Source organism: Dethiosulfovibrio salsuginis (assembly GCF_900177735.1).
In the GTDB taxonomy this organism is placed as follows: domain Bacteria; phylum Synergistota; class Synergistia; order Synergistales; family Dethiosulfovibrionaceae; genus Dethiosulfovibrio; species Dethiosulfovibrio salsuginis.
This window is the reverse complement of the sequence record NZ_FXBB01000019.1, coordinates 1-50843: the sequence shown is the minus strand read 5'-3', so window position 1 is coordinate 50843 and position 50843 is coordinate 1. Positions and strand designations below refer to the sequence as shown.

General features: G+C 53.0%; 52 protein-coding genes and 9 tRNA genes. 10 read left to right on the top strand and 51 right to left on the bottom strand.

What is annotated here, in order from left to right:
* Positions 1-370 precede the first annotated feature (370 nt).
* The gene (locus tag B9Y55_RS08165; protein WP_159448288.1) at positions 371-1273 is read right to left on the bottom strand and encodes a DMT family transporter; all 903 of its coding nucleotides are present in this window, start codon (positions 1271-1273) and stop codon (positions 371-373) included.
* A 110-nt stretch (positions 1274-1383) separates the two neighbouring features.
* On the opposite strand from B9Y55_RS08165, the gene B9Y55_RS08160 reads away from it, so the two are divergent.
* Positions 1384-1833: a Panacea domain-containing protein gene (locus B9Y55_RS08160; protein ID WP_085544863.1), complete on the top strand. Its 450-nt coding sequence runs from the start codon at positions 1384-1386 to the stop codon at positions 1831-1833.
* 100 nt (positions 1834-1933) lie between these two features.
* Positions 1934-2191, top strand: a complete 258-nt coding sequence (gene relB / locus B9Y55_RS08155) for a type II toxin-antitoxin system RelB family antitoxin (RefSeq protein ID WP_085544862.1) — start codon at positions 1934-1936, stop codon at positions 2189-2191.
* 234 nt (positions 2192-2425) lie between these two features.
* Here the strand turns inward: relB (B9Y55_RS08155) and B9Y55_RS08150 are convergent, their stop codons facing one another.
* Positions 2426-3127, bottom strand: a complete 702-nt coding sequence (locus B9Y55_RS08150; protein ID WP_143340872.1) for a PBECR4 domain-containing protein — start codon at positions 3125-3127, stop codon at positions 2426-2428.
* 1129 nt (positions 3128-4256) lie between these two features.
* On the opposite strand from B9Y55_RS08150, the gene relB (B9Y55_RS08140) reads away from it, so the two are divergent.
* From relB (B9Y55_RS08140) to B9Y55_RS08130, 3 genes are all read left to right on the top strand, one after another.
* Entirely contained in the window at positions 4257-4490 is a 234-nt protein-coding gene (gene relB / locus B9Y55_RS08140) for a type II toxin-antitoxin system RelB family antitoxin (RefSeq protein ID WP_085544860.1), read from the top strand.
* Positions 4474-4746: a type II toxin-antitoxin system RelE family toxin gene (locus B9Y55_RS08135; protein ID WP_085544859.1), complete on the top strand. Its 273-nt coding sequence runs from the start codon at positions 4474-4476 to the stop codon at positions 4744-4746. The genes relB (B9Y55_RS08140) and B9Y55_RS08135 overlap by 17 nt, the downstream gene beginning before the upstream one ends.
* A gap of 187 nt (positions 4747-4933) precedes the next feature.
* Positions 4934-5287: a DUF4277 domain-containing protein gene (locus B9Y55_RS08130; protein WP_085544858.1), complete on the top strand. Its 354-nt coding sequence runs from the start codon at positions 4934-4936 to the stop codon at positions 5285-5287.
* A gap of 51 nt (positions 5288-5338) precedes the next feature.
* On the opposite strand, the gene B9Y55_RS08125 is transcribed toward B9Y55_RS08130, so the two are convergent.
* The 5 genes from B9Y55_RS08125 to ppk1 all read right to left on the bottom strand — a co-directional run bounded on the left by B9Y55_RS08125 (position 5339) and on the right by ppk1 (position 11366).
* Positions 5339-5412 (bottom strand) — tRNA-Gln (locus tag B9Y55_RS08125).
* A 38-nt stretch (positions 5413-5450) separates the two neighbouring features.
* Positions 5451-6752 (bottom strand): amidohydrolase family protein, encoded by a 1302-nt coding sequence (locus B9Y55_RS08120; protein WP_234986179.1) that lies wholly within the window; start codon positions 6750-6752, stop codon positions 5451-5453.
* Positions 6749-8302 (bottom strand): Ppx/GppA phosphatase family protein, encoded by a 1554-nt coding sequence (locus B9Y55_RS08115; protein WP_085544857.1) that lies wholly within the window; start codon positions 8300-8302, stop codon positions 6749-6751. Before B9Y55_RS08115 ends, B9Y55_RS08120 begins: the two co-directional genes overlap by 4 nt.
* Before the next feature lie 17 nt (positions 8303-8319).
* On the bottom strand, positions 8320-9240 hold the full coding sequence (locus B9Y55_RS08110; protein ID WP_085544856.1) for a CHAD domain-containing protein: 921 nt from the start codon (positions 9238-9240) through the stop codon (positions 8320-8322).
* Positions 9240-11366: a polyphosphate kinase 1 gene (gene ppk1, locus B9Y55_RS08105; RefSeq protein ID WP_085544855.1), complete on the bottom strand. Its 2127-nt coding sequence runs from the start codon at positions 11364-11366 to the stop codon at positions 9240-9242. The genes B9Y55_RS08110 and ppk1 overlap by 1 nt, the downstream gene beginning before the upstream one ends.
* Before the next feature lie 170 nt (positions 11367-11536).
* On the opposite strand from ppk1, the gene pap reads away from it, so the two are divergent.
* The 3 genes from pap to B9Y55_RS08090 all read left to right on the top strand — a co-directional run bounded on the left by pap (position 11537) and on the right by B9Y55_RS08090 (position 14746).
* Positions 11537-13021, top strand: coding sequence for a polyphosphate:AMP phosphotransferase (gene pap, locus B9Y55_RS08100; protein WP_085544854.1), 1485 nt, complete (start codon positions 11537-11539; stop codon positions 13019-13021).
* A gap of 2 nt (positions 13022-13023) precedes the next feature.
* Positions 13024-13590 carry a DUF4412 domain-containing protein gene (locus B9Y55_RS08095; protein ID WP_085544853.1) on the top strand — a complete coding sequence of 189 codons (567 nt, stop codon included), beginning with the start codon at positions 13024-13026 and terminating at the stop codon, positions 13588-13590.
* Positions 13591-13729: 139 nt separating this feature from the next.
* Entirely contained in the window at positions 13730-14746 is a 1017-nt protein-coding gene (locus tag B9Y55_RS08090; protein ID WP_085544852.1) for a 3-oxoacyl-ACP synthase III family protein, read from the top strand.
* A gap of 1 nt (position 14747) precedes the next feature.
* On the opposite strand, the gene B9Y55_RS08085 is transcribed toward B9Y55_RS08090, so the two are convergent.
* The 23 genes from B9Y55_RS08085 to tpx all read right to left on the bottom strand — a co-directional run bounded on the left by B9Y55_RS08085 (position 14748) and on the right by tpx (position 37047).
* Positions 14748-16262 (bottom strand): DUF1846 domain-containing protein, encoded by a 1515-nt coding sequence (locus tag B9Y55_RS08085; RefSeq protein WP_085544866.1) that lies wholly within the window; start codon positions 16260-16262, stop codon positions 14748-14750.
* A 113-nt stretch (positions 16263-16375) separates the two neighbouring features.
* Positions 16376-16627 (bottom strand): DUF5320 family protein, encoded by a 252-nt coding sequence (locus B9Y55_RS08080; RefSeq protein ID WP_085544851.1) that lies wholly within the window; start codon positions 16625-16627, stop codon positions 16376-16378.
* 82 nt (positions 16628-16709) lie between these two features.
* Positions 16710-17987 (bottom strand): ArsB/NhaD family transporter, encoded by a 1278-nt coding sequence (locus tag B9Y55_RS08075; protein WP_085544850.1) that lies wholly within the window; start codon positions 17985-17987, stop codon positions 16710-16712.
* A 2-nt stretch (positions 17988-17989) separates the two neighbouring features.
* A complete protein-coding gene (locus tag B9Y55_RS08070) occupies positions 17990-18535 on the bottom strand; it encodes a hypothetical protein (protein WP_085544849.1) in 546 nt (181 codons plus the stop codon).
* A gap of 198 nt (positions 18536-18733) precedes the next feature.
* Positions 18734-20905, bottom strand: a complete 2172-nt coding sequence (locus B9Y55_RS08065; protein ID WP_085544848.1) for a sensor domain-containing diguanylate cyclase/phosphohydrolase — start codon at positions 20903-20905, stop codon at positions 18734-18736.
* Positions 20906-21008: 103 nt separating this feature from the next.
* Complete coding sequence (locus B9Y55_RS08060; protein ID WP_085544847.1) at positions 21009-22400, bottom strand: complex I subunit 5 family protein; 1392 nt, start codon at positions 22398-22400, stop codon at positions 21009-21011.
* Between the two features lie 279 nt (positions 22401-22679).
* Positions 22680-24050, bottom strand: a complete 1371-nt coding sequence (locus B9Y55_RS08055) for a complex I subunit 5 family protein (RefSeq protein ID WP_085544846.1) — start codon at positions 24048-24050, stop codon at positions 22680-22682.
* A gap of 48 nt (positions 24051-24098) precedes the next feature.
* Positions 24099-25475 (bottom strand): complex I subunit 5 family protein, encoded by a 1377-nt coding sequence (locus B9Y55_RS08050; RefSeq protein WP_143340870.1) that lies wholly within the window; start codon positions 25473-25475, stop codon positions 24099-24101.
* A gap of 9 nt (positions 25476-25484) precedes the next feature.
* Positions 25485-26951 (bottom strand): complex I subunit 5 family protein, encoded by a 1467-nt coding sequence (locus tag B9Y55_RS08045; protein WP_085544844.1) that lies wholly within the window; start codon positions 26949-26951, stop codon positions 25485-25487.
* Positions 26948-27283 carry a sodium:proton antiporter gene (locus tag B9Y55_RS08040; RefSeq protein ID WP_085544843.1) on the bottom strand — a complete coding sequence of 112 codons (336 nt, stop codon included), beginning with the start codon at positions 27281-27283 and terminating at the stop codon, positions 26948-26950. Before B9Y55_RS08040 ends, B9Y55_RS08045 begins: the two co-directional genes overlap by 4 nt.
* A 3-nt stretch (positions 27284-27286) precedes the next feature.
* The gene (gene mbhE, locus B9Y55_RS08035) at positions 27287-28027 is read right to left on the bottom strand and encodes a hydrogen gas-evolving membrane-bound hydrogenase subunit E (protein WP_085544842.1); all 741 of its coding nucleotides are present in this window, start codon (positions 28025-28027) and stop codon (positions 27287-27289) included.
* A complete protein-coding gene (locus B9Y55_RS08030; RefSeq protein ID WP_085544841.1) occupies positions 28024-28290 on the bottom strand; it encodes a Na(+)/H(+) antiporter subunit B in 267 nt (88 codons plus the stop codon). Before B9Y55_RS08030 ends, mbhE begins: the two co-directional genes overlap by 4 nt.
* On the bottom strand, positions 28287-28631 hold the full coding sequence (mnhG, locus tag B9Y55_RS08025) for a monovalent cation/H(+) antiporter subunit G (RefSeq protein WP_085544840.1): 345 nt from the start codon (positions 28629-28631) through the stop codon (positions 28287-28289). The genes B9Y55_RS08030 and mnhG overlap by 4 nt, the downstream gene beginning before the upstream one ends.
* Positions 28628-28885 carry an MrpF/PhaF family protein gene (locus B9Y55_RS08020; protein ID WP_085544839.1) on the bottom strand — a complete coding sequence of 86 codons (258 nt, stop codon included), beginning with the start codon at positions 28883-28885 and terminating at the stop codon, positions 28628-28630. Before B9Y55_RS08020 ends, mnhG begins: the two co-directional genes overlap by 4 nt.
* Complete coding sequence (locus B9Y55_RS08015; RefSeq protein ID WP_085544838.1) at positions 28882-29400, bottom strand: Na+/H+ antiporter subunit E; 519 nt, start codon at positions 29398-29400, stop codon at positions 28882-28884. The genes B9Y55_RS08020 and B9Y55_RS08015 overlap by 4 nt, the downstream gene beginning before the upstream one ends.
* Positions 29401-29471: 71 nt before the next feature.
* Positions 29472-30614, bottom strand: a complete 1143-nt coding sequence (locus B9Y55_RS08010) for a tRNA nucleotidyltransferase/poly(A) polymerase family protein (RefSeq protein WP_143340869.1) — start codon at positions 30612-30614, stop codon at positions 29472-29474.
* Positions 30614-31981 (bottom strand): magnesium transporter, encoded by a 1368-nt coding sequence (gene mgtE, locus B9Y55_RS08005; protein WP_143340868.1) that lies wholly within the window; start codon positions 31979-31981, stop codon positions 30614-30616. Before mgtE ends, B9Y55_RS08010 begins: the two co-directional genes overlap by 1 nt.
* A gap of 251 nt (positions 31982-32232) precedes the next feature.
* The gene (locus tag B9Y55_RS13250; protein WP_159448287.1) at positions 32233-32373 is read right to left on the bottom strand and encodes a hypothetical protein; all 141 of its coding nucleotides are present in this window, start codon (positions 32371-32373) and stop codon (positions 32233-32235) included.
* A gap of 137 nt (positions 32374-32510) precedes the next feature.
* A tRNA-Asn gene (locus tag B9Y55_RS08000) sits at positions 32511-32586 on the bottom strand.
* Between the two features lie 83 nt (positions 32587-32669).
* Positions 32670-34424: a PEP/pyruvate-binding domain-containing protein gene (locus B9Y55_RS07995; RefSeq protein WP_085544835.1), complete on the bottom strand. Its 1755-nt coding sequence runs from the start codon at positions 34422-34424 to the stop codon at positions 32670-32672.
* Positions 34425-34438: 14 nt separating this feature from the next.
* Positions 34439-36157, bottom strand: a complete 1719-nt coding sequence (locus tag B9Y55_RS07990) for a PEP/pyruvate-binding domain-containing protein (RefSeq protein ID WP_085544834.1) — start codon at positions 36155-36157, stop codon at positions 34439-34441.
* Between the two features lie 114 nt (positions 36158-36271).
* The gene (locus B9Y55_RS13245) at positions 36272-36430 is read right to left on the bottom strand and encodes a hypothetical protein (protein ID WP_159448286.1); all 159 of its coding nucleotides are present in this window, start codon (positions 36428-36430) and stop codon (positions 36272-36274) included.
* A gap of 104 nt (positions 36431-36534) precedes the next feature.
* Positions 36535-37047 (bottom strand): thiol peroxidase, encoded by a 513-nt coding sequence (gene tpx / locus B9Y55_RS07985; protein WP_085544833.1) that lies wholly within the window; start codon positions 37045-37047, stop codon positions 36535-36537.
* A gap of 92 nt (positions 37048-37139) precedes the next feature.
* On the opposite strand from tpx, the gene rarD reads away from it, so the two are divergent.
* Complete coding sequence (gene rarD, locus B9Y55_RS07980; protein ID WP_085544832.1) at positions 37140-38036, top strand: EamA family transporter RarD; 897 nt, start codon at positions 37140-37142, stop codon at positions 38034-38036.
* 53 nt (positions 38037-38089) lie between these two features.
* Here rarD and B9Y55_RS07975 read toward each other — a convergent pair whose 3' ends face one another.
* Positions 38090-38932 carry a bifunctional methionine sulfoxide reductase B/A protein gene (locus B9Y55_RS07975; RefSeq protein WP_085544831.1) on the bottom strand — a complete coding sequence of 281 codons (843 nt, stop codon included), beginning with the start codon at positions 38930-38932 and terminating at the stop codon, positions 38090-38092.
* A 92-nt stretch (positions 38933-39024) separates the two neighbouring features.
* On the opposite strand from B9Y55_RS07975, the gene B9Y55_RS07970 reads away from it, so the two are divergent.
* Positions 39025-40377: a deoxyribodipyrimidine photo-lyase gene (locus tag B9Y55_RS07970; protein ID WP_234986180.1), complete on the top strand. Its 1353-nt coding sequence runs from the start codon at positions 39025-39027 to the stop codon at positions 40375-40377.
* Here B9Y55_RS07970 and B9Y55_RS07965 read toward each other — a convergent pair.
* From B9Y55_RS07965 to B9Y55_RS07870, 20 genes are all read right to left on the bottom strand, one after another.
* Entirely contained in the window at positions 40364-42427 is a 2064-nt protein-coding gene (locus B9Y55_RS07965; RefSeq protein ID WP_085544830.1) for a hypothetical protein, read from the bottom strand. The two genes, B9Y55_RS07970 and B9Y55_RS07965, sit on opposite strands and share 14 nt — an antisense overlap.
* 4 nt (positions 42428-42431) lie before the next feature.
* Complete coding sequence (locus B9Y55_RS07960) at positions 42432-44003, bottom strand: DUF342 domain-containing protein (protein ID WP_085544829.1); 1572 nt, start codon at positions 44001-44003, stop codon at positions 42432-42434.
* 186 nt (positions 44004-44189) lie between these two features.
* Complete coding sequence (locus B9Y55_RS07955; RefSeq protein ID WP_234986178.1) at positions 44190-44897, bottom strand: aspartate/glutamate racemase family protein; 708 nt, start codon at positions 44895-44897, stop codon at positions 44190-44192.
* A 92-nt stretch (positions 44898-44989) separates the two neighbouring features.
* Positions 44990-45065, bottom strand: a tRNA-Asn gene (locus tag B9Y55_RS07950).
* Positions 45066-45070: 5 nt separating this feature from the next.
* Positions 45071-45144, bottom strand: a tRNA-Cys gene (locus B9Y55_RS07945).
* A 4-nt stretch (positions 45145-45148) separates the two neighbouring features.
* A tRNA-Gly gene (locus B9Y55_RS07940) sits at positions 45149-45223 on the bottom strand.
* 4 nt (positions 45224-45227) lie between these two features.
* Positions 45228-45303, bottom strand: a tRNA-Phe gene (locus B9Y55_RS07935).
* Positions 45304-45324: 21 nt separating this feature from the next.
* A tRNA-Asp gene (locus tag B9Y55_RS07930) sits at positions 45325-45401 on the bottom strand.
* Between the two features lie 20 nt (positions 45402-45421).
* Positions 45422-45496, bottom strand: a tRNA-Val gene (locus B9Y55_RS07925).
* A gap of 54 nt (positions 45497-45550) precedes the next feature.
* The gene (locus B9Y55_RS07920) at positions 45551-46393 is read right to left on the bottom strand and encodes an amidohydrolase family protein (RefSeq protein WP_085544827.1); all 843 of its coding nucleotides are present in this window, start codon (positions 46391-46393) and stop codon (positions 45551-45553) included.
* Positions 46394-46510: 117 nt separating this feature from the next.
* Positions 46511-46885 carry a rhodanese-like domain-containing protein gene (locus tag B9Y55_RS07915; protein ID WP_085544826.1) on the bottom strand — a complete coding sequence of 125 codons (375 nt, stop codon included), beginning with the start codon at positions 46883-46885 and terminating at the stop codon, positions 46511-46513.
* Positions 46886-47001: 116 nt separating this feature from the next.
* Positions 47002-47373 (bottom strand): 50S ribosomal protein L7/L12, encoded by a 372-nt coding sequence (gene rplL / locus B9Y55_RS07910; protein WP_085544825.1) that lies wholly within the window; start codon positions 47371-47373, stop codon positions 47002-47004.
* A gap of 76 nt (positions 47374-47449) precedes the next feature.
* Positions 47450-47983 (bottom strand): 50S ribosomal protein L10, encoded by a 534-nt coding sequence (rplJ, locus tag B9Y55_RS07905; protein WP_085544824.1) that lies wholly within the window; start codon positions 47981-47983, stop codon positions 47450-47452.
* A 205-nt stretch (positions 47984-48188) separates the two neighbouring features.
* Entirely contained in the window at positions 48189-48896 is a 708-nt protein-coding gene (rplA, locus tag B9Y55_RS07900; protein WP_085544823.1) for a 50S ribosomal protein L1, read from the bottom strand.
* Positions 48897-48960: 64 nt separating this feature from the next.
* Positions 48961-49386, bottom strand: coding sequence for a 50S ribosomal protein L11 (gene rplK / locus B9Y55_RS07895; RefSeq protein ID WP_085544822.1), 426 nt, complete (start codon positions 49384-49386; stop codon positions 48961-48963).
* Between the two features lie 58 nt (positions 49387-49444).
* The gene (nusG, locus tag B9Y55_RS07890) at positions 49445-49999 is read right to left on the bottom strand and encodes a transcription termination/antitermination protein NusG (RefSeq protein ID WP_085544821.1); all 555 of its coding nucleotides are present in this window, start codon (positions 49997-49999) and stop codon (positions 49445-49447) included.
* Between the two features lie 87 nt (positions 50000-50086).
* The gene (secE, locus tag B9Y55_RS07885) at positions 50087-50269 is read right to left on the bottom strand and encodes a preprotein translocase subunit SecE (protein ID WP_085544820.1); all 183 of its coding nucleotides are present in this window, start codon (positions 50267-50269) and stop codon (positions 50087-50089) included.
* Positions 50270-50310: 41 nt separating this feature from the next.
* Positions 50311-50387 (bottom strand) — tRNA-Trp (locus tag B9Y55_RS07880).
* Positions 50388-50408: 21 nt separating this feature from the next.
* Positions 50409-50558: a 50S ribosomal protein L33 gene (gene rpmG, locus B9Y55_RS07875; protein ID WP_085544819.1), complete on the bottom strand. Its 150-nt coding sequence runs from the start codon at positions 50556-50558 to the stop codon at positions 50409-50411.
* Positions 50559-50621: 63 nt separating this feature from the next.
* On the bottom strand, positions 50622-50843 hold a 222-nt coding region (locus B9Y55_RS07870), incomplete at its 5' end, for an EF-Tu C-terminal domain-related protein (RefSeq protein ID WP_456073003.1).

Here is a 50843-nt window from a genome sequence, read left to right as displayed (position 1 = left end):
CGGTGATGACAGCCCAGGCTATGGCCGACAGGCTCTCCCAGAGGTCCTTTAGGGAATACGAGGGCTTTATAGAGAACCGTTCCGCTTGACCTGTTAAAAAGACAGAGACAGACAAAAGCCTTAAGGGCACCTCTAAAAACTCTAATCCTCGGAGAGATCGTTCCGACGGAGCCCAGAGCCCGTATACTCGACATGCCGTCGTGTAGTCGAATGGGGCGACAGGACGTCGCCCCAAGCCGAGGGGGCACAGGACGTGCCCTCCGAGGCGGTTCGTACGGAACAGGCAGGTCGAGTATACGATTGGGCGAAACAGGGTGCAGGCGGGACGGTCTCTCCGAGGGGACTCGAAAGTGAATTTTTAGAGGTTCCCTTAAGAGTAAGTCAGGGCCACCGAGCCAGCGATTATAAGCACTACACCTAAGAGCTGAGAAGGAGACAGCCTCTCGGAGAAGAGCAACCTGCCCCATATAGCGGCTATCAGAGGACTGGTGGCCGCTATGGGACTCACCAGCGAGGCTGGAGCCAACATCATCGCCTTGGTGATGGAAAAGCCCCCTATGGAGAGGGCCAAGGCTCCGGCTAGGACGAGGGCTATCCAACTTTTACAGTCTGTCCTAAAAAAATCGGGACGGTCTTTTCCGTCCATTGAAAGATATCGACAGCTCCACCACCCCCAGGATATGGGCATGAAAAAGAGGGCCCTCCACAGGTTGAGTGCCGCCGGTCCTAGGTCGCTCTCAAGGACCGCCCATCTGGTTACTACCAGACTTCCACCCCACAGAAAGGCGGCTCCTAAGGATGCGACGACCCCTTTCAAGGTCGCTCCCGACCCTTCCACCTGAGCGATAGACCGACTTCGCAGCAAAACCAGGCCCGCTATAACCGCTATCGTCGCGGACAGGGTCATGACGGTGACCGACTCTCCAAGCAGAGCCACCGATATGACCGTCACGAACAGAGGATAGCTACAGGTCACGGCGGTGGCCTTCCCTACGCCGATAGCGTCGATGCCTATGAAGAAGAGAAGGTCCCCTGCCACGTTGGCCAACAGCACCGCCGAGGCCAATCCAACCAGTATGACCCAGCTGGCACCTTCCATGGAGCCCTCTCCGGCGAGCCAGAATATTACCAGGGAACTTCCCAAAAATCCGAAGGACCTTATGGCGTTCATCTTCTCCATGAGAACCTTGCCCATGCCGAGCTTGTATATGACAGGGACGGTTCCCCAACATAAAGAGGCCCCTAAAGCGAAAAGTATACCAGCGGTCTCCATCGACCCACCTCCATTTCGTATCCAAACTTCCGCCATTATAACCTAAGGGAAGATGGAGGGGCACGGCACCTTTTATGTGGTAATATCAATTGCAAAAAGAGGTGTTACCTATGGCATCGGTATTTGATGTCGCAAGTTATATTTTAGGAAAGGCCGACCTCGACGAAGGTGATGGGATAACCCATCTTAAGTTACAGAAACTCGTCTACTATGTTCAGGGCTTTTCTGTCGTTCTACTCGAACGCCCGCTGTTCCCGGAGGCCATAGAGGCGTGGCCCCATGGGCCAGTGGTCCCCGACCTGTACAAGAGTTATCGTGACTTCGGACCGAACGTCATAGACAAAGCACAGAACGGCACGCCTGACAATGTAACGACAGAGGAAAAGGCATTGATCGACGACGTTTTTTCCGTCTATGGGGAATATTCAGCGTCGAAACTCCGCAACCTCACACACAACGAGACTCCATGGATGGAGGCGGAAAACAAAGAAGACGTCACTATATCGATCGATTCGCTGAGGTCCTTCTTCCCCTCTCTCTTGGAAAACGGGAATGGCTAAACACACAGCCCTTCTCCGCTCCACCGGGGAGGGGCCTATTTCGCGGAAATAGAGGGAAATTATGCCCTATACTAGTATTACACAGAAAGGGGGAGTTCCTATGCTTGCCATAAGATTGGACGAACAGCTCTCTTCACGACTCGAAGCTCTGGCGAAGAAAACCGGCAGAACAAAAAGCTGGTATGCCCGTAAAGCCATCGAAGACTATCTTGACGATATGGAAGACGCCGCCCTTGCTGCTGCCGCATACGAGGAAGATCTTCTCGACAACAGGGAATCTTCGTCTTTAGCCGACGTGAGGCATCGACTTGGTTTGGACCCGACTTTCCGCATTAACCCCAATGATTTTATGATTTAAGAGCTTCCGCCCAATCTCCCTGCTATGAAAAACCTGGATTCTGTTGTATTTTTGTAGGTGTCGACCATAAAACAGCAGAAGAGGAGAGTTTAAAATGGTCGGATGGAACACCGAGACGATCGTCGATGCCATCCGACGGTTAGCAAGATAGCACAAAGGGCCAGAGCATCCAGCTCCGGCCCTTGTTTTTGGTGATAAAAATATTCCTAAAAATATTCCATGGCCAAGACTGACCTAAGAGGCTTCTACCCTAGACAGGATTTCGTCCGGAAGGCAGGAGCGATCAAACCCCTCTCGGCAAAAACTGACCCTGTAAAAGGGTTCTTTTTTATTCTTTATGCAGACCAATAAGACCGGGAAGCTCTTTTGAGCTTCTTTTCGGATGTCTGCCTTTAGAAGCGTGTTAGGGACGTAGAAATCACTTCCACTGTCCTCAACGAATCCCAGACAAGCTTTTGTTGTTCCCACAAGCAAATCAGAATAAATCCGATAACCAATACCTTGATTTTTTCTCCCTATGCTAATTGAGCACCCCTTTTCCAGGGCATTTTTCAAAAGTAGAAAGGCTTCAAGTTTTAGCTCCACAACTGATTCAACTTGCCCAAGATCATTTTCGGAGAGTCTCTTGGCCAAAGCCCGCTTGTAAAAGTCATTGGGACGAAGCGTAGTCTTTATACCGGTAAGATGCCGGAAATGGTGCCCTAAAAACAACGACTCAATATTCTGAAGGCCATTGCTGTCACTATATACGAACAACATATTTTTGTTCTCAAAATACAGGCTATAGTCTTGGGCCATAGAGAAGATCATTGATAAAATTTTGTCTTTTCTCATCATCCTCAGAATCACTCTCCATGAAAAAGGGTGTAGAGGAAGAATATCCTCTACACCCTCTAACTTCAATGGCTGATTATTATCGCTGTCCGCCAGCCTCAAGCACATTCGTCTCGCAAATCTCATGGGTTTTATCGTCGCCCAGCGACCTCAGGCACATTCGTCCCGCAGACATTTCGGATTTAGGTGTCAGCCACACCGAGCACTAGCTCACCTATAAGATAGAACCTCCTAGCCCATTTGTCAAGTTATATCGAGGTCCCATCCAGCCAGTCCGCCCACCACTGCATCATCTCCCGCTCCGGGCCGGGATGAATACCTTGGTCCTACAGAAACTCATGGGCCATACAGGGCCACAAATGACCATGCGCTATACCCACCTGGGCATAGACGACCTAAGGGACCAACAGCGGCCCAGTTCTCCTGTGGATGCTCTAATACCGCCCACAAGGGAGAGGGCTAAGCGCAGTATCCAAAAGGACAAGCGATAACACCACAGGCCCTTCCTCGATCTCCGGGGAGGAGCTTTCTCTTTGACCACAGGGGAACTATCTGGGATTTCCGGAAAAACCTCCAGAGGGGGTCGGCACTCTCGCCGAGTCCTCCAGGCACAGGCCAAAGGTTAAGCGGTAATTTTTCCCGATTCTGGGGGATAGCCTTATTGGTTCGCCGGTTTTGGCGAAAAGTCTTCCTCATGGGGTCACATCGGATGTAGCACCTCAGCCGGTCAGGTCCACGCAGGAGATACTACCCTGCTTACTCCACAGGATGGTCCACGCAGGATTTAGTAAAACTTAGTAATCACCCTCCACCTTGCGGCCTGGACGATGTTCAGGGGCCTTAGTCGCTCCACGCCAACCGCCGCAAGGAGTTGCCCCTTTTGGTCGCATAGCCATGAACAATAACACCCCTCAGAATCGCTCCTAAGTGGCCTACTTTTCGCAAGAGGCATACTGATACCTCTGATTTGAGGTGGATATTGCCCTGTTCTTCCTGTGGTCACAGGGAAGGGATTTTAGGGGCTGCGACTGCACCGAATCGTGCCTCCATCTGGGAGTCGCCCGGGAGTCCTCCAGGCCACATGATCGACCTGGACCGTGTAGCCACAGAAGGAACTCTCGCTTCACGGAATTGTGAAGTGACCGCCCAGAGGGACAGGGGATCTCGCTTGACCTTTTTTGACTCTGTGCTACGATAACTACATAGACTACAAGAAAAGGGGGTTGCTTTCATGCCTACACCGTTATCCATCCGTCTCGACGAAGAGACAGGAGGGAGACTGGACCGCCTCTCCAAGGCTACAGGGAGAACCAAAGCCTTCTATGTCCGAAAATTAATAGAGGATAATATCGACGACATGGAGGATTATTACCTCGCTGCTGAAGCTATGGCCTTAAGCAGAAAAAAAGGGGCTAAGCCGTTAAGCTCAGAAGAAGTGAGGCGTGAACTTGGCCTGGACGATTGAGTACGACGTTGCGGCAGTAAAGGACCTAAAGCACATAGGCAAGCAAGAAGCTAAGCGAATCATGGACTATATGGAGAAACGTATAGCCGGACAAGACAATCCCAGGTCTTTAGGCAAGTCTCTTAAGGGGCCTCTTGGAGCCTTTTGGCGTTATAGAGTCGGAGATTACCGCCTGATATGCTCGATCGAAGACAAGAAAGTCACCATTCTGGTGGTACGTATAGGCCACAGAGGAGACGTGTACAAAAAAGGATAGAGAGGCCCGGTGAGATAATTTCTCCGGGCCATTTTTCTTTTTAGGGAGTCAAGCCGACTTTCCGCATTAAACGCGATGATTTTATGATTTAAGTGCTTCCGCCCGATCTCCCTGCTATGAAAAAACTGGATTCTGTTGTATTTTTGTAGGTGTCGGCCATAAAACAGCAGAAGAGGAGAGTTTAAAGATGATGGAATGCACCGAGACGCTCAGTTTGGCCCATTACGGAATAGTAGCGGGTTTTGTCGATAAGCTTGGCTTGGTGGAGTTTTTGGATCGTCACCTAAGCAAGACTCGCTCCCACAAGGTCTCTTCCGGTCAGGCGGCCAAGGCGGTTATTCTAAACGGTCTTGGCTTTGTGGAGCGTCGGCTCTACCTATTCCACGAGTTTTTCGAGAATCTTCCCACCGAGCGCCTCATAGGCTCAGGGATCGAGCCCCATCATCTAAACGACGATATCATAGGCAGGCTGCTGGATAGTCTGAGCGAATACGGCGTATCCACTCTATACGAGCGTATAGCAAAAAAGCCCGCTGTTTAGCGGGCTTTTGAGTCTCTATGACGTTCTATGATTACTGATGAAATTTGGTGTTGGCTGCCCCGCCTGGATTCGAACCAAGATCAACGGAACCAAAATCCGTTGTGCTGCCATTGCACCACGGGGCAATCACCGACATGCGGGAGATATTATAAGCCAGATCGGCCTATATTTCCACCGTTTTTTTCATGGCCTCTATCTCCTCCGCCAAGGGAGCCTCTATATCCCCCTCCATGTCGAGGTTTACCAGGGTTCCGTCCCTCACCACAGGCTCGGCCCCTACGAAGAGATGGACGGTTCTGCCGTCGGATTCGACCACGAAGTCGCAAAGTCGGCCCGGTGCCAGGGGGCCTATCTCCCCGTCCAGGAACTGGAAGGGCTGTCTGCCCAGGGCCTCTATCTTCGAGGAGGATAGCACACCGCTGTACCGTCCCTTAAGGAACTCCCTTTCTCCCTGAACCGAGAGGTCGTCGTTGCTGGCCTCACCGTCGGTCCCCAGGAACACCGATATCCCAGAGCTGAGGAGCGAGGGCAGGTCCGACTCTCCCACCCCGACCCTGTGGTTCATCCTGGGGTTCAAGACCACCGGTATAGAGCAGTCGGCCATTATGGATCTCTCCTGGTCGTCCAACCAGCAGCAGTCGGAGAAGACCAGACGACCCAAACCGGGAATCCTACAGGAGTCGACCATGGATTTCAGGAAGACCACCGGCCTGACGCCATGTTCCTTGAGGGATATATCTACATCCCCCTGGTCCTCGGAGAGGTGAAACTGCACCGGACGTTTGAGGTCGTATCCCAGGTTTATGGCCCTCTCTATCGCCTGAGCGGTGGACGCGTGCATGCTGTGGACGGCGGGAGCCACCATGACCGTCGGTCCCTCGTCGGCCATAAGCTCCCTCAGGTAGGCCTCTCCCTGGTCGGGGGATTCGTAGTAGCTCTCCTGGGCTTTTTTCTTTCCCTCGTAGGCCTGAGGGGAGACCATGTCGTAGGTCATCCTTCCGAAGATGAGCCTTATGCCCACGTCCTTGGCGGCGGCTATTACCTCTCGATCGTTGACGTTGCCCTTCCCTCCGTGGAGGTAGAAAGACACCATCACCGATGAAGCACCAAGCAGGGCTATCCTGCCGAAGGCCCTTCGACAGGCCAGCCTGACCTGCTTAGGGGTGATAAAGGGACTGTAGCGATATATGGTGTTGCGACACCAGGTTCCCAGGTCCCAGGACCTATCCACCAAGTCGGTGTAGATCGACTGTTCGGGATGGGAGTGGGCGTTAAAGTCTCCCTGTTTTATGGTCATAGGTTCGGGAAAGGTCTCAACCTCCACGCACTCGACCGTAGGAGGCGTCCCATGGCCCACCGCCTCAATAACGTCACCACAGGACAGGATATAGCCCATGGCCCTTCGGCCTTCCAGCTCGATCTGGCCGATAAAAAGCCTTTTTATGTCGGAAACCGACGAAGTCATTCAGACCCCTCCAACTTAAGTGATATGCGAAATACCTTTTTGAAGTCCTCCAGGTCGGTTTCAAGGGCCCATCTCTCCAGGTCCCACTCCGAGGGCTCTTTCACCGTTAGGACCAGGTAGACCCTCTTTTCCCTTTTCTCGAAGCGACAACGGGAGATTATCTCCCTGTGACTCCTGTCCATGCTCTCCGCCATTCTGAGGAACATGGAGCATCGTTGGACCATGTTCGAGGCCCCTTCGTCCATGGAGGCCAATACGGCATCCCGGGCCTTAGGTCTCTTTCCCCGGTGGTAGTGGACCAGGGCGGATAGGACGTCCATCTCCCTGTCGGTGAAGCCCAGAAGCTGCGAGTGCCTGACTATATAGCTGCCGTGGGCGTGGTGGTCCTTCAGGGACAGGAACATGCCGATATCGTGAAGGAGCGCCCCGTAGTAAAGAAGCTCTCTGTCTATGGGGTTAAACTCGTGAAGCCCAAGGGACAGGGAACTATCGAACAGAGACAGCGTAAGGGCCGCTATGTGCCTTCCGTGGGATTCGTCGAAGCCACAGGATCTTCCCAGTCTGAGGACGCTTTCCTCTCTGACCGAAAGCCCTTCCACCAGGCCATTTCTGACCAGGTAGTCCTCAAGCATGCCGTTTCTGAGGCTTCTGTCCGCTACGGTCAGCCTTTCGATGGCCAGTTCTTCCATGATAGTCTCCAGTATAGCCGCACCGGATACTATTATATCCTTTCTCCTAGGGGAGACCCCTTTCAGCTTCTCCCTCTCGGCGGCGGGGAGGGGACAGAGCATCCGGGAGACCTTTTTTAGCCCCCGAAGGGTCAGGGTCGGTCCGTCGGTGGGGGGCTCAGCCAGCTCCGGGAAGGATCGAACCGCCAGCTCCTGAAGGTGGCGGGCGGTCCCTGAGGAGGCCAGCACCCGGTCGAACTGGGCGGAACGGAGCTTTTTAAGGGAGCGAATGGCTCTGCTAAGGACGTGACGTTTCATGTCCTCAAAGGTGCTTTCGTCCACCGGGCCCATATACCCCGGCTCGAAGAAGCGGTTATAGACCCTTATGGTCCCTACCTGAAGGGAGTCTAGAAAGGAAAAATCCCCTTCGTGACCGAGGATCAGCTCGGTGCTTCCTCCTCCTATGTCTATAAAGAGGCCGTTTTTGCCTCTAAGGTAATGTCCTCTGGATACCCCTAGGTATATCAGTCGGGCTTCCTCCAGTCCCGATATGACCTTGAGGTCAAGGCCAGTCTCCCCCTTAACCCGATCTATAAACTCCTCCGAGTTTGCGGCATCTCTGGTGGCGGAGGTGGCGAGAGCGGTTATCTCCGTCGCCCCTAAAGACTTAGCGGACTTGGCGAAGCGGCTTAGGACCAGCAGGGCCCTGTCCATGGCCTCCGGTGTTAGCTTGTTGGAGGAGAATCCCCCTTCCCCAAGCCTGACAGCTACTTTCTGATCCGAGAGCAGCGAGTAGGCTCCGTTTTCTTTGACCGATACGGCCATCATCCTGGCTGAGTTGGTCCCTAGGTCTATAAAGGCCACCCTTCTATCCTGCTCCACCGCAAATCCCCCTTATATCAACGATTTATCAGATCGCTCCAGGTTTTATCCTGGACCAATCCATCCCAGTAGGGGATAAAGAGGTCGACCTCCCTATCTAGCCTTTCCCTAAGCCTTTGGCAGAGTCCCTCTACCCCCGAGGCGACGGGGTTAAATCCTCTGGCATGTCCGAAAAAGGCCACAGTCCTGTCCAGTTCCTCTTGGGTAAACGCAGGAAGGGCCTCTATCCACAGGTCCATGTCGTGAATCTCTCCCAGCTTATCCTGAATTTCCTTAAGGACCTTAAGCCACCGGCCAAAGGGGGCACCCATAGGATCGTCGTAAAGCTCCAAGGTGTACCGTAGCCTTTTGCAGTCTTTCCTGAGGCCGTGCCAAGCCCCTCTGTCGTAGCCTCTTTTAACGAAGAGATCGTTTCCAGCGACTTTAAGAACCAGTTTTTTTACGTGTCCCGACACTATCTTATCGGGGAAAGGAGGTTCTTCAAGGCGATACTGACCTATTATAGGCTTCAGCTTCTTTGCTGCCTGGTCCCATATATCCCAACCGAGGCATGCCTGGGCCTTTTCGACCATCCTGGGCTCGATACGACTTCTCTCCTGAGCAAGCCTCAGATGGAGTCTGGCCAGTCCTCTGTCTCCCTCCTGATCCTTTAACTCCTGAGATATAAACTGGAGCCTTACGTCCAGGTCTCGGGCCTGGCCGAGGTCTCTGCCGTAGTCCCTCATGTCCCTGCTCCAGCCCCTTATATCGTCGGTGGAAAAGACTCCGGACATAACCGCCAAGACCGACCTTATACGCCTGGTGGCTACTCTCGCCCTGTGAAGGTCCTCTACTTCCGAGCTCGAAATAGCCACCATCTGGGAGTTCTTCTTTAGCTTGTCCAGATGTCCTAGGAGGACCGCACCGCAGTAAGCCTGATGGACGAAGGATGGATTCATCACCTATCCTCCATCACCGGATTCCAGCCCTGCCGGTGTTCCATCATCCACCTCTGAGAGTCGAAGGCGGTCTCTCCTTTGGCTACGGTGACTTTGGAGTAGCTTCCGTCTGAATGGAGCTCCCAGGCGTTTTCCGTGTCCGCCAGGTGCTTCATCAGAATGTCCTCCACCATGGAGGCCCTCAACTCAGGGTCGTCTATAGGGGTCAACACCTCGACCCGACGATCCAGGTTTCTGGGCATCATATCAGCACTGCCGATGAAAAGCTCGTCGTCCCCTCCGTTTTTGAAGTAGAACATTCTGGCGTGCTCCAGAAAACGGCCCACCAGCGACGTCACCTTTATGTTCTCGCTGACTCCCGGCAGACCGGGCCTTAGACAGCATATGCCCCTTATCTGAAGGTCTATTTTTACCCCCGCACAGGAGGCTTTATAGAGGGCTTTTATACAGCGCTGGTCCACCAGCTGGTTCATTTTAAAGGCTATATAGCCTCCGCCGTTTTTCTTGTGGTGTTCCAGCTCACGGTATATCCGACTGACTATGCCCTTTCTGGTGGTGCCAGGGGAGACCAGTATCTTACGGTAGTCCTCCTGGTGCGAAAAGCCGGTCATGGCGTTGAACAGCTCTGTCACGTCGGAGCAGATGGCCGACTTGGACGTGAAGAACCCTAAATCGGCGTAGATCTTGGCGGTGCCGGGATTATAGTTTCCCGTTCCGATGTGGACGTATCGTTTTAGCCTGTTTTGCTCCCTCCTTATGACCATGCAGAGCTTGGAGTGGATTTTAAACCCCACCAGGCCGTACACCACGTGGACCCCGGCCTCCTCCAGGGCTTTAGCCCATACGATGTTCTGTTCCTCGTCGAAACGGGCTTTAAGCTCGACAACTACGGTGACCTGTTTACCGTTTCGCCTGGCCTCCATTAGTGCAGAGACGATAGGTGAGTTTGACCCCGACCTGTACAAGGTCTGTTTTATAGCCAGGACGTTCGGGTCTACTGCGGCCCTTCTGACGAAGTCCAGGACGGGAGAAAAGCTATCGTAGGGGTGGTAGAGGATCAGGTCCCTTTTTTTTAACATCGGCAGGACGGGATCCCTTTCGCCTAAAGGGTAGGGAACCCTAGGTTTATACGGTGTGTCTTTAAGATCGTGTCTGTCCAGACCGGCAAGCTGCATAATCCTGGACATAGCCATTTCCTTACGACAGCGAAATATCTGCCACTTCTCCAGGTGAAGCCTGCCGGCGAGAAAGTGTCTCATGGCCTTTGGCATCTCGGAAGAGACCTCAAGCCTTATGACCTCCGCAAAATGCCGTCTTTCGACCCCTTCGGCCACAGCCTCCATAAGGTCTCCTCCGTCGTCCTCGGCTATCTCTATGTCGGCGTTTCTGGTGACCCTGAACAGATGGGCCCCAAGGACCTTGTATCCCGGAAACAGTGTGTCTATATTGGCCCTTATGAGCTCCTCTATCCAGATAGAGTCGCCGCCGTTTCTCATGGTCAACCCCAATTTACGATACACGGAAAAGTCGTTTCCCGTCATTATGGCGACGAAAGGTTTGAAGGTATCGGGGATCTTTACCCTGGCGAAGTGTATGGCCTCCCCGGGATCCTGGAGCATCACCAGCAGGTTAAGGCTGAGGTTGGATATTTTAGGGAAGGGACGGCCTGGGTCTATGGCCATAGGGGTTATTATAGGGAATATCTCTTTGATAAAGTATTTCCTCAGTCCCTCTTTGGTCTTATCGTCCAGATCGGAGTACCTCATTATGGATATCCTCTCCGACGCCAAAAGCCCTCTCAGTTCCTCCCAGCACTTGTCCGCCATGTCCAGAAGTCTTGAGAGCCGGGACCTTATCTCCATGAGCTGGTCCGCAGGGGTCTTTCCGTCCATAGAGAGATCCTTTACTCCCTCGTGATACTGGTGAACCAGACCGGAGACACGGACCATGAAAAACTCGTCGAGGTTGTTGTGAAATATGGACAGAAACTTCACCCTCTCGAGGAGAGGGTTGCCTTTATCCATGGCCTCGTAAAGCACTTTCTCGTTAAAGCATATCCAGTTGAGCTCTCTGTTCAGGTAGAGAGATTGGTCGTTAAAATCCACGTCGCCTTTCTTATCGCTCATAACAGCGCCTCCCTCGCGAAGCTCCTTTGGAAAGGGTATAATGAAGCTATCCTACCATTATAATCATTGTAGTCCGACAATGCTGTGAAGTCCACAGCAGAACCGATTCATTCTACAGCGTTGTCATAAGCCGATGGTTACGGAAGAGTAAAACAAGGAGGTGTATGTGGATGTTAGAGAAAGTCGATTTGTCCAGGAAACTTGGTAAAAAAGAATATCGTCAGGCGGTAAAGGAGCTTGGAGCTAAGATAGGGGACCTCCAGAGGCGGCAGAGAGAGGCGGAAATCCCGGTTATGGTCGTTTTTGAGGGCTGGGAAGGGGCGGGAAAAGGGGCCCAGATGAACCAGCTGATACTGCCTCTGGATCCCAGAGGATTCAGGGTTCAAAACGTCACCGACTCCTTTACGTCCGACCCCTTTTATCCGCCTATGTATCCCTTCTGGAACGCCATACCTCCCGCAGGCAGGATGTCCATATACAACCGCTCGTGGTACAGAAAGGCCATAGATTCCTGGAGAGAGCCGAACGAGGGAAACCGGGGACTGGAGAGAAAGCTGGAGGAGATAAGGTCCTTCGAGAGACAGCTGGCGGACGGAGGTTACCTCCTTATAAAGCTCTTTCTGCACATAGATCGCTCGGAGCAGAAAAAGCGCCTCCAGAGGCTAAAGAGCGACGGATCCAAAGGGGTCAGAGGACAGGATGAGCTGAACGCCTATAAAAATTACGACTCCATCCTTCCGGTTCTGGAGGAAGTTATAAGGGAGACCGATAGAGCCTACGCTCCCTGGACCATAGTGGAGGCCCACGATAGACGGTTCGCCACGGTGAAGGTCCTGTCGGTGGTGGCCAGAGCCCTTGAGAACAGGCTCAACCAGCCGAAGGTCGAGGCAGCTAAAGAGCCTGTGGTGCTATCGGAGCTGGAGGAGGCGGTAACCACGCCGACGGTTCTGTCAAAGGTAGATCTGTCGCTGGAACCGGAGGACAACTACAAAAAAGAGATGGCATCCCTCCAGAGGAAAATAAGGAGGATGGAGTACACCCTTTACAGAAAGAGAAGACCTATGGTGTTGGCCTTCGAGGGATGGGACGCCGCCGGAAAGGGAGGCTGCATAAAGAGGCTTACCGAAGAGATGGACCCCAGAGGCTACGAGGTCATCCCTGTCGGTGCTCCTAACGACTTCGAGAAACGACACCACTACCTGTGGAGGTTTTGGCAGGACTTCCCTAAGGCGGGCCACGTAGCCATCTTCGACAGGACCTGGTACGGCAGGGTCTTGGTGGAGAGGGTGGAAGGCTATTGCTCCCCATTGGATTGGCGGAGGGCCTACAGCGAGATAAACGACATGGAAAAGCAGTGGCACGATTCAGGGGCCATAGTGATGAAGTTCTGGCTTCAGATAGACAAAGACGAACAGCTAAGAAGGTTCCAGTCCAGAGAGGAAACTCCTGAGAAAAACTGGAAGATAACCGACGAGGACTGGAGGAACAGGGAAAAATGGGACCTCTACGAAAAGGCGGTGGAGGAGATGCTGTGGCGCACAAGCACTCCCTACGCTCCCTGGACCATAGTGGAGGCCAACTCCAAGGCATACGGCAGGCTTAAAGTCCTGAGAACTGTCCTGGAAAGAGGGGAGGAAGCCCTCGAGGGGAGGTGATTTTGATAAAAAGACTGTACATAGCGGCGGCGATAACCCTATGGTTGGCCATTAGCCCTGCGGCAGGTGCGGAGTTCTCGGCGAAGATGGTCGTCATGGGCCCTCACGGAACATTTAGCTCCTCTATTTTCGTAAAAGGAGACTGGCAGCGACACGAGCAGGCCGGTCAGATAGTGATATTCAACACGAAGACCGGTAAGACCTATACCTTGATGGAGGACGAAAAAGCCTATCTAGAGATGGGAGACGACCAGGAAGGCGACGACGACAGACCTAAGGACATGGGGATCGGTCAGGTACTCAGAGACGACACAGGAGAGACAGAGAGACTTCCATCGGAGACGTTATGGGGCTATACATGCCACCGTTATCGCCACATCCCCTCGGAGGAGGAGTTCGGCCGGTCGGATATGTGGTATTCTCCCGATCTAGAGGCGGCTATTAAGGTAGTGTCGGACACCCCTTTAGGCAAGATAACCATGGAGTACAGAGAGATCGTCGAGGGGCCCCAAGATCCGGAGTTTTTCTCCGTCCCAGAGGGATACAAAAGGATAGATTTAGATTTCTAGGAGGGCTTTGCCCTCCTTTTTTTACATAGTTTTTTAGCACCAGCTACTATGACAAGACGCTTTTTAGCGTATAATATGGCTACGGTTCCGTCGAGCGAGAGCGACATTGAGAGAAGAGATTTTAAAAGGAGGAATTATTATGAACCCCAAAGAGGCTTACGTAGCCCATATATCCTGTCACCTGCCGGAGAAGAGGCTGACCAACGAGGATCTAGTCAGAGAGTTTAAGGCCTGGACTACCGACAAGATCAAGGCCAAGACGGGAATAGAGGAGAGAAGGATAGCGGAAAAGGAGCCGGTCTCCGAGCTGGCCACCAAGGCGGCGGAGAGGTTATTTGAGGAGACCGGCCTCGACAGGGGAGAGATAGACATGGTGCTCCTGTGTACCGAGACCCCCGACTACATCATGCCGTCCACCGCCTGTTTGGTCCACAGAAACCTGGGCCTCAGAAAGGACTGCGGGGCGTTCGACTACAACCTGGGGTGCTCTGGATATCTCTACGGCCTCCACATGGCTTCCGCTATGGTACGCTCCGGCATGGCGGATAAGATACTCCTTCTGACCGGAGATGTCCTTAGCCGTTACGTAAACCCAGGGGACAAAAGCACCAGGACTATCTTCGGCGACGGATTTACCGCATCTTTGATATCCAGCGAAAGCCAGTCGGGGGGCATAGGAAACTTCGTCCTCGGAACCGACGGGACGGGCTGTGAGAATTTGATAATACCTGCAGGAGGGGCGGTCGAGCCCTGCGACGAGAGCACGAAAGAGGTCTACACCAACAGGTACGGCAACTCTCGGACGAAGGAGAACCTCTACATGAACGGACCGGAGGTGTTCTCCTTCGCTGTGAGGGAGGTTCCTCCGGTCGTAGAGAGATGTCTTGAGCTAAACGACATGACCATGGAAGATGTGGACCTTTTCGTTTTTCATCAGGCCACTGAGATGATGCTGACAAAACTTCGGGACGTTATAAAGATACCGGAGGATCGGTTCATAATAGACATAGAGGAGACCGGAAACACCGTCAGTTCGACGATTCCTATGGCTATAAGAAGGGCCACTAAAAAAGGGAGACTGCTGCCGGGAGACAAGGTCCTGATCTGCGGTTTTGGTGTAGGCTATTCCTGGGGTGCCACGGTTATCAGGTTCTAATCTACCTTTCGAAGAGACACCTGGAGGCGAAACAGGGCTCACAGGTCAGGTTGACCCCAAGTTTTCTGAAGGCGTTTTCGTCGCCTGGAGAGGGGATGTGGGAGAGATGGACCTCGCATCCCCTCAGTTCCCTCAGTTTCTCCACCGCCTCCGCCGCTACCGGGTTGGTCGTTGCACAGATGCTTAGGGCGGTCATGGTCTCCTCCAGATCCAGCCCTAACATCTTGTCGCCGAGGACGTCTTTTTTGAGATAGGCCAGTGATTCTATCACGTTGACCGAAAGCAGATCTATACCGTCAGGGATACCCGCAAGGACCTTTACTGCGTTCAGTATAAGGCTGGAGGCGGCGTGAAATAGGTTGGAGTTTTTGCCGGTGACGATTCGGCAGTCCCTTAGCTGCAAAGCGGCCCCAGCGAAGATGCCATCGGCACCTTTTCCCTTGGCCTGTCCCTCTTTAGCGGCCTCCCGGGCTGGGACCACTACAGACCGATCCTCAGGCTTTACCTCCAGCTCTTCCATAAGAAGCCCTACCCTTTGAACCGCTTCCCTCTCAACCGAACCTAGCTGATAGTCGCAGGAATAGCGAAAGTATCTCCTTATGACCTCCTGGCAGGAGGCGTCCCTTACGGCCTGGTCGTCGGTTATTCCGAAGAAAATCCTGTTCACACCCATGTCCGTAGGAGACCGATAGAGAGAGCTCTCTCCGGTTATCTTCTCCAGTATCCTCCTGAGAAGGGGGAACGCCTCCAGGTCCCTGTTGTAGTTGACCGTCCTCTCGTCGTAGGCCTCCAGATGAAAGTGATCTATGAGGTTTACATCGCCGATATCGGCGGTAGCCGCCTCGTAGGCGACGTTGACCGGATGCTTTAGGGGCATATTCCAGACCGGAAAGGTCTCAAACTTGGCGTAACCGGCTCTAACTCCCCTTTGATGCTCGTGATAGAGCTGAGACAGACAGGTCGCCAGCTTGCCGCTTCCGGGGCCGGGAGCGGTGACCACCACGATAGGCCGTTCGGTCTTTATGTGGGGATTGGCCCCGTAGCCATCGGGGCTGACTATAGTATCGGCGTCGGCAGGATAGCCTTTGGTGGAGCGGTGGGTATATACCGATACCCCTCTCATCTCCAGTCGTTTTTTGAACATAACCGCCGCAGGCTGGTCGTTGAACCGGGTTATGACCACCGCTCCTATTGTGATGCCTCTCTCGGATAGATCGTCTATGAGTTTCAGGACGTCCATGTCGTAGGTTATGCCGAAGTCGGCCCGAATCTTCTTTCTCTCTATATCGCCAGCGTAGATACAGATAATGACCTCCACCTGATCCTTAAACCTCTCGAGAAGCCTCATCTTTACGTTAGGGTCAAACCCAGGCAGCACCCTTGCGGCATGATAATCGAATATCAACTTACCTCCGAACTCGATATACAGCTTGTTATCGAAACGCTCCATCCTCCTAAGGATAGCGTCGGTCTGTTGCCTCAGATACTCCTCCGTGTCAAACCCCACTCTGTTCATAGTGAAAACACCCCCGGCTATTTTTTCCATCCTTTCGATGATATCACCTAAGCTCGACAAAAGCCAAGGGAGGAGGTCCGATAATCGGCCCTCCTCCCTCGATAACAGTTACGTTAGCCCTCTTTCTTCGCCTCTAGCAGGCTATCGATCTTATCCTCCAGAGTCGCTATCCTGTTCAGAAGCGAGCCCTCGTCGTTAACCGGTTGCCCCAATCCCATCCCTCTACCGAAACGGAAACCAAGGCCGCAACCTCTGCCTCTACCTCTGCCTCCGCCTTGGACGTAGGTTCCAGGGACACAGCCACCGGCACCTCTACCGGTTCCAGGTCCAGCGCCTAAAGGTCCAGTTTTATCTCTACCAGCCATGACGATCCCTCCTTGATAATGATTTTCAATATCAGGATATGCTAATAGGGCGAGATTGTCAAGGATTAGTTCTCCGAAAAAGCTAGAGATACATTATCCACAGGTAAATCGTCGCGATCACCATGGACAACAACATGACGGGAAATCCGACCCGGAAGAAGCTGCCAAAGGTAATAGGGTGCTCCGTCCTGGAGACCATTCCTGCGACTATGACGTTCGCACTGGCTCCGACGAGACTACCGTTGCCACCGAGACAGGCACCTAGGGCCAGAGCCCACCAAAGGGGCACTATGTCCATCGAGGAAAGGGCTCCGATGCTCTTGATCAGAGGTATCATAGTAGCCACAAAGGGAATATTATCTATAAACGCCGAGGCTATGGCCGAAACCCATAGGACTATCAGCGTCGTCATGGCCAGGTTTCCTGAGGTCAGGGCGACCATCTTCTTTGCTAACGTCTCGATAACCCCCACCTGTTCCAGTCCTCCGACCAGTATGAACAGCCCTATGAAAAAGAATATAGTACCCCATTCCACCTCTATTAGCACATCTTCGGGGTTCACGTCGGCTATGACCATGAGAAGGGCGGCTCCGGCAAGGGCGACGGTGGCCGACTCATATCCCAGAAACTGGTGGAACACGAATCCCATCATCACCAATCCCAGGACCAAAAGGCACTTAAACAGCAGCTTATGGTCCGACAACTCCAGATTGGGATCCATGGACATAATCTCCCTCTTCGCCTCTTCTTTCACCTGAAGGTGCCTGCCGTACACGACACGACAGATTAAAATCACCGTCACCAGTATCACCAGCGACGGCGGGGCAAGGTGCTCTATGAAGTCGAGAAAACCAAAACCCGTCGCCCCACCTATCATGATGTTAGGGGGATCGCCTATCAAGGTGGCGGTTCCCCCTATATTGGACGCCAGTATCTCAGGCATAAGAAAATAGACCGGGTTCAAGCCAAGGACATCGCATATAACCATAGTAACAGGGGCCACCAGAAGAACGGTGGTTACGTTGTCCAGCAGAGCGGAGGATACAGCGGTCAGAATCACGAAAAGCATCATGATACGCCAGGGGTCACCTTTCGCCAACTGGGCGGCTTTTATCGCCACATACTGAAATACCCCTGTCCTTTTCGTAATCGTGACTATAAGCATCATCCCTACAAGCAAGGTCAAGGTGTTAAAGTCCACCGATGCAATAGCCTCGTCCTGGGAGAGAATGCCGAGGATCAACATCAGACAGGCTCCCGCAAGGGCGACGGAGATCCTATTGAGTTTTTCCGCTACGATCATACCGTAAGTCACGACGAATATAGCCGTAGCCGCTATAACGTGAATCTGGAGGGACATGCTCAGTCCTCCACCGAAGAGGGATTTTTGCCGGTAATACAGAAGGGTTCGGTCTCGAAATAAACCCTCTGGCTATGGTCCCTTACGGTATCAAAAGTTCCGTGAAGGTCCGACAGGGACTTTTTGAGTTTAGCTATGTCCTCCGGCTTGATGTCGTAATACAGACAGATAGAATCGAGCCTTTTGGATAGAAACCGAAGATCGGAGTTCATGTCTATCAGTTCCTTGAAGTGACTTGAGCGAGCCAGCTGACGAATCTGGGCTATGTCGTTTTTTATGGATTCGACTACGTCCCTCTCGGTATCGAAGGTACCGGCGGGCTGGGGATAAGGCTTTACCCGCTCCAGAAAGAACTGGCCCTTTCTGTTGAGGTTATACACGTACTTTATCTTGAGCCCCTCCACCTCAAAGCGTATATAGCATAAGAAGGAGTTTATCACCTCGATCTTAGCTCCCATCTGTTTCAATCGCATTTCCTGTGTGCTCAGCTCGGCCTTTAGATAGGGCCTAGGACCTCTTTCGATCCGTTTCGTGTGCCTCTCCGGCATTAACCTTCGCCTCCTAGTGATTCCCGAACCGGAGGGCCCCTATTGGGGTCGCGGCAAGGTGCGTTATAAAGCCTCTTGAAAATGCTTGTAAGCGAAAACCCAGATGTATTTCCAAGAAACGGGATGCATGATACCACCGAAAGAGGTCGCTGTGAACCTCCCAGGATAAAAGTCGGAGAACTACCTAACCACCGAGGATCAACCGCCTAGCTTAGTTATCGAGAGGAACACCGCCACCAGATAGGGATCGAACTGCGAGCCCGAACAACGCTCTATCTCCTCCATCGCTTCCGGCAGAGGTCGGGCCTTTTGATAGGGACGATCGTGGGTGATCACGTCAAAAGAATCGACTATCGCTAAAATTCTGGCTAAAAGGGGAATGCCCTCCCCTTCCAGCCCGTTAGGGTATCCGGTCCCATCCCATCTTTCGTGATGGGCAAGGATTTCGTCCGCTACGGAGGAGGTCTCGGAGGAGGTGCCCCTGGCTATACGATAGCCTACCTCGGGGTGCTTTTTGATAACCGCCCATTCGGAGTGGTCCAGAGTCCCCTCTTTCATCAATATCTCCGACGGAACGGCTATCAGCCCTACATCGTGGAGCCTGGCCAAAAGCTCCAGCCTTCCGACCTCGTCGTCGGACATATCGAGGGCATAGGCGAAGGATCTAGCGAGCTCGGTAACCCTGACGATATGGTCGGCGGTTTCGGAGGTCCTCTCTCTCAATATGCTCTCCAGAGAATCCAGAATAGAGGACCTCCACGAGGCACCTGCCAGGATTTTTCTCTGATACATCATATCCTCCGCTCGCTTCAGGGCCCCCTCAAAACCGTCCTCCAGGTCCTCCATAACGGCGGTCCCTATTGTAAGGCTGGGAGCCAGAGCCCGCTGATCGAGCTTTTCCTCGGAACAGGAAAAACGCCGGTCTATCCTCTTCGATATTTTAGCCAGTACCGCTCGATCGGTCCGGGGAAAAAGGGCTATAAACTCGTCCCCTCCCCAACGGATAACCACGTCCTTTTCCCTACAGGAACCTTTAAGCATGGCTCCAGTCTCCCTGAGGAGGGCATCTCCTGCAGAGTGTCCAAAGGCGTCGTTAGTCAGTTTGAGACCGTTGACGTCGCCCATCACTATGCCTATAGGGAGGTTTTCCTGGACGAAAAAGATATCCCTTATCTTCTCCATGTAGTTTCTATTGAACAAGCCTGTCAGAGGATCGTTGAAGGTCAGTTTTTCGATTTTTTTCACCGCACTGACCTGATCGGTTATATCCATCCCGATGGAGAGTATTTCCTGAATCTCTCCGGTATGGTCCCTTATGGCCGAGTTGTTCCACTTGATGGTTCGCCTGTCCCCTCCAAAAACCCTTATAAGGCTTTCGACGTTTTCCTCAAAATCGGAGAATCCCCTGGAGAGGCTTTCAAAATAGCCTCTGACGACCTCTTTTTCCTCCGATGGGACGGCGATATCGAACCAGCACCTCCCCAGCAAACTATTTCTAGGGTATCCCAGGATGGACGACCCCTTCTCGTTTATCTCTATTATCTTTCCGTTCATGTCGAGAACGAGAAAAAAAGCACCTGCCATGGAGAGATACTTTTCCGTCTTCTCCTTCGACAGCTTTAGCTCGTTCACAACCGTCACTCTCTCAAGGTAGCGAGCGAGCCATTCGGCGGCCATAGAGACCAATTTTCTCTCCTGATCCCTGAACACCGATCCACCGTCGGCGCTACCGGGCAAAGAGACCTCGACGGAGACGGAAGGTCTACCGGGAATGGAGTAATACCCTATAAAGCTGTCTGAATCATGATCAAACAACCTTCGATCCACAGCCCCAACCTGAGCGACGACCTGACAACGGTCCTTGAAGGGCATAGCCTCTTTTACCGTTAACTCCACCTGGCGACATAGGAGCTCGACATCGTCGCACACCCCCTCAAAAAGGTGAAAAAGACGGTGAAGGCAGTTAAGCTGTCTGGTCCTGTCCTCCAGCTGCCTGGCTACTACGACGGTCTCTGAGACGTCCCTTATCATTGAAAACATACAGGATCTGCCTCTGAAGGTTATCGGAATAGAATATACCTCCACATCCCTGACATCGCCGGAGGATATCCTGTGACGAAACCGAAAGAAGTTCTGAGCCCTCTCTCTGGCGATTCGGATCTCGCCCTCGACCTCTTCTCTGGAAAGGCAGTTTATATCGAAAATCGACATAGACAGAAGCTTTTCCCTGGGATAACCGTAGAAAGAGGTAGCCGCCCGGTTACAGGCAAGGATCGTCCCTGTATCCGAGTCTAGGATTATAATTATGGAGGGAAATTTATCTATAAAGACAGCTAAAGTTTCCTCATCGTCGAAAAGAAACTGATTCACAGGTCATCCCCCTTCCGAGAAAACTACACATAAAACATTCTGACAATAGCCACTTCCTCAATGATACAACATAAAGAGCGATTTAAACAGGTCTATAGGGATTTTAGACCCACAGAGCTCCGAAGGCGGAGAGGAGACAGGCGGTCAGTAGGGCGATATAAAACCTGAGCTTTCCTGTGTGTAGCTGACGCAAAAATCCGAGAGGCCACGAAAGTAGCCTGGAGGCAGGGAGGATAAGATCCTCGACATCGGGCACATGGCCCTCTCTGGGACAGAATAGACCGGGGAAAAAGGAGAACACCCCTACTCCAGCGACAATCGGTATAGAACCTCCTAACAGCCCCTTCTCCGTCCATAGAGCTCCAAATCCCTGGGGGAAGAAGGGCATCAGATGGGGAAATAGGCCTATAAACAGCGTAGCCAGAGCCATAGCGGCCATCGCGATCAGGTGATAAGGCTTTAAAAAACCAATAGGTTGGCTCCCAGGCCTGGTCGGCCTGGCTGGGCGAATAAAACCGTAATAGCAGAATTTACAGAAGGACAGGGTTGTTCCTATTCCGGCGAGCTGGAGAGCCCATAGAGCTTTAGTGTAGGGGTAAAGGGAGGCTTTCATAAGGGCCTTTGAGGCGTAGCCGCTTGTGCCGGGTAATCCGGCTATCGCCGTAGCTCCGACGATAAACAGGGCAAAAAGCAGGGGGAGGTCCCTGGCCGCTCGGCCTAGGAGACCGAGATCCCTGGTGCCGTAGACCTTTTCCAGGCTACCGGCGCCCATGAAAAGAAGTCCTTTAAATAGACCGTGGGCGACGAGGTGGAAAAGGGCGGCCATTCTACCGAGATCGGTACCGGTGCCTAGAGCGGCCACCATAAAGCCCAGCTGGCTAAAGGTGTGATAGGCCAGCAGTCGCTTCCCGTCGTGTTGCATAAGGGCCTGAGAAACCCCGTAGAGTGCCATTAGGGCCCCTAAAAAGACCAGTCCCGGGGAAGGACCGTCTATGAGCCGGATCAGACCGTATATTCCTATTTTCACCGAGTAGCCCGATAGCAGGGCACTGGCTTCCGTAGGAGCCTGGCTGTGGGTTCTAGGTAACCAGAAGTGAAGACCGGGAAAGGCGGCTTTGACCCCGAGCCCTAGGAGAAAAAAAGGCAGGGCATTTCCTGGCACAGGGCCTACGGCAGGCAAGCCGGAAAGGGAGGCCATAGCGGTGGCCATGAGGAGCAAAGAACCTCCGGCTATCTGGGTATAGAGGTAAAACCGGGCGGTGGGCCTGTCCTTTTCCCCCACTGAGAAAGCCAAAGCGAGGGAGGATAGCTCCAAAAAGACGGTAAACACCAGCCAGTTCGAGGCCAGACAGGCGATGCAGGCGAAGAGACAGAAGGTCCAAAGAGGAGCGGATCTCACAGGGGAGCGGTCTCCTCTGTAGACCATGGCGCAGGTCGTCATGAATATAGCAAGAAAAACCATAGTGAGGGAGATCGTGTCGTAACGAAATATCATTATCGGCAAGTTCCTTCCTTATCGTCTAATGGGAACCTCTAAAAACTCTGATCCTCGGAGAGATCGTTCCGACGTAGCCCATTTGAGCCCGTATACTCGACATGCCGTCGTGTAGTACGAATGGGGCGACAGGACGTCGCCCCAAGCCGAGGGGGCACAGGACGTGCCCTCCGAGGCGGTTCGTACGGAACAGGCAGGTCGAGTATACGATTGGGCGAAACAGGGCGTAGGCGGGACGGTCTCTCCGAGGGGACTCAAAGGTGAGTTTCCAGAGGTCCCTTAATATATATTAGCGACAAAATGAATCGCGCTTATAACCGCCAGAGCCATAGATACCAAAACGAAGAGATAGACAACGAGGCTCCCTGAGTGCCTTTTTCTCAACTTTAGTGTAAATCCTAAAGCAAGCTCTTGAAAAAAAGGGATCAGATCCTCCACGTCTTTAGGCCTTGTTTCAGGCCTGAAAGGCACCGGTATCAGTGTGAAGATCGTAAGCCCCAACAGGGCGGGCAGGGCGGACTGCACGGAGGAATCTATGACAGCCCAGTGTGGTGTAACCCCCACAACCATCATTACGACACAGATAAGGGCCATGGAGTAACCTACATAACAGGGCAAACTCCCTTCGGTATGCAGCTCTTTCTGGCTCGAGAAAGGGCTTAAAAAACCGTAATATGCCATTTTACAAAGAGAAAGGGAGGTTCCGACACCGGAAATGGTCAGTGCCATCAGCACCGGGCCATAACCATCTAGAGATTGTTTTACAAGCCCTTTGCTCCACCCTCCAGCGGTAAAGGGAAATCCGACCATAGAGAGAACTCCCAGGGTAAACAGCAAAAACATCCATCGGTGCCCCTCTACAGTCCTTCCGGTTAGAGCTAAATCCCTGGTGCCCCACACCTTCTCCAGAGCTCCGGCGGAGAAAAAAAGAAGACCTTTCGCCAGGCCGTGGGAGATAAGATGAGCCATAGCGGCGAACCTGCCTAGCTCGGTTCCTGTGGAGATAGCGGCTACCATAAACCCAAGCTGACTCAAGGTGCTGTAGGCCAGAAGCCTCTTGGCGTCCCTCTGTAAAGGCCCCATGACCGCACCGAAAACCGCCATAAAAGCCCCTAGCCCCATGAGGACGGTTGAGGTGGATTGGACTATACGGAAGAGACCGTATATACCCATTTTTACCGCATACCCCGATAGGAGGGCACTGGCCTCCGCAGGGGCCTGACTATGGGTCCTCGGAAGCCAGAAGTGCAGGCCTGGAAGGGCCGCTTTTACGCCTAAACCGACGACGAAGAGGGGAAAAACCGCCTCAGGGACCGGCCCCATAGGGATGGAAAAACCCTGCCCAGATCCGAGGGCGGTGCCTACCATCAGAAGCCCTCCTCCTGCTAGCTGGGTGTAGAGGTAGAATCTGGCCGTATCTCGGTCTTTCTCCCCTACCATAAAGACAAGGGCAAAGGAGGACAGCTCCATAAAGACTATAAACACCAGCCAATCTTCCGAGATAGCCGCAAAACAGGCGCAGACGCAGAAAAGACAGGGGGCGACCAGTCTATTAACGGTTCGCCGCCCTCCGTAAAGGGAGGCACAAAAGGTCATAAAGACAGCGAGGACGACCATCACCGATGAAATAGCATCTAGTTTGAAGACCATATAAGACCACCTATCGATCCAGAAATGGGGAGGCTCTCACATCACGAATCAGCGTCTCAGGATATTTACGCCAATCTGAAGGAAGTTCAGAATCGCAAAAGCAACTATAGCCAGTGTAAAAAGATAAACTCCGATATTTCCCGAGTGCCTCTTTCTGAGCCTTAGGGCAAAGTCGGAAGCGAGCTTTTGAAAAAAGGGAATCAAGTCCTCCACGTCTTTAGGCCTGGCTACTGGCCTGAAGGGCGCCGGCATCAAGGTAAAGATCGTAAGACCTAATAGGGCGGGCAAAGCTGAGTTTATGGACAACTCCACGGAACCACAGGGAGGCATAAAGCCCACAGATACTAGCACAAGGCATATGAGGGCCATAGAGTAACCGACGCTACAGGAGACTTTCCCTTCGACGGGCAAACCTTTCCGTTTAAAAAAGGGGCTTAAAAAGCCGTAATACGCCATTTTACACAGAGAAATGGAGGTCCCGATACCGGAAATGGTCAGGGCCATCAGAACCGGTCCATATCCCTCTAAAGACTGTTTTACGAGCCCCTTGCTCCATCCTCCGGCGGTAAGAGGGAATCCGACCATAGATAGAGCTCCCAGAAGAAAGAGGAAAAACATCCACCGATGGCTCTCCACCGTCCTTCCGGTCAGCCCTAAATCTCCGGTGCCCCATGCTTTCTCCAAACCTCCGGCGGAGAAAAAAAGAAGCCCTTTCGCCAGGCCGTGGGAGACGATATGGGCCATAGCGGCAAACCTGCCTAGCTCGGTCGCTGTGGAGATAGCGGCGACAATAAAGCCGACCTGGCTCAAGGTGCTGTAGGCCAGAAGCCTCCTGGAATCCCGCTGCAAGGGCCCCATAACCGCCCCGAAGACCGCCATAAAAGCCCCTAGCCCCATAAGGACAGGGGAGGCGGACTGTACTATACGGAAAAACCCGTATAGCCCCATCTTTACCGCACAGCTGGAGGAAAGGGCACCTACCTCCGCAGGGGCCTCGCTATAGGTTCTGGGAAGCCAGAAATGAAGACCAGGGAGGGCCGCTTTTATACCTAGCCCAAAGAGAAAAAGAGGGAAAGCAGTCTCAGGGACGGGGCCCATAGGGATCGAAAAACCCTGTCCAGATCCGAGGGCGATACCTACCATAAGGAGCCCTCCTCCTGCCAGCTGGGTGTAGAGGTAGAATCTCCCGGCCCTCCAGTCCCTCTCCCCTACGATGAAAACCAGAGCAAAGGAGGACAACTCCATGAATATCACGAAAAGAAGCCAGTCCTCTGCAAGGGCAGACAGACATACAAAAACGCAGAAAATCCAGGGTGTAAGGGACGAAAACAGGCCTCGTCGGCCCCTATAGACTGAGACACAAAAGGTCATAAAGACGGCGAAGGCCACCATGACGAGAGAGAGGTCATCGGTTCTAAAGGGCATATAACCCACCTACTCGCCGAAAACTACGGTTCGATAAGCCTCTCCGTCCAGTGCCGATTCTCCTACGGAGAACAGGATATCTCTGGCCTCAGGGATAAGGGGCACCAGTGCCAGCAGGACGCAGAGAACCGACAGCAGAGCTATAAGCCTGCCGGAAACCGGCCTGGGCCTGTGATGAGGGACAGGGGTCTCAGAGGGGGAGAAAAACGCCCTCAGCACCTTGAGGTAATAGGCAGTGGAGACCACCGTTCCAGCCACTATAGCCAGAGCCGGGAGGATATGGCCATCTCTAGTAGAGGCGAGGAGCAAAAACCACTTGCTCATAAAACCGCTGAAGGGAGGGATGCCCGCCAGAGATACGGCAAAAAGGGCGAAAGCCGCCACGAAAAGGGGCCTATGAGCCCATAGCCCTCTCATGTGGGATATGTCCCTGCTGGCCCGGTCCTCCGCCAAGGCTCCGGCGACGAGGAACAACCCCATTTTAGCGGTCATGTGGTTAAAGCTGTGGTACACCGCGGCGGATATGCCTAAGGCGGAGCCACACCCTACACCGATGAGGATGGTCCCTATCTGAGCCACGGTGGAGTAGGCCAGAAGCCTCTTTATGTCCTCCTGTTGGAAAGCCATAAGGTGTCCGAGGATTAAGGACAAGGTTCCAAAGAAGAGGATGACCGAAAAGACCTCCCCGATAACGGGGAAAAACAGCAAAGAGGATATCCTTATCAGGGCGTAGACCGATGCCTTCACCAACACGCCGGATAGCAGGGCACTGACGGGCGTCTGGGCGGATGAGTGAGCGTCAGGCAGCCAGAAGTGGGTCGGGGCGGTTCCGCTTTTTACGAAAAGGCCGACCACCAGACAACCTCCTATGACCGAGAGGGTCACAGGAGGGACAGAACCTATAAGCTGGGATAGCACAGCCATATTGAGCTGTCCTGTGGCCATGAAAGTGTAGGCTATGCCCATAAGGAGGAACATAGCTCCTACGGTACCGAATATGAGGTACTTAAAGCTCGCCTCCATCGCCTGCCATGACCTAGGAGGATAGGAGACCAGTAGGTAGGCCGCCACGGAGAAGATCTCGAAAAAAACGAACATATTGAACAGATCTCCGGTGAGGATGATTCCGTTGACCGCCCCCCAATTAAGGAAGAAAAGGACGTAAAATCTCCAAGGGGAAAAACCAAAGGACTCCATCGAGCAGGCCAGAGATATAGGGACACCTATGGCCGATAGGATGAGAAAGATCCCTGAAAGCCGATCTACCACCAGGGATATGCCGAGCTCCGGCCCCCACCCCCCTAAGGTGACGGAGACACCGCTCCAGCCGGAGAGGGCCACCGAGAGAGATATAAGGGAACAGACCAAAGCGGAGGCTATGACCGCTGGACCGACGGATTTCTTTTTGAACAGGTGAAGGAGAGGGACAAAAAAACCCACAGAGAGAGGGGCTATTATGGCCAGGACAGGGTTCATCCTCTGAGCCCCCTGATTTTATCGACGTCCACCGTCCCGTAGTGACGATGGATCTTTATTATGTAGGCCAGAGCGAGGGCCACATCGCTGGCCCCTATCACTATGGCGGTCAAGGTGAAGGAGTGGGGAAGGGGATTTACCGATCCCCCTGCCATAGGCAACAGAGGCGGCCCGGCCTCGGGGATAAAACCGGAGGTGACCATGAACAACAGAACCCCTCCCTCCATAATGGAAAGGCCTATGACGGTCTTAAAAAGGTTTCTTTTCGTTATCAGCGTGTACAGTCCTATACAGAATACGGTTATTGCACAGCCGTAGCTTACGTGAATCATCGCTTATACCTCCGGAGGAGGACCTTCACCGGGGTCCTCAAGAATCTTTATCATGCTGTAAAAGAGCGTCGATAGTCCTGCACCGACTTTCATCCCTACGGCGATGTTCAGGATAGGTATAGCCCCACCGCTCAGGAGGGACCCTAAGGCCCCAGATGGGAATCCAGATTTCACGTTGGAGAGGAATCCCGCCCCTACAGCTAAACCCCAAAGGCCTACCAGGGAGAAAAGGATGGCCCCGGAGGACTCTATTATCTCCTTTACCTTAGGGCTTATCCTGGAAGCCTCGAACTTAGAGCCGTATATAACGCAAAAGAGCACCGTAACGGTGGCGAAAACCGCTCCTCCCTGGAATCCACCGCCAGGGGTTAAATGTCCCATAAGCACTATTGAGGCCGCATAAACCAGCATGAAAGGGACCATCATCCCCATTCCCCTCTTGACTATAAAGGAAAGCCCCCAGCCCGACCGTTTGAGTCTCCTTCTAGCGAACAACATGGCTACGCCACAGACGGTGGTGTATATGACCGTGGCCTCCCCTAGAGTATCAAAAGCTCGATAGTCAAACAGTATGGCCGCCACGATGTTGGAGGCACCGGTGTCTAAAGCGGTGTTTTTGACGTAGTAGGCCGCAGGACCGAACAGGAAAGGGTCCCCTGGGATGACCAGACCTCTCCACATCCACCACCCCAGGGAAAGGCAGAGAGCCGCCCCTATCCAACGATGAAAGTTTCTGCCGTTCATGGCTTTACATCCCTATCGGGGTCATCGCCCTTTTTACCGGTCTGGCTGTAGGCCACCAGGAACAGCGACGTGACCAAGCCGGAGTTTATTATGGCTTGAGTCAAGGCCACGTCAGGAGCTTGCAGGACGGCAAATAGAATAGCCAGCATTACACCGAATATGGACAGGGCGATGACCGCACTCAGCATCTCCTCCGCCTCCGCGGAGACGAGGGCCGTTAACACCAAAAAAGCGGACAGAAAGACGAAAAGCTCTATAGTCATTTTCTCTCCCCCTCTATTGAATCTCGATATCCCTCCAGGTCGGTCCCGTAGGGGACTATGCCGTGACGATAACAGGCCCTGGCTATAGCGTGGGACGCTAAAGGGTTGGTGGCGAGAAAGAAAAAGATAACGAGAACCGCCTTGACCGCGCCCTGCCATGATCCCATCTTCATAGCCACGCCGATAAGGACGAGAATCGCACCTCCCGATAGGGCTTTTGTTCCGGCGTGAAGCCTGGTGTAGACGTCGGGAAACCGCAGCAGGCCTATAACCGATGCCACGGAGAAAAACACGCCGAATAGCAGGCATAACCCTGACGTCAGATCGATAAAGATCTTCATAGGTGAAGCTCTCCATGTTCAAAGTATTTGGCCATTATCAACACGTCGGCGAAGGATAGGACGGCGAAGGCCAAAGCGACATCAAGAAAAACGGTGTTATCGAAAAGAAGGGCCAAGGCAGCAAGAAAGGTGGTCAATATGGTGGACAAGGTGTCCGCAGCCACTATACGGTCGGGCACGGTAGGTCCGACTATGACCCTCCAAAAACCTAAAAGGGCCGACAGACCCAGTCCCCAAAGGACAAGATAGATCATCCTGTTATCCCCTCTATTCTAGCTTCAAGCTGGTGAATTTGATCCTTGATGCCATCGATTTCCTGATCGTTTATAGTCAACACGTGAATATACAGTTTATGGTGAGATATATCGGCGTCTAATGTGAGGGTGCCGGGAGTCAGTGTTATCTGATTTGCCAGCAGTACAAGGGCGGTCTTGCTGGTCAGGCCACTTTGGGTCTGTATGATGGCGGGAGCTAAGGAAAGGTTCGGCCTGAGCGCCAGGATAGAAACATCCCAAGTGGACTTAATCAGGTCAAAGAAAAAGCAGGGAACAAAGCAAAGCAAGGGGATCCAGTTTATCCCCTTCCATACGTGGTCTCCAAGGGGAAAATCGTGAACCCCGGAGAAAAAGGTCTTCCACACAACACGGACGACCAAAGCGGAGATTATCGCACCCACCAGGATAAAGGGGAGATCTATCCTGCCGGTCAGGGCGATCCATAGAATCAGTAAAGAGGAAAACAGGCCCGTCATTTTAGCCTGAGTCGACATGGCAGCACCATCCTTTCCCAGAGAAGTCTATCAGATATAGGGTCTCAGGGCAAAGGTCCTTGAGAAGGAATTCACCGTTCATCGGTCTTTTTACAGTAAGCGACAATAGAGGACCGAGCGTCCTCAGGGGAGAGATAAGGGTCACACAGGACCTTCCGTATCATCATGTCGAGACAGGGACCAACATGAGGCCCTGGGCCTGTTATCGAAGCTATCTCTCCACCGCTTAAGGGGATACCTCTTTGTGAGGCTCTCTCCAGTGCAGAGCGAGCGGTGTCCAGTTTGTCCAGACCGTCTTTCCACAGACCGTTTCCAGTACAGCCTAAGAGTAGAAGCTCCATCAGCCTATCGGATCGAAGTTCGTCGAAAAGAGGCAGGAGCTTCACCGCCTCCAGGAGCGACATAGAGCCCGAAAGGGCCCGTAAAACAGAGCCATACCTCAGACCGTATTTTCTCGTTCTAGAAGGCACTCCCCAGGACAGAGCTAGGTCAAATATCCTTTCGCTATCGGACATAAAGCCCAACAGTCCCAGGGATAGGGCGAGGTCGATAGGCCCGGTAGGGATTGGCCGTCCTTTTAGCTCTATCGACGGCAAAAATAACTCCCTCAACCCCGCCAAACCAAGGGTTTCCAGAAAAGCCTCAGGAAACGCCAGCCCCTTGGACATCTCCCGACCGACACGCTCCAAAGGGATAGCGCCAAAAGGACCGTGGTTGTCTTGAACGAATCGAGCCAACCGACAAAGTTCGTCTTTCATAGGCATTAGACCTAAAGTGGCGGCGAAACGGCAGAACCTCAGAGCCCGTACCGGGTCGTCCCTTAGCCGGTCCTCAAGCTCAGGGACGAACCTCAGCCTCTTTAAAGAGAGGTCCTTCTGTCCGCCGAAGGGGTCCAGGATCCTACCATGCCTATCGATAGCCATGGCGTTTACGGTGAAGTCTCGACGGGCTAAATCGGATTCTATGGAACGCCCGTCAAGGGATCCTATTTCGATCACCGAACCGGAGAGGGAGAACACACAAACCTGCTTTCCCTCAGGGCCGACGACCTTCCCCCCTGTAGCTTTGCTTATATCCTTAACGTCCATTTGGGCCACTAAATCCCAATCGGAAGGGGCTTTGTGGGACAGTAGATCTCGAACCGCCCCTCCGACGATCCAGACGGGAACGTCGGAGGGGAATATCGAGATAGGAGAGGATGAGAACCTCACCATCACAGGCCAAGAAGGGATTTTGCTATGGTGAAATAGATCAGAAGGCCGGTTATATCCACCACGGTGGTAAGGGCAGGACTAGCGACCAAAGCGGGGTCCAGCTTTAGCTTGGCCGCACCCATGGGGAGCAGGGCACCGAAGAGGGTTGAGGTCACCACCTGAGCGCCGAGGGCCAATCCAACGGCTAGACCGAGGACTATCAAGGAAGAACCCTCCGGCATTTCAGGTGCAAAGAGATAAACCCTGGCGAAGGCCAAAACAGCCAGAACCGCCCCCAGAGGCAAAGCGACGAGAAACTCTCTCCACAGAACCCTGAGGAGGTCCTCGGAGGAAATCTCTTTAGTCGCCAGAGCCCTGACCACCAAGGTGGCCGACTGACTTCCGGTGTTCCCTCCTGTATCGGCAAGCATAGGCATAAAGGTCGCCAGGACGGCAAACTGCAATAAAAGGGTCTCGTAACCCTGAACGATGGCCCCGGACACCAGCCCGAGGATCGCAAGGCCTATTAGCCATCCGACCCGATTTTTAAAGTGCTGCCAGGGAGAGATCTTCATGTAGGCCACCATCTCGTGGCTTCCGCCTATGGCCATAAGTTTTTCCATATCCTCGGTCTGCTCCTGGGAGATTACGTCCAAAGCGTCGTCGTGGGTAATTATGCCGACTAAGGCGTCGCCTCCGTTTATTACAGGCAGAGCTATTAAGTCGTACTTCTGTATCTTCGACGCGGCGTCCTCCTGATCGTCGTTGACCCTGGCGAAAACGAAGTTACGGTGCATCAGGTTCTCTACCTTAGAGTCTCTGTGAGCCAAAATGAGGTCCCTTAATGAGACGTACCCCAGCAGTCTACGGGACTCATCGACGACGTATGAATAGTAAATAGTCTCTCGATCTGGAGCTATCTCCCTCAGCTTTTCTATAGCCTGAGCAGCGGTAAGATCCACCGTCAAAGTGGCGTAGTCGGAGGTCATAACCGATCCGGCGGTTCCCTCTTTGTAGGAGGATAACCGGCGAATATCCTCCCTCTCACCTTGAGCCATGGCAGGAAGAATAGAGTCCTGAACCTCCTCAGGAAGCCTTTTGTAGAGGTCTGTCCTATCGTCCGGGGGAAGGTCGGAGAACAACCTGGCGACCTCATCTCTCCCTAGAGATATAACTATCTCTATCTGAAAATTCAGATCAAGATGGCTGAAGATCTCCGCCCGTAAATCCCTGGTCGCATACCTAAGGACGCTCCAAGCCTCCATAGGGGAGACTTCGGAGAGTACCTCCGCTACCTGGGCAGGGTGTTTCTTATCGAAAAAGCGGGCAAACCCCTTAGAATCCTCGGAAGCCAGAAGCCCCAAAACCTCAACGATTACTTTATCCATCTCTTTTTTCATTTTTTTCCTCCAGTTCTGCCCCCACAGCTGGACAGGACCGGAGCAAAACCTAAAGGTTTAGACCACGGCCACGGTCCTACTGAGGGGCTTAATTAAGTGAATATCATCATCCTCCCAAAGAGCGTTATTAGATCGACTACTAGGACCACTATCGGCCATGGTTTAAACACCTCCTTGACTGTTAGAAACAAAAAAAAGGCCCGACCTATCCGGTCGGGCCTCGCTCTCTCTAGGGGACTCTACCGACTAAGCGGCCTGGTCCCCTCGGGCGTCTTTATAAGGATCGCCCAGGGCATCTCGGTGTCTCTAGCCCGGAGAAACGTCCCTTCCGGCATACGCCAGTAAGACGTGCCGCTCATAGAAACGAGTTTTGCTTCCATAACTAGATCCCTCCCTTTCTTCTAAAATTTGTTCTCCTTGAGATAACCGTCCGTCGAGGGGGGAAGGAGACGGACAAAAGGAGAGGGAAACCACAAAAAAGATCACCCCCGTTGAGCCAGGAGTGATCTATAAAATCTGGCTCCCCGGGCAGGACTTGAACCTGCGACCTAGTGATTAACAGTCACCCGCTCTGCCAACTGAGCTACCGAGGAATAAGACTAAGGCGTTTCCCGAACAGAGGAATAATACCACCTAGAGAGATATCTGTCTACAGCACGACAAAAAGACTAAATTATCACTCCAGCATTACAACTCCTGTGTTTCTTTCCCCGCTGGTGTAGACGGAAAAACAGCCTCTATAGATCCTGATAGCTTTGTGGGGACCTACCTCGTAAGGAGACTCGTCGAACCAGCTCTGCCTGTAGAGGTTATCCTGATATCCCTCAAAAACGGGCATATACAGGACTCCGTCCACCTCCAGGTCTGAGAAGAAGTGGGTGCCATAGGAAAGCTCGGGCATATAGCCCATTTTAGGTATCCCCACCTCCACCATACAGCAACAGTTAGACAGCTCGTTGTATTGAACCGGAACACCTAGAGCGGGGTTGCTGGAGCCGATCCTTCCGGGGGCCACGAAGATAAACCTCTCCCCTTTAAGCCTATCGTTGACCGTCCCTACCGCTCTGGCTATCTCGTGAAAATCGTCGGAAGAACCGTAGAGGCGGTGGTCCACGTAGACCAGGTTGGGAATATGTCTAAAAGATCCGTTGGTAACCATTCTGTCCGCCTTTAAGATGATCTTTCCCGGATCTATGGCGTCCAGGGTCGAGGAGGATATGCCGCTTCCCGCCCAAAGAGGCCGAGCCTGAATCAGCTGTAGATGGCCGTCTTTAGGCTCGTAGGAGAACTCCACGTCCGCCGGGACCCCCATAGCCTCCTCCAGAACCGACAGGGTTCTTTTCATCCTCTCGAAAAATCGACGATGCCTCCTGGGAAATTCCTCAAAGGTAAAGCAGATCCTGCTTATCGACCTGTCCGCTGAGGGGCCCATGTTAGGCGAGGCAAAATACCCTCCACCTTCATCCCCTCGGTAAAGCTGGGCGTACTGGCCCATTTCCTCCCTGTACCACGGAAAGACGTCGTTCCAGACGTCGTTGATGTTCATGGTAGCCAGGGTATCGGGCCTCTCGTCGGAGGATCCCTCGAAAAGCCTCCTGGAGATAGCCTGAAATCTCTCCTGGGAATGGCGAAGTACGGTATAGGGGTCCTGTCCCTCAGGGCGAAGGAAGGGATTCGTCAGGGAGCAGGTCCTGGCGTACTCCCTTTTGGTGCTCATAGTCCCAAGGCCGAAGACGAAACGGACCACTCCGTCCTCCATTGAGACCCTGTTGGTCCATCGGCGATAGTTTCTGGAGAATCCCACGCCCCCTATTGTGGGGTAGAAAAAATCCCCTCGCCAGTGGCCCGACAGCCTCATAACGATTATGCCCATAGAGTCGTCGCCTATACCGTGTCTAGATCTGTAGGCTATGGCCTTAGGGAAGTAGACCCTGGAGTACACCCGCCTTATCTCTCGACAGACCGCCCAGGTTCGGTAGTCGAGAGAACCAAAGTTACCCAGAAAGTCGCTGAGATATTTTCCCGCAAAAGAGTACTTGAGGGAGTCCTCCTGGATGCTGCTGCTCCTGACCACCACAGGATCGGTCATATCGGTGAGGAATGACCTGACCATGTCGGTAACCTCTTGAGGCAGAGGGTGCTCCAAAAAGGCCCTCTCCAGCTCCTCCGAAGGCCCAGCCCTGAGGGCATCCAGATTGGGAATAGAAGCCACAAACCAATCGAAAATATCGCTTCCCAGGAAGATAGCGGGAGGTATAGTAGTCTCCGAAAGCTCCGGATCCCCCGACTCTTTTAGGACTTTTATCCCGAAAAGGAGGGAACGGCCCTTTCCTCCTATAGAACTATCCCCCAGAATCATAGGGGAAAAATCCGGATCGTCCTTGGGATTCCACCCAAAATATCTCTCGATAACTCTCTCTCTCTCCGTCATATCCCTTATCCCCCTTAACACTCTAGGTGAGCCACGTCTAAAACGACTCCCGTCTCGGTCTCTCCGTCAAGATACACGTCGAACAGTCCCTCGTACACCCTGACAGCTCCGTGGCCACCGTCGCTGGACGGATGACGCTCTAGCCATTCTCTGGAGAAGATATTCTCGTGTTCTCCCTCTATAACCGGAAGGTAGAGTATGTCGTCTAAATCGAGATCGAGAAAAAAATGGGTCCCGTAGGAAAGCTCCGGTATCATCCCTCTTTTGGGAATTCCCACCTCGACCATACAGCCACAGTTGGAGATCTCGCTGTAGTCCACAGGGACCCCTAATGACGGGTTTGTGCTTCCCCATCGGCCTGGCCCCACCAGAATATACCTCTCCCCCTCTAACTTACCGTTGACCTCCCCTACCGCCCTGGCGACGGAGACGAAGTCCCTGGACTGAGAGTAGTGATCTGGATCTACGTACACCAGCCATTTTATTCCCTTCAATACGTGACTGGTTACCATTCTGTTTCCCTTCAGGATCTGCCTTTCTAAAGGCACGTCCTTAGGTATATCCACCTTGCCGAACTCCACGTAGGACGCTAGGGGCCTTATCTGGACCAGTGTAAGCCTGTCCTCTTCCGAGTCATAAACCGCCTCCATGTCCACAGGAAACCCCATAGCCCCCTGAAAGAAGGACAGCATCCGCTTGGTCTTGTCGAGAAAGCTTTTGCATCTCTTCGGCAGGTCGGAAAAGGAAAAACAGGGCATGGCGGAGGTGAGCCCCGATGTATCCGAGTTCAGCCAATACAGCATTCCATCGCCATACCACTCTATGAAGGAAGAGGCGTTTCTGTGATGAGATCGAACGTGGTCCAAAGAGGACCAGAGATTCTTGGTCACCAGCTCCCCTGTGGACAGGTCGAGACAGTCGAACTCCTTCTGAGAGTAGAGATAGACCTGCTCCGGGTTGGTCCCCTCAGGTCTCAGCCCCGGGTTTGTCAGATATAAGGTCCTGGCGAAAGATCTGCCCACCGAGTGGGTTCCCATTCCGAAACAGACCCTCATGACACCGTCGTTTTTGTCTATCCTAGGGGAAGGACGGCGATATACGCAGGAAAACGCCGTAACAGCCATCTCGGGATAGAAAAGATCGCCCCTACGCTTGCCCTGAAGCGGTTGGATAAGCACCGCCATTTTCTCCCGCCCTTTAGGGATAGAGTGCTTCTTTCTGTATTCCTTGGCGGCGGAGTTATAGGTCGAGGCAAAGACCTTCTTCACTCCATCCGCTAGGTCGGCGAGCTTTTTAGCCTGATCCCCTACGTTGGCGACGAAGAAAGTGGCGTATTTTCCCGCAAAGGAAAGCTCAATGTCGTCCTCCAACAGAGAGGACGATCTTACCGCCAAAGGGCCAGGAACGGAGGCGACGACCCTCTCCAGCTCGGCCATCACCGAATCGGGGAGAGGTTTGGTCAGAGCCTCCTTCATCATGCCTTCGAACCCCAGGGAGGAGGATAGATCCATAATCCCATGCTCCTTATCGAATAGATCGAACACGTCGGTTCCTACGACAAAAGTCATCTCAGGAAGACCGATATCGTCGGATAGGCCATCCTGCTTCAGTACATCGTGGGCGAAGGCCAATCCCTTGCCCTTTCCTCCAACCGCCCCTCCTCCGATCAGCCACCCTCTTTCCTGAAAATAGGGAAGTGGATCGTAGTAGCGATAAGCTTCTCTGTGATCCATATAACACCAATCCTTTCTAAGGACATCGATCTGTCTGAATAAACTTTAGCATAAAAAATGCAAAAATAAAGAGGCGACCTCACCGGCTAAGGTTGGTCGCCTCTCTAAGTATGATCAGTGTCTTGGCTGTTCGGAGCTGTGGTCATACACGTAAACCATTAGATCGTCCCTCGAACGACCGGTCATATCGCTGGCCACGTCGGCCAATCTATCCGAAAGCCTGACCTTCTCCTCGCTGCTCAGACCAGGGACGCCCATTCTTATGACAGTCATGACTATACCTCCTAAATTGGATACGATGTCTCTCTACTACGCTAAAGGATTATAACATCACCTCATCTCTCTGTAAAGACACAAAAAAAGCCCCGAAGGGCTTTTTATATGACCGATTTAAGTTCAGCCATGAGGGCATCGTAGTCCGGAGCCTGGGTCGCCTCGGGAACTATCTGGATATATCTGATTACGTCGTCGGAGTCGACGATAGCCACAGCCCTGGCCAGAAGCCTTAGTTCCTTTATGAGTAGGCCCCAGGAGGTCCCGAAAGAGGCGTCCCGGTGATCCGACAGGACTTCAACCTTGTCAACTCCTTTGGCGGCACAGAAACGACCTAGGGCAAAGGGGAGGTCCATGCTGACGTTTAGGACCACCACGTCTCCTGGAAGGGAGGCTGCCTCTTCGTTAAACCACTGGGCCTGAAGGTCACAGACCGGTGTGTCCAGGGAGGGAGTGACGGAGATGACCTTTATTTTACCGGCATAGTCCTTAAGGCCCTTGGGAGCCAACCCTTTGTCGAGAACCACAAAATCCGGTGCCTTATCGCCTACCTTAAGCTCAGGACCTATCAAGGTTATACCGTTCCCCTTCATGGTAACTACGTTAGTTCTCTCCATAACACCTACACCTCCGTATATAATATGATCCTACAGGGCTATGTTACTATATCCGAGTATATAAATCAACTTTATTCGTGAGAGGAGATAAAATGGATAAATCTAAAAAAGGGTTAATAGCAGCGTCCTCCGCCATGATCCTCTGGGGGCTCCTGCCGGTTTACTGGAAACAGATGTCCGACGTTCCCGCCTACGAGATACTTTCCCACCGAATCATCTGGTCTTTGGTTGCGTCCTCTTTGCTGCTGATTCCCGGAAACCGGTGGGCCGCGGTCAGAGATGTTATCGGTAACAGGAAAAATCTCTATATGCTTATGACAAGCGGAACGATCATAGCTTCTAACTGGTTACTTTATATATGGGCGGTCAATAAGGGCTATATCATCCAGTGCAGTCTAGGCTACTTTATCAACCCCCTCCTAAACGTACTGCTGGGATTTTTGGTGTTTAAAGACGCCCTCAGAAAGGTTCAGTGGTGGGCTATCGGTCTGGCTGCCGCTGGCGTCGCTTATCAGATAGTTCAATACGGCAGGTTCCCGTGGATCTCCTTAGGGCTGGCCTGCTCCTTCACCATTTACGGACTGATCCGAAAGCTCGCCTCCGTCGAATCGCTCCCGGGACTTTTCGTGGAGACCGCCTTTCTGTCCGTCCCCGCCGGGGCCTTTTTGCTCTGGACGGCCCTTTCCGGTTCAGGGGCCTTCCCTGGAGCGGGAGCTAAGACCAGCCTACTGCTTATGGGAACGGGGGTTATCACATCGGTCCCTCTCATATGGTTCGTCTGGGGGGCCAGGAACCTGAGCCTGGTAACCGTAGGGCTTCTCCAGTTTGTGGCCCCAACCCTCCAGTTTGGTCTGGGATACTGGGTCTACCATGAGTCTTTCAGCTCCGCTCAGATGGTGACCTTCGCCGCCATATGGGTGGCCTTGACCATATACACCGTCGATTCATTTATCCACAGGCCAAGCCCTAAGATCGCCGACCAGGTTTAGGGACATAACAAAGGTAGCTGCTGCCGATTTTCTTCGGAAGCAGCTACCTTTGTTTAGAACCGTGAGACCCTACGATGACAGTAGGGAACCGCACCTGTCTTGACGTAATAGTGCTGATGAAAATCCTCGGCGATCCAGAAGGGCTCCTCGGTCCTAACCTCGGTTACCACCGAAAGTTTTTTCGACTTCAAATCATCTATGACCGATTGGGCCAACTTTTTCTGAGCCTCGTCGACCACGAAAATAGCCGAACGGTATTGATCGCCGATATCAGGGCCCTGTCCATCTGCCTGAGTAGGGTCGTGTATCTCCATAAAGTAGCGGACAACGTCGATATAGGCGATCTCATCGGGGTTGAACCAGACCTCGACTGCCTCCAGATGGCCTGTGCGACCGGAGCACACCTGCTCGTAGGTAGGGTAATCCACCGATCCCCCGGAGTATCCGCAGGTCGTCTCGACGACACCGCTTAGATCTCTGAAAAGGTGTTGTAACCCCCAGAAACACCCTCCGGCGAAGGTTCCTTTTTCAAGGTCGGTGTAGGGAAGGAAATCGAGGGAAACGGAGTTTACACAGTGTCTGACGTTCTTCAACGTCAGCTTCTCCCCCTCAAACACGTGCCCTAAATGGGCCTCGCACTTTCCACACACTATCTCCGTTCTGTGGCCATCTGGGTCCGATCGACGGGAGACCGCACCGGGGATCTCGTCGTCGAAAGAAGGCCAGCCACAGGAACAGGGGAACTTGTGGCCCGACAGATACAGAGGCGACGAACATCTCTTACATCGATAGACACCTCCATCGAAATTACCGCAGTAATCCCCTGAGAAAGGCTGTTCCGTTTCACAGTGAACGATCACTCTCTCCTCTTCCGGGGTCAAGTCCTTATAGGCCATAGAGACTCCTCCTTTCGCTCCTCTCGTAACATCATATCACTTATAGGATACACAAGCTACAGAGGCAATCTGGTAGACTATAGTTGAAGGCGGTGATCGTTTTGATCGATAACGTGATGGTAAACCCAGACAGGGTAAGGGTTTTAAAGGAAGGAGAGAGGGGACCTGGCCCTATCGTCTACTGGATGAGCCGGGATCAAAGGGCTAGGGACAATTGGGCCCTTCTGAAAGCTCAGCAGTTAGCCCTTGAGATGAAACGAGCTCTGGAGGTCGTCTTTTGCCTCACCGAGGATTTCCCTGGATCTTCACTGAGACACCACGATTTTATGCTGAAGGGACTGGAGGAGGTTTCGAGGGACCTTATGGATCTTAATATTTCCTTCAAAATCAGGATAGGAGATCCAGGGAAGGAGATAGTAAGATACTCGATCGAGCACGAACCAGGGTCTATCGTTATCGACTTCTCTCCTCTGAAGCCCCACATAAAGTGGGTAAAAGAGCTGACGTCCCAATGCAAATGGAGGGTAATTCAGGTCGACGCCCATAACGTCGTGCCCTGTTGGCTGGCATCGGATAAAAGGGAATACGCTGCCAGAACCATAAGGCCCAAACTACACAGGCTTATGGATCGGTTTATAGAGCCCTTCCCGAAATCGCCTCGCCATCCATACGGCGAGGCAAACGCCGACTTTGTGCCTCCGGCCAGAGAGCTAAAACTGGATATGTCCCTGTCGCCGGTAACTCTTCCGCCGGGATCTAAAGCAGGGGAGAGGAAATTAAGCTCTTTTATCTCCCACAAACTAGAGGATTACGGTGAGAACAGAAACGACCCTAATTTAGAGGGAACATCGGGGCTATCCCCCTACTTTCATTTCGGGCAACTAGCCCCTCAGAGGGCGATTTTAGCGGCTATGGAGGCCGATCTTCCAGGCACAGCGCCTTTCGTGGAGGAAGCCCTGATAAGGCGGGAGCTTTCGGATAACTACTGTTATCACGAAAGGGAGTACGACTCCTACGGAGCACTTCCTGAATGGGCAAGAAAAGCCCTTGAGCTTCATAGAGAGGATCCAAGGCCGTGGCTTTACGACCTGAAGGCCCTGGAGTCTGGAGACACCCACGACGAACTGTGGAACGCCGCCCAGAGATCCCTTGCGGACCTAGGCGGCGTTCACGGATATCTCAGGATGTATTGGGGAAAGATGATCCTTCTGTGGTCAAAGTCGCCGGAGGAGGCCTTCGTCAACGCCCTCAAACTAAACGACCGTTACGCTCTTGACGGAAGAGACCCTAACGGCTACGTCGGGGTCGGTTGGTGCATGGGCCTACACGACAGGCCCTGGCCCAGAAAGCCGGTTTTCGGGACGGTTAGATCTATGACACTATCGGGATGTGCTCGAAAATTTGACGTAAAACCGTTCCTGAAAAAACGGTCTAGCCGGGCTTAAAGGGAGCCCAGCCTTGGGACGGGGAGAAAAGCTCTTTGAGGTCTCCGTCCCAGGTAAAGGGCAGCACCGCTACAGCGCGATCCAGGACCTTCATCACCTTAAGACAGGCCCCTGATTGCTCCTCCGTCAGATCGGAAGGACCTATCAGGACACTACAGGGAAAGCCCTCCCTCTCAAGCTCCTCCACGCCCCTCTGTACTAGGTTATCCACCACGATATCGAGGTCGATGGAATCCGCTACAGGGCAATGTCTCATGGTGTCGAAGCGAGGGGCCACAAAAGCCCCTATAAGAGCCATCAGTTCCAGCTTTTCGCCGCCGATTGAGGCAGGATCCTCGACCACGAGCCTCATGGCGCCATGGAGCTGTCTGCCCGACCGGAGAGGAACCCATACCGAGTCGCCGTCGACAACAGGGACGTCGCTCTTAAAGACCTTGCTGGGCAAAACCCCTTCATCTACGGAAATAGGTATAAGGTCCACCTGTTTCAGGCCGAGGACTAGGGGCAGAGATTGGTCCAGCGCTTCTTTAAGGGATTCCAGCGACTTTATCTGCTGAAGGTCCGACGCAAGCTCCTGGAGAAAAGACCTTATTCTGACCTGACGGTTCAGCTCGTCCCTCTGTCCCTTTACCTCGTCCAGAAGCCTACATCGCTTGAGGGCAACGGTGGAACTGGCGGCCAAGGTCTCCAGCCCCTGATCGTCTCCGTAGCTTCCTCCGGTCACAGAGCAGGAGACCGCTACATATCCCATGAAGGAGTCTCCATCTTTGAGGAGGAAGAACCTCTCAGCCACCTCCAAAAGCTCTGAGGAGGCCAGCTCCTCGAGATCCAAGGCGGAGAATACGGCGGAAGCCATATCCACACCGAAAGAGTCGGGCAGATCCATCACTGTGACAGGACGATCCATGGCCTTTAAAATCCTCTTGATACAGGACACGCTGCCGTCCCGTCTCTCGCCCCAGAGGACATACCCCTGAGCCACGTGGTCGTATAAAACGACTATTGCGGCCCTGCTCTGGGTCATCTCTCCAAAGATATCGACCATCCTGGATATAAGGACTTCCTCCGTATCGTTCTCCATGAGGGATAAAGTGGCCTCGTGGATGCTTCTCAGAGCAAACTCCCTTTTGGAGAGCTCCATAACCTGAGACGCCCCCTCCTCCCTCAGCCGACTCATAGCCATAGCCTTAGCGGTGACGCCACCTATAAGCTCAAGTACATCCAGAACCTCTCTGGTGTGCATATCCCCCCACTCCAACAGGAAGAAGAAACGGTCCTGTCCGGCTATTATCGGCAGCACCACAGAATATTCGGCCCTGAGGTTCTCAAGGTTTCGCTCCCCGATGGCACTTACGTAACCCTCTTTTAGGGATAGAGGGACCGGGGATATGTGGTGATCCGCAAAGATCCCTTCCCTGATGGGGACCTCGCATCGATCTCCCGCCAGAAAAGACAGGCTCTCCCCATCGTCTTTTATGAGGGACAGTCTCTTAGGACAGAAGCTCTCCCTCATTACGTCCACCAGGAAGGTCGCTAAAAATTCAGGGGGGAAGGGCTCAAAGATCGATGGCAACGCACTTTTAACGGCGTAGAGCAGATAGGAGAGGGACGCCATGGACCTCTCCACGTCCTCCACGGAGCGATATCTGTTCCATATTTTAACGAGACCGTTAGCTCCACCGAGGAGCCTTTTTAGATCGTCGTCTGGAGAGATCTCCAGAAAAACCATAATAGGCCATCCTTCGCCACCGAGAAGGGCTATGTGGGTCCAATCGCCGTCCAAGGAGAGGGAGAAACTGTCGTCTAAAGAGAGAAGGCACCAATCGTCCACCTTGTGGATAGCCGCCTGTTTCGATACCATAGAGAGGCCGTTCTCTATCCTGGAGACAGGACAGGAAAGACCTACCGCGTCCACCACCGAGAGATGTTCACCTTGAGGCTGGACGACCAACGCCCTGTCCACCTTATCCGCAAGAACCTGGGTTAATAGTCCTAGAACACCTCCCCCAAGGACAAAATTAGCCTGCTCGTAAAGCTCACAAAGAGGCATCGGACTACCCCCTTCCCACTACCCGAACCTGATCTGAGTCGGGGTCGTAAAACATGGTCATCCACCTGGCTCCGCTCTCAACCCTACAGGAAACGCCTTTTAGGCGGACAGGGAGACTCCCAGAGGATTGCCCTATTAGGTTTAACGTCGCGTCGCCTTTGAGGTTTTTGAGGGTCTCTCGAATATCCGATATGACCGCCGACCTCTCCGCCTGAGCCTCCTCCAGGGAAACGAACTCCGCAAGGCGAGTCGTGGCCTGTTTGTAAAGCCCTTTTTCCGAGAGGGTCCTTATGGAAGCGGAGAGGACGAGCATTCGATCCGAATCCTTCTCGTCCTCCGCTAAAAGCCTTTTGTATCTTGCGAATAACTCCGCCCTCGAGACCCCCGATATGGCTATGGAGGAATCCTCCTGCTTCATCATCCTGACGGTTCTGACGTTGACGTAGGAGGATGCCTCGATCCGGGAGGACATGACCATACCATGACGCCCCTCCACCATAACCCCTTTTTTAGCGGAGATCTTGGCCCTGAGGATATACTCGTTCACCTTCAGCGCGGAGCATTTGACCTCCGCTTCCTGAATGAATTTAGCGAGGACGTCGCCTTTAGCCTCTATGACCGCGACCTCTTTGCCCGCGACACCGTAGCGGATGGATATGTTACCTCCGCTTTTTATATGGGCCCTCTCAACACAGCCTCTGACCTCCACGTCCCCTTCGGCGTCCACGTTGTAACCATCGGAGACATCTCCGTGAACCAGAACCGTTCCGTGATACCTTATGTTTCCCGTCTCCGGCCCAACATTGCCCTTTATCTCCAAAAGAGGTTCGACGAACATCTTCTCCCCGCGCCATATCAACTGACCGTCCATAGAGGCTATTAGCTTGCCGTCAACAAACTCTATACCACTTCCGTAGACGACACGAGGAGATTTGCCTTTCCTTCCAGGAACCGCTTTTCCTGTTACGGTAGAGCCGTCCATAGGCTCGACTGGGTCGTGACGGATGGCCAGTACCTCGCCTTTTTTTACCAGGACTATTAGATCGAGGGAGTAGAAGTCCACCTCCCCAGCCTCGTCGGTCATAGGCTTACCGGATGCCTTTTCCTTGAGACACTCTATCCATCCGTCCTCGCCGTTGACCGGTGGAATGCCACAGGCCACCGTCCTGTTGAAGACGTCGTTTCCAGCGGCACTTTCCAATACCGCCTTTCTGACCTCGTCCATATTTATACCCTGAACTACCCCTTTAGAGGCCAAAAGACTTTCCACTTTGTCCAGGTCGTCAAAGCCTTTAGGTAACGTCAAAAGACACCTGTTTCCATCGTCAACTATCTTTACAGACGCCCTATCGGTAGCGCCGTCCCCGGCGACGTAGCCTATCTCCGCTTTCCCGCCTGACGACGCCAGAGAACGGACCTTATCCAGATCTATGCCGTCTGGATCGGCGTGTCGACGGAGAGCGGAAAGAAGATCGAGAACCCCCACCGGAGGGGACAATACCTCCATAGAGAGAGAGTCCCCCTCTCTGTAAAGGACAAATCCCTCCGATCTTTCCAGTTCAAGGCACTGCTCCATAGAAATCCTCCTCTGGTCTAAGACAATCGGACCGCCTAACTATACCGCAAAATTATACCGATAAAGTAACCAAAAACCATCGTCTTGTTAAGGCTTAGAGCGGGTCATGCAGAAAGCAAGACCGATAATAGAGATAATTCTACCATCTATGGAGAAATATTACCACGGACCTCCACTTTAGCATATCTAGGAATACAGGGCGGAAATACACCTATTTGCCAAGGCGTCCAGGCTTGAGATCATTCCGTCGGATGGAAGACCTGAGGCAGCGTATGCTAGGGGAAGTTCAGTGCAGGCCCCTAATAGGGGAATATCCCTGATACCCCTCAGTTGCTCCACGATATGGGCCATAATACCACCGGACAAGCCAAGGTTACCTCCCTTCACCGCGGCAATAGCCTCGGAGACACTTTCCAGAACCTCCTTAGAGGGCTCGAGGAGATCGTAACCGACCCTATGGCTTTCCCTCTGATAGATACCGCTGTACATGGTCCCCCCTGTTGCGATCAGCCACGCCCCATCAGGGCTGACGATACTAGCCTCCTCTACCGTTGCATCCACTATGTGGATCAGAGGAACCGGCAATTCGTTCCTGAAGCGATCTATAAAAAAATGTGCCGTGTTGCAGGGCACAGCGAGGATATCCGCTCCCCAGGAGCAAAGGGTCATCAGACCGGTCCGAAGGTCCCCCTCTGGGCTTGGCCCTTGCCCCATTATAGCGGAGCTTCTGTCGGGAATCTGAGGGTTAGAGTAGACGTAAACCACCGGGTGGTCCTGATCCACCTCTGCAGGGGCCCTTTCCGCCAGTAACCTCATAAATTCAGCGGACGCAGCAGGACCTAATCCACCGTAAACACCTAATATCCTGCCAGAAACTTTGACTTTACCCTCCAAAACGATCCCCTCCCGTTGGTTTTGTGGATCCATTATAGTTGTTTTTTCACGCAAAAAAAGACCGTGAGCGATCTCACGGTCTTAGATATATCTGGCTCCCCGGGCAGGACTTGAACCTGCGACCTAGTGATTAACAGTCACCCGCTCTGCCAACTGAGCTACCGAGGAATATGTGGAGGCGGCACCCGGATTCGAACCGGGGATAAAGGATTTGCAGTCCTCTGCCTTACCACTTGGCTATGCCGCCAAACTGGAGCGGAAGACGGGATTTGAACCCGCGACCCCAACCTTGGCAAGGTTGTGCTCTACCCCTGAGCTACTTCCGCAAAGTGGTGGCGAGACCCAGAGTCGAACTGGGGACACGCGGATTTTCAGTCCGCTGCTCTACCTACTGAGCTATCTCGCCACACAAGGGGTTGATGAAAAATGGCGGGGCCGACGAGACTTGAACTCGCGACCTCCGGCGTGACAGGCCGGCACTCTAACCAACTGAGCTACGACCCCGCACAGGTCGTGTTGATGAATGGTGGGCGGTACAGGTTTCGAACCTGTGACCCTCTGCGTGTAAGGCAGATGCTCTACCGCTGAGCTAACCGCCCAGAGGCTTAAGCTCACCAACGCAAGAGGTAGTATATATTGGGAGCGGTTTTTTGTCAACAGGTCTGTTGCAGAAAGGAGCGGGCGTTTTCCCCTGTTACCAGGGATATCTCCGACTGGGACAGGGCGGTCTGCTCAAGAAGCTTAAGATACCTGTCATATCCCAGTATCGGCCAGTCCGACCCGTATAGGATCTTGTGTCCAACCCCAAGGGAAAAGGCGGCGTTCAGTACCTCCGGCCCGTAGAGCCAGGGCCAAGCGGCGGTGTCGTACCTTGCGTTGGCCAGTATTTTTTTCATCTCCGGCATGGACTCGTAGAGCCACAGGCCCCCTCCCCAGTGGGCGAAGATAACCTTGGCCTCTGGATGGTTTATACAGAATTCGGCGGCCTCTCTAGGCCCTACGTTGCCCTTGCCGTCGTAGTCGTGGCCGACCGGTTCGGCGGTATGGATCAGTATGACCATGTCTCTCTCGTGACAGGCTCCGACCATCCTCCAGGTCTGCCTGGCATCGTCTAGGTCCAATCCCTGACCTTGGGGGAAAAGCTCTCCCAGACCTATAAGTCCCGCTTCATGACACCGGGCGATCTCCCCTTCCGCCTCGGGGTGGAGGGGGGGCACTACCGCCATTCCCTTCAGTCTGTCGGGCCATCGTTTGACCGCCTCTATGACGTAATCGTTGCAGAGACGGCATAAGCCCATGTCCTTGAAGGCAAAACCGAATATCCAGCTCTGGTCTACTCCTGTTTCATCCATCCTCTTTATAAGATCCTCCGCAGTTCCCCACTTATGGACCTTGTTGTGGGTAAGGAGGTCGAAATGGGGCTCTTTAAGGGATATTGATTCCTGATCCCTTACGAGATCCTCGGGATAAACGTGGACGTGAACATCTGTAACCAAAGGAAACACCCCTTTCTAGTCACACGCAATTATACACTCCATGAGAGCACAAAAAAACCCGACGGAGATTCCGTCGGGAGGTAAGGCCACTCTACCAGAGAGGCTACTAAATCAGGCTCAGGATGCGCAGGACGCCTTGAGAGGAAGGAAGGCTTGCTCGCAGCTCATTCCGCCCTTTAGAGAGCAGGCGTCGAACCCTAGGAGCCTGAGCAGCGCCACCGTCTGGCCTGCGGTCTGACCGGTGTAGCAGATGACGATGATCTTTTCGTCCTTTGGAAAATCGTCGAGGTAGTCCCCGACCTCCACCCATGGGACGTTGATAGCACCGTCTATATGCTTCTCGGCGTAGTCCTCCGGCTTTCTGATGTCCAGAAGGTATAGAGGATAGTTGTTCTCGATCGCCTGGTTCAACTGCTCACAGCTGATAATGTTGTTACGGCCGTCTTTAAGATCGCTCCAGAATTGATCCACAGCTTTTCTTAGTTCGCTCACGGAAAGACCTCCTAAAAGATAATGATATTCTCTATCAGGGGTATACCATAACATACAGGCAAGGTCAACGAAAAAAGCGATTCCACTATGGAATCGCTTTTTTCGTTGTATTCTTTTTAGGCCAGCTCGACGGAAGCGCCGACTTCCTCAAGCTGCTTCTTAAGGGCCTCGGCCTCATCTTTGGAGACGCCCTCTTTGATGGCTTTGCCGGGGTTGTCGACGACCTCTTTGGCCTCTTTAAGACCAAGGCCGGTGATCTCACGGACAACCTTGATTACCTTGATTTTCTCCGAACCAGCGGCCTTGAGGATGACGTTGAACTCGGTCTTCTCTTCCTCTGCAGGAGCGGCAGCGGCAGCGGGAGCGGCCATCATCATGGCAGGAGCGGCGGCGGATACGCCAAACTTATCCTCAAGCTCCTTTACGAGCTCAGAGAGCTCAAGAACGGACATTTCTTCGATAGCTTTTATGATATCAGCACGGGTCATTCTATTTTCCTCCTTAAAATTCCTCTGGGAAATTCCCTTTGGTATGTAAATTATTTAAAATCAGGATCAAGCAACTCTACGCTGCGTCGGATCCTTTTTTCTCAGCGAGCTGAGAGAGACATGTGACCAATCCTCTTGCGGGGCCGGAAAGAACGGTAACGAGGCCACGAAGGGGAGCTGCGATCGTTCCAACGACCTGGGCGATAAGCTGATCCCTGGAGGGCAGATCGGCAAGGGCGAGAACCTGGTTAAGGTCAAGCACATCGGTGCCCATAACGGCGCCTTTGATTATCATCGCCTTGTTTTCCTTCTTGGCGGCGAACTCTTTGAGGGCCTTGGCCACCGCAGGGCTGTCGGTAGGAGCTATGACGTAGACGTTAGGACCGACTGTCAGGTCCTCAGGGGAGGCCATACCTACCTCGGAAAGGGCGATCCTCACCAGGGTGTTTTTGGCCACCTTCATCTCTCCACCGGCCTCTCTGACAAGACGGCGGATCTCAGTAGCCTGAGCGACGTTAAGTCCTCTGTACTCGCAGACGAACACCGCCTCAGCGCCTTGAAGTCTGTCTCTTAACTCAGAGACCAATTCATATTTTAAAGATGCAGGCATATTTTCACCTCCTTAGTTGTGAAAGCTAAAAAACCCCCAGATCCAGAGGGATCGGGGGGATTATACCGACATCAACGGCTACAGCCGAAATCAGCGGACCCCGAACCTCGGCGGGCGGCGTAAGCCTTATCCTCCTAGGAGGACCCACTGTCTTCAGTTCGTAACCGGATGGTATTATACATCCTGGGAAATAGGTTGTCTAGATCTACTCAGAAAGATCCTTCTGAGCTGAAGATGCGTCTACCTTAACGCCGACACCCATGGTGGAGCTCATGGTAAAGCTCTTGACGTAGGTCCCTTTGGCCGCCGAGGGACGGGCCTTTAGGATCGCCGAGTAAAAGGCTTTTACGTTCTCGAGAAGGTTCTCCTTGGAGAAGGAGGCCTTGCCTACCGAGTTATGGACGATACCGAACTTGTCGACTCGGAACTCGACCTTACCGGCCTTGATCTCCTTGACCGCTCCGGCTACGTCGTTGGTCACAGTGCCAGCCTTGGCGCTAGGCATAAGTCCACGAGGGCCAAGCACTTTGCCGAGACGACCGATGAGCTTCATCGCGTCAGGAGTCGCTACAACCGCCTCAAAATCAAGCCAGCCGCCCTGAATCTTGCTGACCATGTCCTCTCCACCGACGAAGTCCGCGCCAGCCTCTCTTGCAGCTTCTCCCTGCTCTCCGGTGGTGATAACGAGCACACGGATGGTCCTTCCTGTGCCGTGGGGGAGAACTACGGTACTACGCACCTGCTGATCTGCGTGACGGGGATCGACGCCTAGGCGAAGATGAACCTCGATACTCTCGTCGAACTTGGCGTTTGCGTTCTCCTTCACCAGGGCAACGGCCTCGTCAAGTCCATGCAACTTAAGGGCATCGACCTTCTTGGACAGAGCTGAATAACGCTTACCTACTTTTGCCATCGAAAAAATCCTCCTTGTTTGTGGTCATAGCGGGAGATACCTCCCTGCCACGGGGAGACCTATCCTACTCGGATATGGTAACTCCCATGGAACGGGCGGTGCCAGCGATCATGCACATGGCCGCCTCTACGTCGTTTGCGTTAAGGTCCTGCTTCTTGATCTCGGCTATCTCTCTGACCTGATCTTTGGTCAAAGAGCCGACCTTTTTCTTGTTGGGCTCACCGGAACCTTTGGCAAGACCGGCCAGCTTCTTTATGAGAACGCTTGCTGGCGGTGTCTTGAGCTCAAAGGTGAAACTACGATCAGCGTAGACGGTTATCACCGCAGGGATGATCATTCCGGGCTGATCGTTGGTCTTAGCGTTGAACTGTTTGCAGAACTCCATTATGTTGACGCCGTGCTGACCAAGGGCAGGTCCAACTGGAGGCGCCGGAGTCGCCTTTCCCGCTGGAAGCTGCAACTTGATCTGACCGATAACTTTCTTGGCCATATGTAAAAACTCCTCTCACTTGTTTGTCATAGCCGATGAACTCACCGACCGATAAAAACTAGAGCTTTTCCAGCTCTGTATAGTCTATTTCGACGAGGGTGTCCCTTCCGAATACGGAAACGGAAAACTTGACCTTCCCCTTGTCGGGCAGGATATCCACTATAGGCCCTACCGCACCCTCGAAGGGGCCGCACTTGACCTTTATGACATCCCCTTTGGCGAAGTTCATATCGAAAGTCGGCCTGTCGCCTTTCTTCCCGGCGGAACCACCGATTTTATCCATGACATCGTCGATCTCTTTTTGGCTAAGAGGGATTGGATGATTGCCTGAGCCTACGAAACCGGTCACACCAGGAGTATGACGGACTACGTACCAGGGCTGATCCTCCATTACCATCTCGACTAAAACGTAGCTAGGGAACAGCTTTTTGGTGACCTTTTTGGACTTGCCGTCCTTGACCACCATCTTCTCCTCCACAGGGACCAGGACGTTAAATATCTTGTCCTCCATTCCCATGGTGGCAATTCTCTGGTCAAGGTTAGCCTTGACCTTGTTCTCGTATCCCGCGTAGGTCTGTACGATGAACCATTGTCTATCTGTATTGGTCGCCATGATAAAAAAAGGGACCCGATTCTTCGGCCCCCTTAAACCTCCCTGCTCTCAGATACTGGAGTCCTCCACGACATCAAACCTGAAGAACTATCCAATAACCCTCGAGAAGATTCCCGTCAACGCCATATCGACGATCCCGAGGTAGACAGCTACAAGTAGGGTCACGAATATGACGACCAGGGTGGAATACCAAACCTGCTGTTTGCCAGGCCACGTTACTTTCTTGAGCTCGGCTCTGGCCTCACGAAGAAAATCGAAGAATTTCTGCACGACCCTGGCCTCCCTTCGTCACACATCAAGTTTAAAATAAATGGCAGGCCCGGAAGGATTCGAACCTTCAACCCCCGGATTTGGAGTCCGGTGCTCTACCAATTCGAGCTACGGACCTGCGCCAAGAACGTATTCTACACTACTTGGTCTCTTTATGCAAGGTGTGTTTTTTGCAGAACTTGCAGAACTTGCTCAGTTCCAGTTTTCCGCTCATGTTTTTCTTGTTCACTGAGCTGATGTAGTTCCGCCTCTTGCACTCGGTACACTGAAGGCCTATCTGATCTGCCATATTACTCACTCCTCAAATATGAGGATCCGCCCCAGCGTAAGCGGGGGCAGACCTCTGGATAAATTACTCTAATATCTCCGTTACGACGCCAGCGCCGACGGTGTGACCGCCCTCACGGATGGCGAAACGAAGGCCCGGATCCATGGCGATGGGGTTGATAAGCTCGACCTTGAAGGTGGCGTTGTCCCCAGGCATTACCATCTCGACTCCCTCAGGAAGCTCGATGGCTCCGGTGACGTCGGTGGTACGGAAGTAGAACTGAGGCTTGTAGCCCTTGAAGAAGGG

What these genes read in the sequence shown, in the direction of transcription:
- B9Y55_RS07960 (WP_085544829.1), bottom strand. Translation starts at nt 44,003, where the DNA reads ATGGAGCAGTGCCTTGAACTGGAAAGATCGGAGGGATTTGTCCTTTAC.
- B9Y55_RS08055 (WP_085544846.1), bottom strand. Translation starts at nt 24,050, where the DNA reads ATGGTCTTCAAACTAGATGCTATTTCATCGGTGATGGTCGTCCTCGCT.
- mnhG (WP_085544840.1), bottom strand. Translation starts at nt 28,631, where the DNA reads ATGAAGATCTTTATCGATCTGACGTCAGGGTTATGCCTGCTATTCGGC.
- B9Y55_RS13250 (WP_159448287.1), bottom strand. Translation starts at nt 32,373, where the DNA reads ATGGAAGCAAAACTCGTTTCTATGAGCGGCACGTCTTACTGGCGTATG.
- pap (WP_085544854.1), top strand. Translation starts at nt 11,537, where the DNA reads ATGTTAGAGAAAGTCGATTTGTCCAGGAAACTTGGTAAAAAAGAATAT.
- B9Y55_RS08040 (WP_085544843.1), bottom strand. Translation starts at nt 27,283, where the DNA reads ATGATTCACGTAAGCTACGGCTGTGCAATAACCGTATTCTGTATAGGA.
- B9Y55_RS08090 (WP_085544852.1), top strand. Translation starts at nt 13,730, where the DNA reads ATGAACCCCAAAGAGGCTTACGTAGCCCATATATCCTGTCACCTGCCG.
- B9Y55_RS08130 (WP_085544858.1), top strand. Translation starts at nt 4,934, where the DNA reads ATGATGGAATGCACCGAGACGCTCAGTTTGGCCCATTACGGAATAGTA.
- B9Y55_RS08160 (WP_085544863.1), top strand. Translation starts at nt 1,384, where the DNA reads ATGGCATCGGTATTTGATGTCGCAAGTTATATTTTAGGAAAGGCCGAC.
- relB (WP_085544862.1), top strand. Translation starts at nt 1,934, where the DNA reads ATGCTTGCCATAAGATTGGACGAACAGCTCTCTTCACGACTCGAAGCT.
- B9Y55_RS08060 (WP_085544847.1), bottom strand. Translation starts at nt 22,400, where the DNA reads ATGATATTTCGTTACGACACGATCTCCCTCACTATGGTTTTTCTTGCT.
- B9Y55_RS08070 (WP_085544849.1), bottom strand. Translation starts at nt 18,535, where the DNA reads ATGCCGGAGAGGCACACGAAACGGATCGAAAGAGGTCCTAGGCCCTAT.
- rarD (WP_085544832.1), top strand. Translation starts at nt 37,140, where the DNA reads ATGGATAAATCTAAAAAAGGGTTAATAGCAGCGTCCTCCGCCATGATC.
- B9Y55_RS08020 (WP_085544839.1), bottom strand. Translation starts at nt 28,885, where the DNA reads ATGATCTATCTTGTCCTTTGGGGACTGGGTCTGTCGGCCCTTTTAGGT.
- B9Y55_RS08010 (WP_143340869.1), bottom strand. Translation starts at nt 30,614, where the DNA reads ATGGTGAGGTTCTCATCCTCTCCTATCTCGATATTCCCCTCCGACGTT.
- B9Y55_RS07995 (WP_085544835.1), bottom strand. Translation starts at nt 34,424, where the DNA reads ATGACGGAGAGAGAGAGAGTTATCGAGAGATATTTTGGGTGGAATCCC.
- B9Y55_RS08085 (WP_085544866.1), bottom strand. Translation starts at nt 16,262, where the DNA reads ATGAACAGAGTGGGGTTTGACACGGAGGAGTATCTGAGGCAACAGACC.
- relB (WP_085544860.1), top strand. Translation starts at nt 4,257, where the DNA reads ATGCCTACACCGTTATCCATCCGTCTCGACGAAGAGACAGGAGGGAGA.
- ppk1 (WP_085544855.1), bottom strand. Translation starts at nt 11,366, where the DNA reads ATGAGCGATAAGAAAGGCGACGTGGATTTTAACGACCAATCTCTCTAC.
- B9Y55_RS08080 (WP_085544851.1), bottom strand. Translation starts at nt 16,627, where the DNA reads ATGGCTGGTAGAGATAAAACTGGACCTTTAGGCGCTGGACCTGGAACC.
- rplK (WP_085544822.1), bottom strand. Translation starts at nt 49,386, where the DNA reads ATGGCCAAGAAAGTTATCGGTCAGATCAAGTTGCAGCTTCCAGCGGGA.
- B9Y55_RS08050 (WP_143340870.1), bottom strand. Translation starts at nt 25,475, where the DNA reads ATGCCCTTTAGAACCGATGACCTCTCTCTCGTCATGGTGGCCTTCGCC.
- B9Y55_RS08120 (WP_234986179.1), bottom strand. Translation starts at nt 6,752, where the DNA reads ATGACTTCGTCGGTTTCCGACATAAAAAGGCTTTTTATCGGCCAGATC.
- rplJ (WP_085544824.1), bottom strand. Translation starts at nt 47,983, where the DNA reads ATGCCTGCATCTTTAAAATATGAATTGGTCTCTGAGTTAAGAGACAGA.
- B9Y55_RS13245 (WP_159448286.1), bottom strand. Translation starts at nt 36,430, where the DNA reads ATGACTGTCATAAGAATGGGCGTCCCTGGTCTGAGCAGCGAGGAGAAG.
- B9Y55_RS08075 (WP_085544850.1), bottom strand. Translation starts at nt 17,987, where the DNA reads ATGTCCCTCCAGATTCACGTTATAGCGGCTACGGCTATATTCGTCGTG.
- B9Y55_RS08015 (WP_085544838.1), bottom strand. Translation starts at nt 29,400, where the DNA reads ATGTCGACTCAGGCTAAAATGACGGGCCTGTTTTCCTCTTTACTGATT.
- nusG (WP_085544821.1), bottom strand. Translation starts at nt 49,999, where the DNA reads ATGGCGACCAATACAGATAGACAATGGTTCATCGTACAGACCTACGCG.
- B9Y55_RS08045 (WP_085544844.1), bottom strand. Translation starts at nt 26,951, where the DNA reads ATGAACCCTGTCCTGGCCATAATAGCCCCTCTCTCTGTGGGTTTTTTT.
- B9Y55_RS07975 (WP_085544831.1), bottom strand. Translation starts at nt 38,932, where the DNA reads ATGGCCTATAAGGACTTGACCCCGGAAGAGGAGAGAGTGATCGTTCAC.
- mgtE (WP_143340868.1), bottom strand. Translation starts at nt 31,981, where the DNA reads ATGGATAAAGTAATCGTTGAGGTTTTGGGGCTTCTGGCTTCCGAGGAT.
- B9Y55_RS08165 (WP_159448288.1), bottom strand. Translation starts at nt 1,273, where the DNA reads ATGGAGACCGCTGGTATACTTTTCGCTTTAGGGGCCTCTTTATGTTGG.
- B9Y55_RS08110 (WP_085544856.1), bottom strand. Translation starts at nt 9,240, where the DNA reads ATGAATCCATCCTTCGTCCATCAGGCTTACTGCGGTGCGGTCCTCCTA.
- mbhE (WP_085544842.1), bottom strand. Translation starts at nt 28,027, where the DNA reads ATGAACGGCAGAAACTTTCATCGTTGGATAGGGGCGGCTCTCTGCCTT.
- rplL (WP_085544825.1), bottom strand. Translation starts at nt 47,373, where the DNA reads ATGACCCGTGCTGATATCATAAAAGCTATCGAAGAAATGTCCGTTCTT.
- rplA (WP_085544823.1), bottom strand. Translation starts at nt 48,896, where the DNA reads ATGGCAAAAGTAGGTAAGCGTTATTCAGCTCTGTCCAAGAAGGTCGAT.
- B9Y55_RS07990 (WP_085544834.1), bottom strand. Translation starts at nt 36,157, where the DNA reads ATGGATCACAGAGAAGCTTATCGCTACTACGATCCACTTCCCTATTTT.
- B9Y55_RS07965 (WP_085544830.1), bottom strand. Translation starts at nt 42,427, where the DNA reads ATGCCTCTTTGTGAGCTTTACGAGCAGGCTAATTTTGTCCTTGGGGGA.
- tpx (WP_085544833.1), bottom strand. Translation starts at nt 37,047, where the DNA reads ATGGAGAGAACTAACGTAGTTACCATGAAGGGGAACGGTATAACCTTG.
- rpmG (WP_085544819.1), bottom strand. Translation starts at nt 50,558, where the DNA reads ATGGCAGATCAGATAGGCCTTCAGTGTACCGAGTGCAAGAGGCGGAAC.
- B9Y55_RS08030 (WP_085544841.1), bottom strand. Translation starts at nt 28,290, where the DNA reads ATGACTATAGAGCTTTTCGTCTTTCTGTCCGCTTTTTTGGTGTTAACG.